55 protein-coding genes and 1 other RNA gene (2 of these 56 only partly in view) are annotated in these 57,671 nt (G+C 46.7%); 26 read left to right on the top strand and 30 right to left on the bottom strand.

Annotated features, from left to right (window positions below; genetic code table 11):
- Window positions 1-712 carry the start of an MFS transporter gene (locus ICN49_RS01780; protein WP_216165030.1) on the bottom strand. The gene continues 959 nt to the left of window position 1, outside the view, so only the first 712 of its 1,671 coding nucleotides appear in the window; it begins with the start codon at window positions 710-712; the stop codon falls past the left edge of the window.
- Between the two features lie 175 nt (window positions 713-887).
- Here ICN49_RS01780 and ICN49_RS01775 point away from each other — a divergent pair, with 175 nt between their 5' ends.
- On the top strand, window positions 888-2,486 hold the full coding sequence (locus tag ICN49_RS01775) for a gamma-glutamyltransferase family protein (RefSeq protein ID WP_216165027.1): 1,599 nt from the start codon (window positions 888-890) through the stop codon (window positions 2,484-2,486).
- On the opposite strand, the gene ICN49_RS01770 is transcribed toward ICN49_RS01775, so the two are convergent.
- The 4 genes from ICN49_RS01770 to ICN49_RS01755 are packed head-to-tail and all read right to left on the bottom strand — an operon-like array spanning window position 2,473 to window position 5,866.
- Entirely contained in the window at window positions 2,473-3,102 is a 630-nt protein-coding gene (locus ICN49_RS01770) for a trimeric intracellular cation channel family protein (RefSeq protein ID WP_216165025.1), read from the bottom strand. The genes ICN49_RS01775 and ICN49_RS01770 overlap by 14 nt on opposite strands.
- A gap of 30 nt (window positions 3,103-3,132) precedes the next feature.
- Window positions 3,133-4,062 carry an AEC family transporter gene (locus ICN49_RS01765; RefSeq protein ID WP_216165022.1) on the bottom strand — a complete coding sequence of 310 codons (930 nt, stop codon included), beginning with the start codon at window positions 4,060-4,062 and terminating at the stop codon, window positions 3,133-3,135.
- 3 nt (window positions 4,063-4,065) lie between these two features.
- Window positions 4,066-4,590 carry a gamma carbonic anhydrase family protein gene (locus tag ICN49_RS01760; RefSeq protein ID WP_216165021.1) on the bottom strand — a complete coding sequence of 175 codons (525 nt, stop codon included), beginning with the start codon at window positions 4,588-4,590 and terminating at the stop codon, window positions 4,066-4,068.
- Between the two features lie 46 nt (window positions 4,591-4,636).
- Window positions 4,637-5,866, bottom strand: coding sequence for an ammonium transporter (locus tag ICN49_RS01755; RefSeq protein WP_216861066.1), 1,230 nt, complete (start codon window positions 5,864-5,866; stop codon window positions 4,637-4,639).
- Between the two features lie 110 nt (window positions 5,867-5,976).
- On the opposite strand from ICN49_RS01755, the gene ICN49_RS01750 reads away from it, so the two are divergent.
- Window positions 5,977-6,339, top strand: a complete 363-nt coding sequence (locus tag ICN49_RS01750; RefSeq protein ID WP_216165015.1) for a Rap1a/Tai family immunity protein — start codon at window positions 5,977-5,979, stop codon at window positions 6,337-6,339.
- A gap of 37 nt (window positions 6,340-6,376) precedes the next feature.
- Window positions 6,377-6,664: a YMGG-like glycine zipper-containing protein gene (locus ICN49_RS01745; RefSeq protein WP_216165012.1), complete on the top strand. Its 288-nt coding sequence runs from the start codon at window positions 6,377-6,379 to the stop codon at window positions 6,662-6,664.
- Between the two features lie 52 nt (window positions 6,665-6,716).
- On the opposite strand, the gene ICN49_RS01740 is transcribed toward ICN49_RS01745, so the two are convergent.
- On the bottom strand, window positions 6,717-7,106 hold the full coding sequence (locus ICN49_RS01740) for an OsmC family protein (RefSeq protein WP_216165009.1): 390 nt from the start codon (window positions 7,104-7,106) through the stop codon (window positions 6,717-6,719).
- Between the two features lie 15 nt (window positions 7,107-7,121).
- Complete coding sequence (locus tag ICN49_RS01735; RefSeq protein WP_216165006.1) at window positions 7,122-7,532, bottom strand: rhodanese-like domain-containing protein; 411 nt, start codon at window positions 7,530-7,532, stop codon at window positions 7,122-7,124.
- A gap of 58 nt (window positions 7,533-7,590) precedes the next feature.
- On the opposite strand from ICN49_RS01735, the gene ICN49_RS01730 reads away from it, so the two are divergent.
- The 9 genes from ICN49_RS01730 (at window position 7,591) to ICN49_RS01690 (ending at window position 17,578) form a co-directional block, all read left to right on the top strand.
- Entirely contained in the window at window positions 7,591-8,853 is a 1,263-nt protein-coding gene (locus ICN49_RS01730; protein WP_216165004.1) for a putative Na+/H+ antiporter, read from the top strand.
- Window positions 8,854-8,920: 67 nt separating this feature from the next.
- Window positions 8,921-10,273, top strand: a complete 1,353-nt coding sequence (gene miaB / locus ICN49_RS01725) for a tRNA (N6-isopentenyl adenosine(37)-C2)-methylthiotransferase MiaB (RefSeq protein WP_216165001.1) — start codon at window positions 8,921-8,923, stop codon at window positions 10,271-10,273.
- Window positions 10,257-10,733, top strand: a complete 477-nt coding sequence (gene ybeY, locus ICN49_RS01720) for an rRNA maturation RNase YbeY (protein ID WP_216164998.1) — start codon at window positions 10,257-10,259, stop codon at window positions 10,731-10,733. The genes miaB and ybeY overlap by 17 nt, the downstream gene beginning before the upstream one ends.
- Before the next feature lie 56 nt (window positions 10,734-10,789).
- A complete protein-coding gene (locus tag ICN49_RS01715) occupies window positions 10,790-11,629 on the top strand; it encodes a CorC family transporter (protein WP_216164995.1) in 840 nt (279 codons plus the stop codon).
- 11 nt (window positions 11,630-11,640) lie between these two features.
- A complete protein-coding gene (gene lnt, locus ICN49_RS01710) occupies window positions 11,641-13,164 on the top strand; it encodes an apolipoprotein N-acyltransferase (protein ID WP_216164992.1) in 1,524 nt (507 codons plus the stop codon).
- 49 nt (window positions 13,165-13,213) lie between these two features.
- Complete coding sequence (gene glyQ / locus ICN49_RS01705) at window positions 13,214-14,098, top strand: glycine--tRNA ligase subunit alpha (RefSeq protein ID WP_216164989.1); 885 nt, start codon at window positions 13,214-13,216, stop codon at window positions 14,096-14,098.
- Between the two features lie 16 nt (window positions 14,099-14,114).
- Entirely contained in the window at window positions 14,115-16,268 is a 2,154-nt protein-coding gene (gene glyS, locus ICN49_RS01700; protein WP_216164987.1) for a glycine--tRNA ligase subunit beta, read from the top strand.
- A complete protein-coding gene (gene gmhB, locus ICN49_RS01695) occupies window positions 16,265-16,837 on the top strand; it encodes a D-glycero-beta-D-manno-heptose 1,7-bisphosphate 7-phosphatase (RefSeq protein ID WP_216164984.1) in 573 nt (190 codons plus the stop codon). Before glyS ends, gmhB begins: the two co-directional genes overlap by 4 nt.
- A 3-nt stretch (window positions 16,838-16,840) precedes the next feature.
- Window positions 16,841-17,578, top strand: a complete 738-nt coding sequence (locus ICN49_RS01690; RefSeq protein WP_216164981.1) for a lysophospholipid acyltransferase family protein — start codon at window positions 16,841-16,843, stop codon at window positions 17,576-17,578.
- A 20-nt stretch (window positions 17,579-17,598) separates the two neighbouring features.
- Here ICN49_RS01690 and rsmA read toward each other — a convergent pair whose 3' ends face one another.
- From rsmA to ICN49_RS01670, 4 genes are read right to left on the bottom strand one after another with little or no spacing between them, the layout of a single operon-like run.
- The gene (gene rsmA / locus ICN49_RS01685) at window positions 17,599-18,375 is read right to left on the bottom strand and encodes a 16S rRNA (adenine(1518)-N(6)/adenine(1519)-N(6))-dimethyltransferase RsmA (RefSeq protein ID WP_216165285.1); all 777 of its coding nucleotides are present in this window, start codon (window positions 18,373-18,375) and stop codon (window positions 17,599-17,601) included.
- Window positions 18,375-19,385: a 4-hydroxythreonine-4-phosphate dehydrogenase PdxA gene (gene pdxA, locus ICN49_RS01680; protein WP_216164978.1), complete on the bottom strand. Its 1,011-nt coding sequence runs from the start codon at window positions 19,383-19,385 to the stop codon at window positions 18,375-18,377. Before pdxA ends, rsmA begins: the two co-directional genes overlap by 1 nt.
- Entirely contained in the window at window positions 19,360-20,805 is a 1,446-nt protein-coding gene (locus ICN49_RS01675) for a peptidylprolyl isomerase (protein ID WP_216164975.1), read from the bottom strand. Before ICN49_RS01675 ends, pdxA begins: the two co-directional genes overlap by 26 nt.
- The gene (locus ICN49_RS01670) at window positions 20,802-23,327 is read right to left on the bottom strand and encodes an LPS-assembly protein LptD (RefSeq protein ID WP_216164972.1); all 2,526 of its coding nucleotides are present in this window, start codon (window positions 23,325-23,327) and stop codon (window positions 20,802-20,804) included. The genes ICN49_RS01675 and ICN49_RS01670 overlap by 4 nt, the downstream gene beginning before the upstream one ends.
- A gap of 33 nt (window positions 23,328-23,360) precedes the next feature.
- Between ICN49_RS01670 and ICN49_RS01665 the strand changes: the two genes are divergently transcribed.
- From ICN49_RS01665 to ruvB, 10 genes are all read left to right on the top strand, one after another.
- A complete protein-coding gene (locus ICN49_RS01665) occupies window positions 23,361-24,365 on the top strand; it encodes an aminoglycoside phosphotransferase family protein (RefSeq protein WP_216164969.1) in 1,005 nt (334 codons plus the stop codon).
- Window positions 24,358-25,074: an N-acetylmuramate alpha-1-phosphate uridylyltransferase MurU gene (gene murU / locus ICN49_RS01660; RefSeq protein ID WP_216164967.1), complete on the top strand. Its 717-nt coding sequence runs from the start codon at window positions 24,358-24,360 to the stop codon at window positions 25,072-25,074. The genes ICN49_RS01665 and murU overlap by 8 nt, the downstream gene beginning before the upstream one ends.
- Window positions 25,067-26,422, top strand: coding sequence for a Xaa-Pro aminopeptidase (pepP, locus tag ICN49_RS01655; protein ID WP_216164964.1), 1,356 nt, complete (start codon window positions 25,067-25,069; stop codon window positions 26,420-26,422). The genes murU and pepP overlap by 8 nt, the downstream gene beginning before the upstream one ends.
- Before the next feature lie 7 nt (window positions 26,423-26,429).
- A complete protein-coding gene (locus ICN49_RS01650; protein WP_216164962.1) occupies window positions 26,430-27,602 on the top strand; it encodes an FAD-dependent monooxygenase in 1,173 nt (390 codons plus the stop codon).
- Between the two features lie 139 nt (window positions 27,603-27,741).
- Window positions 27,742-28,758: a tRNA dihydrouridine synthase DusB gene (dusB, locus tag ICN49_RS01645; protein WP_216164959.1), complete on the top strand. Its 1,017-nt coding sequence runs from the start codon at window positions 27,742-27,744 to the stop codon at window positions 28,756-28,758.
- Between the two features lie 23 nt (window positions 28,759-28,781).
- Entirely contained in the window at window positions 28,782-29,021 is a 240-nt protein-coding gene (locus tag ICN49_RS01640) for a helix-turn-helix domain-containing protein (protein WP_216164956.1), read from the top strand.
- A 47-nt stretch (window positions 29,022-29,068) separates the two neighbouring features.
- Window positions 29,069-30,649, top strand: coding sequence for a bifunctional phosphoribosylaminoimidazolecarboxamide formyltransferase/IMP cyclohydrolase (gene purH / locus ICN49_RS01635; protein WP_216164954.1), 1,581 nt, complete (start codon window positions 29,069-29,071; stop codon window positions 30,647-30,649).
- A gap of 32 nt (window positions 30,650-30,681) precedes the next feature.
- Window positions 30,682-31,200: a crossover junction endodeoxyribonuclease RuvC gene (gene ruvC / locus ICN49_RS01630; RefSeq protein WP_216164951.1), complete on the top strand. Its 519-nt coding sequence runs from the start codon at window positions 30,682-30,684 to the stop codon at window positions 31,198-31,200.
- Window positions 31,201-31,228: 28 nt separating this feature from the next.
- Window positions 31,229-31,807, top strand: coding sequence for a Holliday junction branch migration protein RuvA (gene ruvA / locus ICN49_RS01625; RefSeq protein ID WP_216164948.1), 579 nt, complete (start codon window positions 31,229-31,231; stop codon window positions 31,805-31,807).
- A 42-nt stretch (window positions 31,808-31,849) separates the two neighbouring features.
- Entirely contained in the window at window positions 31,850-32,926 is a 1,077-nt protein-coding gene (gene ruvB, locus ICN49_RS01620; protein WP_216164945.1) for a Holliday junction branch migration DNA helicase RuvB, read from the top strand.
- A 5-nt stretch (window positions 32,927-32,931) separates the two neighbouring features.
- Here the strand turns inward: ruvB and ICN49_RS01615 are convergent, their stop codons facing one another.
- The gene (locus ICN49_RS01615) at window positions 32,932-34,188 is read right to left on the bottom strand and encodes a nitronate monooxygenase (protein WP_216164941.1); all 1,257 of its coding nucleotides are present in this window, start codon (window positions 34,186-34,188) and stop codon (window positions 32,932-32,934) included.
- Between the two features lie 138 nt (window positions 34,189-34,326).
- On the opposite strand from ICN49_RS01615, the gene ICN49_RS01610 reads away from it, so the two are divergent.
- A complete protein-coding gene (locus ICN49_RS01610; RefSeq protein ID WP_216164939.1) occupies window positions 34,327-34,800 on the top strand; it encodes a hypothetical protein in 474 nt (157 codons plus the stop codon).
- 8 nt (window positions 34,801-34,808) lie between these two features.
- On the opposite strand, the gene tyrS is transcribed toward ICN49_RS01610, so the two are convergent.
- Complete coding sequence (tyrS, locus tag ICN49_RS01605; protein ID WP_216164936.1) at window positions 34,809-36,041, bottom strand: tyrosine--tRNA ligase; 1,233 nt, start codon at window positions 36,039-36,041, stop codon at window positions 34,809-34,811.
- An 86-nt stretch (window positions 36,042-36,127) separates the two neighbouring features.
- On the opposite strand from tyrS, the gene ICN49_RS01600 reads away from it, so the two are divergent.
- Entirely contained in the window at window positions 36,128-37,258 is a 1,131-nt protein-coding gene (locus ICN49_RS01600; RefSeq protein ID WP_216164933.1) for an anhydro-N-acetylmuramic acid kinase, read from the top strand.
- A gap of 21 nt (window positions 37,259-37,279) precedes the next feature.
- Here ICN49_RS01600 and erpA read toward each other — a convergent pair whose 3' ends face one another.
- From erpA to rplM, 4 genes are all read right to left on the bottom strand, one after another.
- The gene (erpA, locus tag ICN49_RS01595) at window positions 37,280-37,654 is read right to left on the bottom strand and encodes an iron-sulfur cluster insertion protein ErpA (RefSeq protein ID WP_216164931.1); all 375 of its coding nucleotides are present in this window, start codon (window positions 37,652-37,654) and stop codon (window positions 37,280-37,282) included.
- Window positions 37,655-37,722: 68 nt separating this feature from the next.
- On the bottom strand, window positions 37,723-38,781 hold the full coding sequence (gene argC / locus ICN49_RS01590) for an N-acetyl-gamma-glutamyl-phosphate reductase (protein WP_216164928.1): 1,059 nt from the start codon (window positions 38,779-38,781) through the stop codon (window positions 37,723-37,725).
- Window positions 38,782-38,892: 111 nt separating this feature from the next.
- Complete coding sequence (gene rpsI / locus ICN49_RS01585; RefSeq protein ID WP_072582726.1) at window positions 38,893-39,294, bottom strand: 30S ribosomal protein S9; 402 nt, start codon at window positions 39,292-39,294, stop codon at window positions 38,893-38,895.
- 9 nt (window positions 39,295-39,303) lie between these two features.
- Window positions 39,304-39,732, bottom strand: a complete 429-nt coding sequence (rplM, locus tag ICN49_RS01580) for a 50S ribosomal protein L13 (protein ID WP_216164925.1) — start codon at window positions 39,730-39,732, stop codon at window positions 39,304-39,306.
- Between the two features lie 405 nt (window positions 39,733-40,137).
- On the opposite strand from rplM, the gene ICN49_RS01575 reads away from it, so the two are divergent.
- Window positions 40,138-40,560 carry an OsmC family protein gene (locus ICN49_RS01575; RefSeq protein ID WP_216164922.1) on the top strand — a complete coding sequence of 141 codons (423 nt, stop codon included), beginning with the start codon at window positions 40,138-40,140 and terminating at the stop codon, window positions 40,558-40,560.
- Here ICN49_RS01575 and rnpB read toward each other — a convergent pair.
- The 13 genes from rnpB to ICN49_RS01510 form a co-directional block, all read right to left on the bottom strand.
- An RNA gene (gene rnpB, locus ICN49_RS01570) (RNase P RNA component class A) lies at window positions 40,561-40,867 on the bottom strand.
- Window positions 40,868-40,925: 58 nt separating this feature from the next.
- A complete protein-coding gene (gene pyrC, locus ICN49_RS01565; protein ID WP_216164919.1) occupies window positions 40,926-41,984 on the bottom strand; it encodes a dihydroorotase in 1,059 nt (352 codons plus the stop codon).
- A 2-nt stretch (window positions 41,985-41,986) separates the two neighbouring features.
- A complete protein-coding gene (locus ICN49_RS01560; RefSeq protein WP_216164916.1) occupies window positions 41,987-43,300 on the bottom strand; it encodes a glycerate kinase type-2 family protein in 1,314 nt (437 codons plus the stop codon).
- A 9-nt stretch (window positions 43,301-43,309) separates the two neighbouring features.
- Complete coding sequence (locus ICN49_RS01555; protein WP_216164913.1) at window positions 43,310-45,133, bottom strand: ABCB family ABC transporter ATP-binding protein/permease; 1,824 nt, start codon at window positions 45,131-45,133, stop codon at window positions 43,310-43,312.
- A 24-nt stretch (window positions 45,134-45,157) separates the two neighbouring features.
- A complete protein-coding gene (gene nudB, locus ICN49_RS01550; RefSeq protein WP_216164909.1) occupies window positions 45,158-45,601 on the bottom strand; it encodes a dihydroneopterin triphosphate diphosphatase in 444 nt (147 codons plus the stop codon).
- Window positions 45,602-45,628: 27 nt separating this feature from the next.
- Entirely contained in the window at window positions 45,629-47,428 is a 1,800-nt protein-coding gene (gene aspS, locus ICN49_RS01545) for an aspartate--tRNA ligase (protein ID WP_216164906.1), read from the bottom strand.
- Between the two features lie 16 nt (window positions 47,429-47,444).
- On the bottom strand, window positions 47,445-48,098 hold the full coding sequence (locus ICN49_RS01540; protein WP_216164903.1) for a DUF502 domain-containing protein: 654 nt from the start codon (window positions 48,096-48,098) through the stop codon (window positions 47,445-47,447).
- A 65-nt stretch (window positions 48,099-48,163) separates the two neighbouring features.
- The gene (gene ubiB, locus ICN49_RS01535; RefSeq protein WP_216164900.1) at window positions 48,164-49,744 is read right to left on the bottom strand and encodes a ubiquinone biosynthesis regulatory protein kinase UbiB; all 1,581 of its coding nucleotides are present in this window, start codon (window positions 49,742-49,744) and stop codon (window positions 48,164-48,166) included.
- Window positions 49,745-49,747: 3 nt separating this feature from the next.
- Window positions 49,748-50,365, bottom strand: a complete 618-nt coding sequence (locus ICN49_RS01530) for a ubiquinone biosynthesis accessory factor UbiJ (RefSeq protein ID WP_216164897.1) — start codon at window positions 50,363-50,365, stop codon at window positions 49,748-49,750.
- 52 nt (window positions 50,366-50,417) lie between these two features.
- On the bottom strand, window positions 50,418-51,320 hold the full coding sequence (locus ICN49_RS01525; protein ID WP_216164894.1) for a Tim44 domain-containing protein: 903 nt from the start codon (window positions 51,318-51,320) through the stop codon (window positions 50,418-50,420).
- A 66-nt stretch (window positions 51,321-51,386) separates the two neighbouring features.
- On the bottom strand, window positions 51,387-52,130 hold the full coding sequence (gene ubiE, locus ICN49_RS01520) for a bifunctional demethylmenaquinone methyltransferase/2-methoxy-6-polyprenyl-1,4-benzoquinol methylase UbiE (RefSeq protein WP_216164893.1): 744 nt from the start codon (window positions 52,128-52,130) through the stop codon (window positions 51,387-51,389).
- Window positions 52,130-52,528 (bottom strand): gamma-butyrobetaine hydroxylase family protein, encoded by a 399-nt coding sequence (locus ICN49_RS01515; protein ID WP_216164891.1) that lies wholly within the window; start codon window positions 52,526-52,528, stop codon window positions 52,130-52,132. The genes ubiE and ICN49_RS01515 overlap by 1 nt, the downstream gene beginning before the upstream one ends.
- On the bottom strand, window positions 52,528-56,367 hold the full coding sequence (locus ICN49_RS01510; protein ID WP_216164888.1) for a DUF3683 domain-containing protein: 3,840 nt from the start codon (window positions 56,365-56,367) through the stop codon (window positions 52,528-52,530). Before ICN49_RS01510 ends, ICN49_RS01515 begins: the two co-directional genes overlap by 1 nt.
- A gap of 134 nt (window positions 56,368-56,501) precedes the next feature.
- Between ICN49_RS01510 and ilvA the strand changes: the two genes are divergently transcribed.
- Window positions 56,502-57,671, top strand: partial view of a threonine ammonia-lyase, biosynthetic gene (gene ilvA / locus ICN49_RS01505; RefSeq protein ID WP_216164884.1) — the 5' portion only. Its footprint extends 351 nt past the window's final position; the window shows 1,170 of its 1,521 coding nt (coding positions 1-1,170); its start codon is at window positions 56,502-56,504; its stop codon lies off the right edge, out of view.

Here is a 57,671-nt window from a genome sequence, read left to right as displayed (position 1 = left end):
ATTGACCGAATGATTCTGTCAAAGGTGCTTTAGACAATTTACCTTCATCTTTCATCTTCTTGAAAGCTGGAGATTCGTTCATCGACAAGCGGATGTAAACAGAAACAGCCAACAAAGCAATAGAAACAATGAAGGGAACACGCCAGCCCCAAACATCAAAGTCTGGACCAGTAAGTTCACGGGTGAACAAAATCACGAGCAAGGATAAGAACAAACCAAGAGTGGCCGTTGTCTGAATCCAAGCTGTGTATGCACCACGCTTACCGTGAGGAGCATGTTCTGCAACATAAGTAGCTGCGCCACCGTACTCACCACCCAAAGCCAAACCTTGAAGCATACGTAATGCAATCAAGATCACTGGAGCGGCAACGCCAATAGTTGCGTAGTTAGGCAGAATACCTACGACAAATGTCGCACCACCCATGATCATAATAGTGACCAAGAAGGTGTACTTACGACCAATCAAGTCACCCAAACGACCAAATACCAACGCACCAAATGGGCGCACGATAAAGCCTGCAGCAAATGCCAATAAAGCGAAAATGAAGGCAGAGCCTGCATCTAAGCCTGAGAAAAACTGTTTGGCAATAACAGCAGCCAATGAACCGTAAAGATAAAAGTCGTACCACTCAAAAACCGTACCTAAAGAGGAAGCAAAAATAACTTTGCGTTCTTCAGCGGTCATTGGGGCTGCTTTAATTGATGTTGACATCAGTAGCTCCTAAATTATTTTTGTATAGAAAATAAACAACGAGCCAATTATGCGATGAAAATTTCCTTAGAAATCCCTTAGTTAGGGTAATTCCCCATCAAATGAGATCGGGGTTTTCCCCGAGTTCTACAATGTCATTAGTGCAAATAACAACAATAAATCTGGAGAGAAATATATGCAGCAAAAATGGGGTATTCGCGGGATGGCAGTGGCACCACACTCCCTCGCATCAGAATCAGCTTTGGCCGTCTTAAGAGAAGGTGGAAATGCACTAGAGGCAATGGTGGCTGCAGCGGCAACTATCGCAGTTGTCTACCCCCATATGAACTCCATTGGTGGTGACTCCTTTTGGGTCATACACTCTCCAGGCAAGGCGATGGGCGGCATTGATGCATGCGGCGCTGCAGCAGGCCTTGCTACTAAGCAATGGTACGCAGAGCGCGGTATCACTAAAGCAATTCCATTTCGTGGGCCAGTAGCTGCCAATACTGTAGCAGGCACCATTTCAGGCTGGGGTGCAGCACATCAATTATCCAAGCAAGCGTTAAAGGGAAAGATTCCGCTCTCGCGTTTGCTTGCCGATGCTATTCACTATGCAGAATCTGGTATGCCAGTTACCCATAGTCAATCTAGCCTGACCGCTAAAAAACGTGAAGAGCTCAGCCCCATACCCGGCTTTGCTGAAACTTTTTTGGTTGATGGCAAAGCGCCGGCAGTGGGCAGCATCTTTAAACAAGAGCGTCTTGCAAAAACATTAAGACAAATTGCCAGAAAAGGAACGGAAGATTACTACCGCGGCGATTTAGCTAATGTGCTTGCAAAAGAACTAACTAATATTGGCAGCCCCCTTCGCTTGGGCGACCTGCATCGCCATCAAGCAAAGCTAATTGACCCACTTGAGTTAAAGCACAGCTTGGGGAATGTTTACAACATGACGCCCCCAACACAAGGGGTTGTGTCATTAATGATCATTGGTATTCTGGATCAACTCAATCTAAAACGCTTCAAGGTTGATAGCGCGCAGTATGTTCACCACTGCGTTGAAGCGACCAAGCAGGCTTTTAAAGTTCGCGACAAGTTTGTTACCGATCCTGCATACATGGTCAAAAATGCACAGTCCTTTTTGGCTCCCGCATTTTTGAAGAAGCTCGCTAAAAGTATTGATCCTGAAAAAGCGCTTCCTTGGGGTCAAGGCAAAGGTCCTGCCGATACCATTTGGATGGGTGTGATTGATGGGCAAGGAAATTCTGTTTCCTTTATTCAAAGTATTTATCACGAGTTTGGCGCCGGCATCGTATTACCTCAATCAGGCGTTAACTGGCAAAACCGTGGTTGCAGTTTTTCTTTGGATCCAAAAGCACTCAATCATCTTGAGCCTTATCGCAAACCATTTCACACATTAAACCCCGCGCTTGCGCTATTTAATGATGGTCGTCAAATGGTGTATGGCACGATGGGTGGTGATGGTCAGCCTCAAACGCAATGTGCCGTATTTACCCGTACCGCAACGTATGGCCTAGATCCGCAAGATGCTATTAGCCGTCCACGTTGGTTGCTAGGACGCACTTGGGGTCAAACGAGTGACAGCCTCAAACTCGAATCCCGTTTTAGTCCTTGGGTTGCCAAAGAATTGCATGCATTAGGTCATGAAATTGAAATGCTCGATGCATTTGATGAGACCGTTGGTCATGCGGGCTGCATTATTCGTGAACCCTCAGGCACATTACGTGGTGGTTGGGATCCCCGCAGCGATGGGGCTGTTAGCGCGTTTTAGTAATGAACATTTTGGGTACGCGCAGATCCCAGTGAATAGCTGCTGCGCGTAATCCAAAGATCGCCAACATACATGCAACTGAACCTTCAATAGTGTATTGCGGCAAGAAATTCAGAATCAATACATAAATGCAGCAACCTAAAGTGACTGGAATGGCATACAACTCATAAGACATTAAGAGTGTTTTTCTGCCGGCCAAAATATCGCGTAGCAATCCGCCACCGATCGCAGTCACGACACCTAAGATCACTGGTCCTAGCGGTAAACCAAATCCCATATTCCAAGCTTTATCAGCGCCAGCAATTCCAAACAGCGCAGCACCAAGTCCATCGATATACAACATCCAACGATAAATTTGCGGTTGAGTAAAGAAAGACTCCGCAAAAAAGGTTAGAACACTCGCGCCCAAAGCAAGCCATACATAGATTTGGGATTGTGACCAGAAGGTGGGGGTTCCCAAGATGATGTCACGCACAGTGCCGCCACCGATTGCCGTAATGACGCCAAGCACGAGAACACCAAAAATATCCACGCCACGATCCGCAATGGCTAGTACACCTGTAATCGCAAATGCAATCGTGGCAATGATGCCAATCCAGAAATTAATCTCTTCCATAAGAGAACAGTCTAAAGCACTTTAGGGTAATTAAACTGCGCTATTCCACCAAAGAAATAGTGACAACGTGAGCAAGGAGCCGACTGTAGTCAGCAAGACCACACGAGAAATGGTTCGGCCATCCGCGTTGTAATACTGGGCCAACATAAAAGGGCCGGTGCCAGTTGGGAGCGCGCTCAATATCACCACGGCATTAACCCAGAGCACCGGTAAATTCAAAATAGGTCCTGCGATTACCCAGGCAATGATTGGCTGAACGATCAGCTTTGCAAAACTTAAACCCCAGGCATCGGATCTATCTGTTTTTCGCTTTTGAATGAGAAATAAGCCAATCGAGACAAGCGCACAGGGGCTAGCTGCAGCCGCTAAAAATGAAATGAATTGTTGAAGCGGATCATACAAAGGTAAATGAGTTGAAGACCATAGTAAGCCTGCAACTGGAGCCACCAGCAAAGGATTGGAACAAAGAGATTTGATAACGCTCCACACAATCTCGTGAGACTTTTTATGTGCGAGTGTGCCGATTTCAATAAAAACAGTTGCTAAAGCAAACATCCCAAATACAACAAATGTGGCAATCACTGCTGGAGCAAAGCCATCCTGCCCCAAAGCCAAAATACACAGTGGGATGCCCATGTAACCAGTATTGGAGTAAGAAGCGCTCAGGCCGGCAAAGCTGGCAAGCGCTAGATCTCGCTTACGGTACCAAGTGATAAAAAACGTCAAGAAGTAAACCAATAGACAACTGACGGCGAAAGCCAAGATAAATCCTGGCTGCCACAGCGACTGCCAAGTACTGTTAGCCGCGAAGTTAAATAATTGGGCCGGTAACGCAAGCCAAACAACAAAGCGATTGAGCTCAGTCGAGGCGCTCTCACCTAACTTGCCAGATTTACCGCAAATGTATCCAACAAGGATGAGGGCAAAAACTGGCAGAACTACATTAAAAACGTAGGGCAATTTTTATGAAATTCTTTTGAGTGTCTTGGCATAGCGCTGCGCATTCTTCACATAGCGCCCAGCGATATCTTCGATCTTTTTCATTTGCTCTGGTTCCAGCGTCTTTACAACCTTTGCCGGTGATCCCAAGATCATTGAGCCATCAGGAAATTCTTTTCCCTCAGTCACTAGCGCACCTGCCCCAACCAAGCAATGTTTGCCGATTTTTGCACCGTTCAAAATCACAGCACCAATACCAATCAAGCTACCGTCACCGATTTGACAACCATGCAACATCACTTGGTGGCCAACCGTAACGCGCTTACCGATAATCAACTCAAAACCTGGATCAGTGTGCAGCACAGATGCATCCTGCACATTACTATCTTCACCGATTTCGATGAGGTCGTTATCGCCTCGCACTATTACGTTGGGCCAGACACTGGCGTTCTTGTGCATGTGTACCTTACCGATCACTTCTGCGCTTTCGGCAACCCAAGCTCCCTCATCCAAATGAGGGGCCATTCCGTCTAGTTCAAATATAGCCATAACTGATTATAGGTAGGAATAAGTGATGTCACAGACATCGGGTGGTTTACCAGTTTGGTTCGCGATCTGGTGAAGAAGAAATGCGATGCACACTTAAATCCGCACCTTCGAACTCTTCCTCTTGAGACATGCGTATTCCCAAGGCCATCTTCAATGCTCCGTAAACTACGAAACCACCAACCAAGGCGATGCCAACTCCTAATGCGCTACCAATGAGTTGCCCGGTAAAACTAATCCCGCCCATGCCGCCCAAAGCTTTTGCACCAAAGATCCCAGCAGCCAAGCCACCCCAAAGACCGCATAAACCATGCAGGGGCCAAACACCCAATACATCGTCGATCTTCCAGCGGTTTTGCACCAAGGTAAACATATACACAAATAAGCCACCAGCCACCAAGCCAACGATTAAGGCGCCAAGAGGATGCATCAAGTCAGAGCCTGCACACACTGCTACCAAACCTGCAAGGGGGCCATTGTAAGTAAAGCCTGGATCATTACGGCCCACAACCCATGCTGCTAATGTTCCGCCAACCATCGCCATCAAAGAATTCAAAGCTACGAGGCCACTAATTTTGTCGATCGATTGAGCACTCATCACATTAAAACCAAACCAACCTACCGCCAAAATCCAAGCGCCTAAGGCCAAGAAAGGAATGCTGGAAGGTGGATGCGCAGAAATATTCCCATCTTTGTTGTAGCGCCCACGACGCGCACCAAGCAAGAGCACCGCCGGCAAGGCAATCCAGCCGCCAACTGCATGAACCACTATGGAACCAGCGAAATCATGAAACTCTTCACCGGTCAATGTCTTGATCCACGCCTGAATTCCGTAATGTTGATTCCAAGCAATTCCCTCAAAGAAGGGATAAACAAAACCGACTAAAACAAACGTCGCAATGAGTTGAGGATTGAACTTTGCACGCTCTGCAATGCCACCAGAAACAATTGCTGGAATCGCTGCAGCAAAGGTCAGCAGGAAGAAAAACTTCACCAACTCGTAGCCGTTCTTCTCGGCTAAGACTTCCGCCCCCGAAAAGAAATTGACACCATAAGCAATGCTGTAGCCAATGAAGAAGTAGGCGATCGTTGAAACCGCAAAATCTACTAATATTTTGACTAGCGCATTAACTTGGTTCTTTTTGCGAACTGTGCCGAGCTCCAAAAAAGCAAAACCCGCATGCATTGCCAAGACCATAATGGCGCCGAGCAAAATAAATAAAGCGTCGCTACCTGATTTCAAAGTTTCCACTGAAGTTCCCCCTCTAGTTTTTTGCATCATTATGGGGAAAAATAAATCCTATTTCGGTGCACTTTGCACTAATTTAGTGCAAAAAATCATCATATTTATGGTTTATGATTGTTTTACATACACCCAAGGGAGAACCCATGAAGAAAGTTTTGGCTGTTTTAATCGCAATCTGCGCATTTTCAGGTCTGGCTCAGGCCCAAGAAAAAGTTAAAGTGCTCAGCACACAAGAACTCGTCACTGTATGCAAATTACCAGCAAGCCCAGAATCTCGCAGTTTCTGTGTTGGTTATACAACTGCTATTTACGATACCTATTTAGCAACACGCCACCCGCAACGCGCTAAGCCATTTATTTGCGTGAAGCAACCTGCTCCAAACCGTGATGATGTGATTGGTGATTTTGTTAAGTTTGCACAAGTAGCTCCTCAACTTGCTAACGAACCTGCTGCGGGGACCTTTTTAGGCTTCTTGGCTATGCGCTTTCCTTGCGCCAGAAAATAAGCCAATACAACATTCATTTATATAAGGATCGCTTGATATGAAAAAAATTATCGCTATCGCAGCAGCTACTGTAGCCATTGCGGGTTGCTCCAATATGAGCAACACTGAACAACGTACTTTATCTGGTGCAGGCATCGGTGCAGCAGCTGGTGCAGTCGGCACTGCCATTTTCCACGGCAACCCTATTTGGGGTGCGGTCGGTGGTGCAGCAGTTGGTGCCGCATCTGGCTATGTATACGATGCATACAAAAAAGAGCAGGCTTCTGAGTACAACTCTGGCTACAACGCTGGAAAAACAAATCAGAAGAATCAAGCTCCTAACTAATAGTCCTCTTCTACTGATTTAGCAGTACCCGCAATACCAAACCCAGTTTGTATTAATTTACAAGCTGGGTTTTTATTTGAATCTCGCCAGCCAACGCCTTATGAATAGGGCACTTGCTTGCAACGTCTAACAAGCGCTCTTTCTGCTCATTATCTAGCTCACCTATCAACTGAATGTCACGACTCAATATCTCAACATCATTCGTGCGCTCAATATCAACAGTCACAATGGCATTTTCTAGTTTCCAAGTTTTACGCTCGGAATACATTTTCAATGTCATGCTGGTGCAGGATGCTAATGCAGCAGCAAGATATTCATGAGGCGATGGCCCTGTTCCGGAACCACCACGAGCGACCTCAGCATCCGCCAAAAAATGTAAGTCACCTACCGCTAGTTTTTGCTGCAGGGAGCCAACGCCAAACTGGGATTGAACTTTTCTCATAAGGACCTTTACTGATTAAGTGGAATGCGGTTTACTGGGCTTGGCGGCAACAGGGAGTTCTGCTTTCTTCCAAGCAGAAAAACCCCCCTCCAGATGACAAACTCCTGGCACACCCATTCTTTGAAGTGTTTCTGTCGCCAATGCAGAGCGCCAAGCAGATGCGCAATATAAAACTAGGCGCTTGCCCTCCCCAAAAATAGGCTTGAAATAAGGGCTGTCTGGATCGACCCAGAACTCCAACATGCCCCTAGGGGCATGCAAAGCATTCGGAATCATCCCCTCGCGCTCAAGCTCGCGGACATCACGAATATCCACAAAAACAGTATTGGAATCTTCTAAAAATGCTTTTGCTTGACTCAGTGGCACAGTTTCAACCTGCTCCATCGCTTGTGCAATTAACGCTTGATAGCCAATCTTTAATTTCATCAAAACCTCCTAAAGTACCAAACCTTTATTTGTCTTAAGTAGCTGATACCATTTGATTATGAACTTTACCCCTACCGAACTTGGCGCAAGTATTATTTTTGCAATCGCAGTACTGCATACCTTTTGTACATCCTATTTTGAGGCCTTAGCTAAAACATCTCCTAAGCATTCCGGTCTATGGCACTTGCTAGGCGAAGTAGAGATTGTCTTTGGGTTTTGGGCAGCTATCCTTATCATCTTCATGTGGCTCGCAAATGATTTAAGCACAGCAAAAGACTACGCCAATCATCGCAACTTCACCGAACCCCTGTTTGTATTCGCCATCATGGTGGTGGCTGGCAGCAAGCCTGTTCTGAATATTGCCAGTCAAATATTGCATGGCTTAAGCAAAATGATGCAATCAGTTTTGCACACTAAGCAAGCGCCTACTTTGTATTTCTTAATTCTCAGTATCACACCATTGTTAGGTTCATTGATCACCGAACCGGCTGCGATGACTCTAGCGGCTTTTTTATTGCGGGATTTAGTCTATCGCCACAAATGCTCTAATGCTTTGCTTTACGGCACCTTGGGGGCTCTATTCGTCAATATTTCAATTGGTGGAACGCTCACCAATTTTGCTGCGCCACCTGTTCTCATGGTTGCGTCCACATGGGGCTGGAGTAGTGCATTCATGTTTGCCAATTTCGGCCTCGAATCTTGCATTGCGATTTTCATTAATGCGATGGCAGCTACACTAATATTTCATCGGCAGCTCATTGAACCTGAAATTAAAGCTGCACAGAGCAAGATGCCAGTCACTACCACTTTCATTCACCTACTGTTCTTGGCGGGGATTGTTGGCTTCGCCCATGATCCTGTTATCTTTATGTGGCTCTTACTGTTTTTTATTGGCTACACCACCGCCTACCCAAAACACCAAAGTCCTTTAATTTTGCGTGAAGCGCTCTTAGTTGGGTTCTTCTTGGCTGGCTTGGTTGTCCTTGGAGGATTGCAGGGATGGTGGCTGCAACCCATCCTCGAGAATATGAGTCCTACTGCTGTGTTTTACGGCAGCCTTGCTCTCACGGCCATTACCGATAACGCAGCACTCACCTACCTTGGCTCGCTCGTCAGCGGTACTTCACCAGAATTTAAACTTGCTTTAGTTGGTGGTGCTGTAGCGGGTGGCGGGCTAACAGTGATCGCTAATGCTCCGAATCCTGCTGGAATCGCCATTTTGCGTGCCCACTTCCCCAATACCGCTGTTTCTGCAGGCTACCTATTGCTTGCAGCCTTACCGCCGACATTGGTGACCATTCTGGTGTATCGCTTAATGTAAGGATGGCAAGTGTGCTGATGCCGTAAAATCTGAGCTTCGCCCCCAGCTATAAACCTGAGAACGGCATATGAAAAAGCTCTATATCAAAACCTTTGGCTGTCAAATGAACGAGTATGACTCGGGAAAGATGGCAGACATCCTCCATGCTAACGAAGGCATGGAAATGACAGACTCTCCAGAAGATGCGGATGTTGTTCTATTGAACACCTGTTCCATTCGAGAAAAAGCAGAAGACAAAGTCTTTTCTGATCTTGGGCGTTTACGTGAAATCAAAAAACGCAGGCCTGATTTATTGATTGGCGTTGGTGGATGCGTTGCCAGCCAAGAAGGTCAACAAATTATTAGTCGGGCGCCCTACGTGGATGTGGTGTTTGGCCCGCAAACTTTGCATCGTCTGTCTGATTTACTTGCCAAACGTCGTGAGACTGGGATTTCTCAGGTAGATATTTCATTTCCGGAAATTGAAAAATTCGATCACCTTCCCGCCTCTCGCCAAACACGCGGCTCCGCCTACGTCTCCATTATGGAAGGCTGCTCAAAATATTGCAGCTATTGCGTTGTGCCATATACCCGCGGCGAAGAAGTGTCGCGCCCATTTGATGACGTACTGACTGAGGTAGCAAGTCTGGCCTCACAAGGCGTTCAAGAAATCGTTTTGCTCGGACAAAACGTCAATGCTTATTTAGGCAAGATGGGCAACACCGAAGAAATCGCCGACTTCGCACTCTTAATTGAATATATTGCAGAGATTCCAGGGGTTGAGCGCATTCGCTTCACCACAAGCCACCCCAAAGAATTTACACAACGCTTGATCGATGTGTATGCCAAGGTTCCTAAGTTAGTGAGTCACCTGCACTTGCCAGTCCAGCATGCCTCCGACTCGGTGCTCTCCGCCATGAAGCGTGGCTACACCTCATTGGAATACAAGAGCATCATTCGCAAGATGCGCGCAGTAAGACCTGACCTCACACTATCAAGTGACTTTATTGTTGGCTTCCCCGGTGAGACAGATGCTGATTTTGACAAACTACTGAAGATGGTCAAAGAGTTGCAATTTGATAACAGCTTTTGCTTTATCTTTAGTCCAAGACCAGGAACACCGGCTGCAAATCTGAGCGACGATACGCCTTATGAAGTCAAACTCAAACGCTTGCAAACTTTGCTAGCGCTGGTCGAATCTCAGGCCACTGTGATTAGCCAGAACATGCTTGGAAATGTTGAAAAAGTATTGATTGAGGGCTTGGCTAAAGATGGTGTCAATCTTCAGGGTCGTTCCGCCAATAATCGCGTCATCCATATTCCCGTGCCAGACAAAAATATGGATAAGTGGATCGGCAGGATGGTCGACATAGAAATTACTGAGGTTCTCAATTACACACTGCGCGGTGAATTACTCCAGACTCATGCCAGCTCAATCTAAACCCACCCTAAAACTGATTGTTGTTATTCAGTGTGCGAGTCCAGCGCTAGAAAAATCACTGAGTAGTATTGCCTCAACCCCCCTCATCAAGAAATGGGTAAAAACAGCCGTTCAGCGAAGTGGTTTACTTACCCTGCGTTTTGTAAATAAAACAGAAGGAAAACAGTTGAATCTTGCTTTCAGAAACAAAGATAATTCAACCAATGTCCTGACTTTTCCTTACGAGCTCACCAAACAATCTCTTGCAGCAGATATTGTGTTTTGCTTGCCTGTAATTCAGAAAGAAGCACGCGAACAAGACAAAACAGTAAAAGCCCATTTAGCCCACTTAATTATTCATGGCTGCTTGCATGCACAGGGGCATGATCATGAAATAGATAAAGAAGCACAGAAAATGGAAAGCCTGGAGATCAAAATCTTAAAAAATCTAGGGTTCACTAACCCCTACATTCCTCAATAAAACCCTTTTCTTGCTCAATACCTGAATTTACTTATTTCTACGCTATTCTTGTAACCATGTCCGACCCCACTAAATCCGTATTAGAACGACTGGCTGAGTTTTTAACGCCTCAGCCCAATAGCCCTACCGAACGACGTCAAGAGCTGATTGAAACGCTCAGAGAAGCTCAAAGCGAAGGCTTGATTGATGCCGATGCCCTTTCAATGATTGAAGGAGTATTTCAGGTTGGGCAACTGAGTGCCCGGGACATCTTGGTCCCACGCGCACAAATTGACTGGATCGATATCAATCTATCGCTTTCAGCAATTATCAAAAGCGTCATTACCGCAGCACACTCACGATTTCCCGTATTCGAGGGTAGCAAAGACAATGTCATTGGCATCCTCTTGGCGAAAGATTTACTGCGTCACTCGACGGAAGATGACTTTCAAGTGCGCGATTGGTTACGTCCAGCAGTCTTTATTCCAGAATCTAAGCGCTTAAGTGTTTTACTGCGCGACTTTAAAGACAATCGCAATCATCTGGCTATTGTCGTAGATGAATATAGTGGCGTTGCTGGAATTATCACCATTGAAGATGTCCTTGAGCAAATTGTGGGTGATATTGAAGATGAGCATGATATTGATGAGGAGGCTGACAACATCATCTCTCTCGATAATGGTGACATCCGAGTGAAAGGCATTACTGAACTTGAACAATTCAATGAAACCCTAGGCACGCACTTCGCAGATGAGAATATTGAAACTGTTGCAGGTTTAGTCATTCAACATCTAGGCAGAGTTCCGAAGATGGGTGAACGAGTTCAAATTGGTAGCGTTGAGTTTGAAGTGCAGCGCGCTGACCCAAGACAAATTCACATTCTGCTAGCGCGTCAACTCCCCAAGAAAACTGATTGAGAATAGCTTTGATGGATTGGCAATTGCCGAAGGTTCGCAATCGCATTCAACTACTTGCACTCTTCGTGCTTGGTGCAATATTAGCCGGAGCAGCTGAACTGCCTTTTGGCGGCTGGATTCAAATTCCATTGCTGACTTTGATTTGGTGGCAGCTGCACAAATCAAATCAGCAAGCTTTCAAACATTATTTTGTAGCCAGCATGTCTTTCGGACTTGGCTACTTTGTTCTGGGTCTGTGGTGGATCTATATCAGCCTTCACGACATTGGAGGCATGTACTGGCTACTATCAGTAGCAGCAGTATTTTTGCTGGCCGGGGGCATGGCTTTATTTTTTTCTTTGGCAAGTCTGTCAATACGGATCTTCAAAGATAGTCCTATATCAGGCCTGCTGCTAGCAGCTAACTGGGTGCTCGTTGAGTGGTTGAGGAGTTGGGTGCTGACGGGATTTCCTTGGATGGGCCTAGCTGAATCACAAGTGAACGGTCCATTTGGCGCAGTTGCTCCTTACTTAGGAGGATTGGCCTGTACGTTTTTGGTTGTGTGGGCCTCATGGCAACTTTACATACTCAGAAAGCAAGTACGAGTTGGTGGAATTTCACTCCTCTGCATCTTCCTTCTTATGCCAGCGTTTTCTTGGTGGCAGTTCACAAAACCACAGGGCGAACCACTTAGCGTAGAACTCATTCAAGGAAATTTTGCTCAAAGCTTAATCTTTAATCCTGATGGCGTATTTAGACAAATACAGTTTTATGACCAGGCAATGAAATCGTCCCATGCGGATCTGATTGTTAGTCCTGAGACTGCCTTTTCTTGGCCAGAAACCAATTTACCGAGCGGCCTCTTAGATAGCTTGCAAGTTTTTTCCAATCAGAGTCAAAGCACCTTGTTATTTGGCATCATTGGCAGACGCCAAAATCCTCCAGATGGTAGAGAGTTTTCAAATAGGGCTTTAGGCATCGGCCCAAATGCGCCCACTTATCAATACGATAAATCCCACTTAGTACCTTTTGGAGAATTTATTCCTCCTGGATTTCATTGGTTCATTAAAGCTTTTAGCGTCCCGCTGAGCGATTTTGCACGTGGCGCAACAGATCAAGCATTTTTTCCAATCACAAGATCTGGGCAAGATCCCATTTATGCGGCGATTACTATTTGCTATGAAGACGTCTTCGGGAGTGAGTTAGCTTCAAGACTTCGTGAAAGCAATAAACCAGCAAACCTGATGATCAACATTACCAATTTGGCTTGGTTTGGCGCTTCTCAGGCGCCTGCTCAACAGCTAAGACTCTCGCAATTGCGCTCTCTAGAAACCGGCCTGCCAGCCCTGCGAGCCACGAATACTGGCATTACTGCTGTATTAGGGCCTGATGGCAAAGTGCTCGCACAACTCCCTGAATTTACACAAGGTACATTAACCGCCAAGGTGCAAGCGTATTCAGGAAAAACACCTTACGTTGCTTGGGGAAACACTCCGATTTTGAGTATTTCCTGCCTTCTGCTCATCTTAGGTCTCATTAGGCAAAAACGGTTTTAGTCCTTAGCCGGCTTAGCCATGTAAAATCAACGGCTTAGCTAGGTTAATCATGCTTACTTTTCAGCAAATCATTCTCAAACTCCAAGATTACTGGGACCAACAAGGTTGCGCCCTATTGCAGCCTATCGACCTCGAGGTCGGTGCGGGCACCTCTCATACGGCTACCTTCTTGCGCGCCATTGGTCCAGAGCCTTGGAAAGCGGCCTACGTTCAGCCTTCACGCAGACCTAAAGATGGTCGCTATGGCGAGAACCCAAACCGTCTTCAACACTACTACCAATATCAGGTTGTTTTAAAGCCCGCTCCAGAAAATATTCTCGAGCTATATCTGGGCTCTCTTGCAGCCCTCGGTCTAGACCTTGCAGAAAACGACGTACGTTTTGTAGAAGACGATTGGGAAAATCCAACCTTGGGAGCTTGGGGTCTTGGCTGGGAAGTTTGGCTCAACGGCATGGAAGTCACGCAGTTCACCTACTTTCAACAAGTTGGCGGCCTAGACTGCAAACCCGTACTGGGCGAAATCACTTACGGTATTGAACGTCTGGCAATGTACATTCAAAATTGCTCCAACGTTTATGACTTAGTGTGGGCTAATGGTATTTCTTATGGTGATGTCTATCACCAGAATGAAGTGGAACAGTCTTGCTACAACTTTGAACACTCCAACACCGATTTGTTGTTTGCTAACTTTTCAAATTTTGAGAGTGAAGCAAAACGTTTAATGGAAGTACCGCTTGCCTTACCCGCCTATGAAATGGTCCTTAAGGCCGCTCATACATTTAATTTGTTAGATGCCCGTGGCGCAATCTCAGTAACCGAGCGCGCTGCCTACATTGGTCGCATTCGCAATCTTTCGCGCGCAGTTGCTCAAGCTTACTTTGAGTCTAGAGAAAAGCTGGGTTTCCCAATGTGCCAGCGTCAAGCTAAAGCATAAGTACTCCAATCTATTTATGAGCACATCCAATATGTCCCCTCAATCAGCTGACTTGTTGATTGAATTATTTACAGAAGAACTTCCACCGAAGTCATTACGTCGCCTCGGGGATGCATTTAGCGACGGCATCTTTAACACATTAAAAGCTGCGGGCCTATTAAGTGCTGACTCTAAAGCGATTGGCTATGCAACACCCCGCCGCTTAGCAGTGCATGTGACGGATGTCATGGGTCAAGCTCCTGACTATCCAGTACGAGAAAAATTATTACCGACGAGTATTGCATTTGATGCTGAAGGCAAAGCTACCGCACCCCTTCTAAAGAAATTGGGCGCACTTGGCTATGCAGATCTCGATATTTCCACTTTAGAAAAATCGGGCGAAGGTAAAAATGAAGCTTTGTATTTAAATGTGATTGCGAGAGGTGCGGCACTTGAGAAAACGGCTCAAGTGGCACTCGAGAGCACATTGAGCAAGTTGCCAATTGCCAAAATGATGCATTACCAAGTATTGCAGAAGAATGGTCAATTAGCCGATGTTGAATTTGCCCGCCCAGCCCACAAGATCATTGCGCTTCACGGTACTACGCCTTTAGCAATCAGTGCGCTAGGCATTCATGCTGGTAATCAAACTGATGGTCATCGCTTCTTAGCGCCTGGCGTGATTTCAATTACGTCAGCAGATCAATACGAAACAACGCTACAGAGCCAGGCTAAAGTCATGCCTAGCTTTAACAAGCGCCGAGAACATATCGAAGCTGCGCTATTAAAAGCGGCTGGCGATGATTCCGTCTTGATGCCGGACAGCCTACTCGATGAGGTGACTGCGCTCGTTGAGTGGCCAGCCATTTACGAGTGCCATTTTGATCAAGAGTTCTTAGAAGTGCCACAAGAGTGCTTAATTCTGACAATGCAAACGAATCAAAAATATTTTGCTTTGACTGATCAGCAAGGCAAGTTACGCAACCGTTTTCTGATTGTTTCTAATATTGAAACGAATAAGCCTGAAGCTATCATCTCAGGCAATGAGCGCGTTGTGCGCCCACGCCTCTCAGATGCGCGCTTCTTCTTCCAACAAGATCAAAAGCGTCCCTTAGGATCTCGCGTTGCCGACCTGGGTAAGGTGGTCTACCACAACCAACTAGGCAATCAACTTGAGCGCACTCAGCGCGTTGCTGCAATTGCTACTGGCATTGCAAAAGAATTAAAAAACAAAGGCATCGAAGCAAACATGGAGTTTGCTGGTCGTGCCGCCGAAATTGCCAAGACTGACTTGCTCACTGACATGGTTGGTGAGTTTCCAGAGTTGCAGGGCATTATGGGTCGCTACTACGCTACACATGACGGTGAAAATCCTGAAGTGGCTGCAGCCTGTAGCGAACACTACATGCCACGCTTTGCTGGCGATGTCTTACCGCAAACTCAGACTGGCACCATCCTGGCCATTGCTGACAAATTAGAAACTTTGGTAGGTATTTGGGGTGTTGGCCTTGCTCCTACTGGCGATAAAGACCCTTATGCATTGCGTCGTCATGCTTTAGGCATCTGCCGTTTGCTTTTGGAAAAAAATCTGCCATTGAGTCTGCCCGACCTTATTACATTAGCCCGCGCTCAATTTACTCAAAAGGACGTGCAAGAAAAGGCTAAGGCTGAAGATATTTATGCCTTCATCATTGATCGTCTCCGCGCCTACTTACGCGACCAGTCGGTAGCTGGTAAGCCATTTACCAGCGCAGAGATAGATGCTGTTCTCAGCCAATCGCCCGCACAGTTAAATGACCTCATCGGCCGCTTGACTGCTTTACGAGAATTTAACGCCCTTGAGCAAGCAACTCAACTTGCTGCCGCCAATAAGCGGATCAGCAACATCCTCAAGAAAACCACTACCGCGATTCCAGCGACTTGCTCCAATAAGTTATTACAAATTCCTGCTGAGACCGCCCTATTTCAGGCCTTGGAAAGCATTATTCCAAAACTCAATGAAGCCTACGAACAAGGCCAATTTGTTGAACTCTTAAAGGCTCTTGTAGCCTTGAGTCAACCTATTGATCAATTCTTTGCAGATGTCATGGTGATGGATCCAAATCCTGAGTTACGTGATAACCGCTTAGCGCTCTTGCAACAACTTCACCAGAAAATGAATCTCATTGCCGACCTCGGCAAATTGGCATGAGCACCAGCTCCTCTAAATTAATCATCCTCGATCGCGATGGCGTGATCAATGAAGACAGAGACGACTATGTGAAGTCGAGCGAAGAGTGGGTTCCACTTCCAGGCAGCCTTGAAGCTATCGCCTTACTCAATCAAGCCGGCTATCAAATAGCCATTGCCACCAATCAATCAGGTCTAGCAAGAGGTTATTTCAATATCAACGACCTGCACGCCATGCATAGCAAGATGGATGCATTACTCAAACCACTTGGTGGCCGCATTGACAGTATTTTCTTCTGCCCTCATGTGGATGCCAATGCATGTGATTGCCGCAAACCATTGCCCGGGCTCATGAAAGAAATCGCCCTTCGCTACAAGAAAAATCATAGTAAGAACCCGCTTGAGGGAGTGCCTATCGTAGGGGACTCCTTGAGAGATTTACAGGCCGGCATCGTCCTAGGCGCCTCGCCACATTTAGTCTTGACCGGCAAAGGTAAGCAAACTTTAGCTAAGGGCGAGCTTCCGGATGGCACTGAAATTCATGAAGATTTGCTTGCGTTTGCCACTAGCCTTTTAAAAGAGAAAGTTTAGAAAATGATCTTTTTACGCTCAGCTCTCTTCACCTTATTTTTACTGGTCTTCACGCCGATCTGGTCAATTCTTTGTCTGCTAGCTTTTCCATTCCTGAATCCTGAAAATCGCTACCGCTTTATTGGCCTCTGGAACAAAGTGGTCATCTGGTTATTGCAGCCGCTGTGTGGAATTCATTATGAGATCCGTGGGATGGAGAATATGTACGCAGTACTGGATCAACCGGTCGTAGTACTCAGTAAGCATCAATCAGCCTACGAAACAATCGCCTACATCGCACTCCTTCCAAAGCAACTCTGTTTTGTCTTTAAGCGTGAACTTCTTTGGATTCCATTTTTTGGCTGGGCATTGGCATTACTGAAAATGATTCATATCAATCGTGCCAGCAAAGAAACTGCCGCACTCTCAGTAGCGAGCCAAGGTCGTAAGCGTCTTGCTGAAGGCAAATGGATCATGTTGTTTCCAGAGGGCACCAGAATGCCAACTGGATCCTATAAGCCTTACAGTAAAGGCGGGGCTAGACTTGCAAGCGCTACTGATGCAATGGTCATTCCCATTGCCCATAACGCAGGGCGTTGCTGGCCTAAGAATAGCTTTCTAAAGCAGCCTGGAACGGTGATTTTTTCGATTGGACCTGCAATTGCCTCAGCCGGTAAAACAGGCGGTCAACTTCATCAAGAAGTTGAAAAGTGGATTGAAGCAGAAATGCGCGTTATCGATCCAGATGCTTATAAGACTTGAGGCAATACTGAGGCAACGTTTTATTTAGCTAATGCTTTAGCCCACTCGATATACCGATCAACAGAAATATCTTGAGCGCGAGACTTCAGCTCAATCTCTGTTAAAGGTAATTTTTCAGCAAAAGGTTGTAGATTCGTGCGGAGCATTTTTCTTCTTTGAGAAAAAGCTGCTGCTACTACCCTTTCCAATGAAGCCCACTGGGCATCATTTAGGTTGAAATCTACCCTAGGAATCATCCTCACTACTGCAGAATTGACCTTGGGCTGTGGATCAAATGCTTCAGGTGGAACTTCAAGCACCTGCTCCATATGATATCGAGCCTGCAGCATGACTGATAGACGGCTGAAGTCAGAGCTACCTGCAGGAGCAACCATGCGCTCAACCACTTCCGCTTGCAACATAAATACCTGCTCATCAATCACTGCTGCTGCAGACACCAAATGAAACAAGAGTGGAGAAGAAATGTTGTAAGGCAAATTGCCTACCACCTTACACAAGCCACTATTTTTTGGGCGACTCTTAGCCCAGGACATGAAATCAAACTTTAATGCATCACCTTCAATAACAGACAATCCCGTCAGGTTTTGCTGGTTCCAGTAAGCCACTAAATCTCGATCAATCTCTAGGAGATCCAGATGATCCAAATTCCTTAACAAAGGCTTTGTCAGGGCGCCAAGTCCGGGACCAATCTCAATCACATGCGCATCAGTGCTGGGATTAATTAGCGCAACGATGGAATAGATGATTCCAGCATCTTGCAAAAAGTTTTGCCCAAAGCGTTTACGTGCGTGATGTATCAAGAGTTGCTTACTTTGTTATTTACTGCTAATTGATAGGCCAAGCGCAATGCTTCAAGCATGCTGCTGGGATCTGCAATCCCTTTTCCAGCAATATCCAGCGCTGTGCCGTGATCAACTGAAGTACGAATGATCGGCAATCCTAAGGTCACATTAACGCCACCACCAAATGTCACAAATTTAAATGGGGCTAAGCCCTGATCGTGATACATCGCAATATAAGCATCTACATGCTCCAAGCTATTTGCTTCAAACATGGTGTCGCCAGGATAGGGTCCAGTAACTTGAATGCCATCCCCTTGAGCCAATTGAATTGCAGGTGAAATTATTTCAATCTCTTCGCGCCCTAAATAACCCGATTCACCAGCATGGGGGTTGAGTCCTGCCACCCTAATCACTGGGTTAGAGATGCCAAACTTATGCTGAAGATCACGGTGAACGATCTGAATGGTTTCTAGAATGTTCTTTTGAGTCAGTGCTGATGGCACATCTTTCAAAGGAAGGTGAGTGGTGACTAAGGCGACTCGTAATTCCCTGGGTGCTTTAAGACCCATGAATCCAGCAGGCAAAAGCGCGCACAACATCATGACTACGTGATCAAGCTTACAAACCTCAGCTAAGTATTCTGTATGGCCACTGAAGGGGGTGCCAGCAACATTAATGATGCTCTTTTGCAATGGTGCAGTAATCATGGCATCAAAGCGTCCAGTCAAACAACCTGCCACCGCAGCATTCAATAGATTAAGAACATATTGCGCATTAGCTGGATTCAAGGTTCCAGCAGTAACCGACTCCGCAATTTCAACAGACTGTATCTCTAAGCGTTTTGATATTTCAGAATCAATATTTTTAGGGGTCTGCAATAAAGTAGCGTTGCCGAGCACAGTGATGTGCGCATTAGGCTGTTCTTTTAAGAAAGTGCAAGCTGCCGCAAGGCTAATCTCTGGTCCAATGCCAGCGGGTTCACCAGAACTAATGACTAGATTAACGGGGGCTACTTGCGGCATCATCTATATTGATAATCTTCACCGTTGCGGTATCTCGCAACTGACGAATCCAATCCTGATAGGCTTGCTCAAACTTTCGCTCACGAATAGCGGCACGCGCAAATTCCTTTTGCTTATCAACCGTTAGCTGAGCATCTCGACGTTCAAGCACTTGGATCAAATGCCAGCCAAACTCAGACTTCACTGGATTGCTCACTTCGCCGATTTGCAAGCGATTCATTGCCTGCTCAAACTCAGGAACCAAATCTCCTGGACTCATCCAACCTAAATTACCACCATTGGCTGCAGAACCGTCTTCTGAATATTTCTTGGCTAATTCGCCAAAGTCAGCCGTCTTTGCGCGCACCTGATCACGGTATCCGGCTAAGCGTCGCTCTGCATCCTGATCATTCAAACCTGGGCGATTACGAAGCAAGATATGGCGGGACATTGTCTGGGTAATGGCAATATTTTGTGGCGCATTTGAGGCGGCCTCTTGAGGGGCGGCCTGTTGCGGAGCACCAGCAGCCAAAGCGCGGCGATCCAATACTTTGAGCACATGATAGCCAGCGGGGCTTTTCACCACACTATTAGCCACTTGACCGCCGCCCGTATTCCTAATGGCTTCATAAAATAACTGTGGCAATCGATCTGGCGTGCGGTAGCCTAATTCTTGAAACTTAATTTTTGGGTCATCTTTCGCAGCCATGGCACCAAGCTGTAAGAAATCTACATCGCCGCGGGCATCACGCAATAATGCTTCTGCTTTTTTCTTTGCATCTGCCTGAGCGCCAGCTCCAGCATTTGAGTCAGCCGGGATAAAAATTTGGGCGACATCAATTTCCTCTGGCGATCCTGGAGCTGCGGGAGCGGAGCGAGGAGCCCCTCCTCCAGTCATGGCACGCGTACGATCAGCAATATAGTTATCAATCTCAGCATCAGAAATTTTGATCTTGCCTTCAACTTCGCGCTCGCGGAAACGACTAATGATGATGTCATCGCGTAACATTTCTTTATAACGCTCAAATGTACTTCCTGAGGCAATAACCTTCTGCTTAAACTCTGCAACTGATAATTTATTTTTAGATGCTATGTCGCCAATAATCTTATCTAACTCTTTATTGCTAACGACAATACCTTCCTGTTCTGCATCTTGGAGTTGAATTTTTTCAATGATGAGGCGCTCCATAATTGTCTGACGAAGCACAACAGGATCTGGAAGTTTTGTACCCTGCTTCTGCAAGGCCAAAATACGATCATCAATCTCTTTACGGGTCACATAACCCGTATTAACAACAGCCGCCACGCCATCAATGTTGCGGATCTTGCTATCGGGACTCGATCGTGCAGAATCTTGAGCAACCGCAACGCCAGCAAGCAACATAGCGCTTGCAAGCACGGCTTGAATTAAAATCCGTTTAAAGCTACTCAGACAAGGTGTCATTGATAGTTCTCGTATGTTGAGGGCGGTATAGGCTTAGAAGTAGGCATATATCCAGGAACATTCAGCTTCATGATATCAACTGGATTACTGCCAGCGCTACCAAAGCCCCTAAATTCTATTTGGAAGAGGATTTGGGTAGTGGTGATTTGGGAGGTATTGAGCATTTGAGAATATGCTGCACGCAAAGTCCAGCAGTCGCGCGTCCACTCTAATGCTGCCAAGGTATTGAGTGTTTTAGTTGTCAAAGCATCATAGCCCCAACGCCCCAAAACTGAAAGTTCGCGGGTAATGGGCCATTGACCAGAAACGTTATATTGATCGGTAGTCGTTGCCGCTAGAGTTGCTGGGGTTGGTCCAAATGCTTGAGTTGGTGGACTCCACACATTACGATAGCCAAAATTTAAACTTCGGCCTGGGGTTGGGCGCCAACTACCACCTACTGTAGTTTGTAAAAAACGATTTAATTGGGTGTTGTACTGCCCAAAGGCATCTACACTAAAGTTTCCAAGCAATCGAATAGAGCCAGAACCCAGGGTATCAGAATAAGTAGTTGGGTTGGCAATCGTCCCATTCAACCCAACACGCTGGCCGGTGAAGTCCTGTCTTTGAGCAAGCGTCACCGAGGCGCGCTCAGCACCAGAGCTGGCCTCCAGCATACGACTAGTAATACCACCAGTCAGCTTATTGTTATCTGCAACACGGTCATTACCAACAAAATTATTTTCACTAAAAATTTGAGTCACGCCAAAACCACCGTCGGCGGTATCAAATAGAGGTGTTTGTGCCTGACTCTGAAATGGTGTGTATACGTAGAAAGCGCGAGGCTCCATCGTCAAGAGCATATCGCGACCAAAGAAGCCCTTTAACTCTGCTGCATCTCTCTCAAATGCTAAACCTGAATCTAAACTAAAAGTGGGAATCACAAAACCTTGGGCATTCGGTGCGCCAGGTGTTAAGGATGTCGCAGCATAGTTATTCGCCTGAAAGCTCACTTTAGGAGTCAGGTAATAACCAGGGGTAACCTGGGGCAAAGCCAATGCTCCTTTAACTACCGTTCGATCAGCCTGGCTATATAAATTACCAGCAGGAGCAGCCAGAGGATTGCCATTGACGTTGTAGGCAAAGCGCGTGTAATCGGTTGAGAAGGTTGTTTTAGGACCTGTCGGCAATTCTAAATATCTACCAGTCGCATCGGAAACGATTGGCGTAATTTGATTATTATAAACAGCCGTTACATTCGGAAGAATGTTATAGGGCGACTGAACCGTTGTCGTTGGATCTGGCTGCAAAGTCTGAAACGTGATAGCTCGCGCAGATACATTCCAATTGCTTAAGCTATCGGTCAACTGTTTATTCGCCCCCACCTCTTGACGGAATTGGTTGGTAATAGCTCCGGCAATACTTTGAGAAAAGTCTGTGGGGTACATATTGTCAGAGACGCGGGCGATATTGGCGTAGCCATTGAATGCCCCGGGGCCTGGCAACCCACCAGGTGCTAAGTCACCACTGAAATTTTGTCTTTGCTGCCAGTCGTACTTCCAGCGATCGGTGCCCGTCTTTTTATCGTAAGGCAAGTATTCTCCAATTAATGTTCCGGCATATTGACGGTCCAAGAAACGGTATTGAGCACCTAACTGAGTACCACGCTGATTCATATACCGAGGCAGTAACAGTAAATCACGGTTAGGCGCTACGTTGACGTAGTAAGGGAGGGTGGTATCCCAACCATTGTTGGAGTTGTAGCCAGTAACTGGTGCAAGTATTCCAGAGCGACGCTGATTGGAGGTTGGAACGCTGAAATAAGGTACATACGCAATAGGTACATCGAAGAAACGCATCACACCGTTGGTACCCACCATTTCTTTTTGCTCGTTATCAATTTCAATCTTGCTAGCCGTGAAATACCAATCTAAGTTTTCAGGTGTGCATGTTGTATAAGTTGCCTGATCAAAAACAAAAATATCCGAAGTTTCAATCGTTAGTTTCTTTGCAGTGCCATTTGCACGGTTATCACGAAGTTCATAAGTGGGAGACTCCATCTCACCTTCACGTGCATCCACTTTGAAGCGGGCCTTAGGCCCCCTAAAAGAAGTATTACCCTTGATCAGCTCCGCATTACCAACTAAATCAGCAACGTCAGTATCAGGATTGTATTTAATGTCATCAGCTTTAATGACTGCCCCATTACGGCGAATTTGTGCACGTCCTTTTAGGTGCATATCGCGTTCAACTATGCCGTAAATTGAATCACTTGATGTAAAGGTGAGAGCCTTGCCGTCAGAAATTGGCTGCCCAACTCGCAACTGGTCATCCAGTTTTAGAACGGTGACAGCGCCACGATCCGGTATCAAAATCGTATTCGCAGAATTGCTTAATGACTGCGTAGTGGGTGGTAAAGGCGCAGGTGCCTGAGCAGCCCCTGGAAGTGCAAATTGCAGCAATACTAACCCCAACACTAAGCGGGGGGTTATGGCTAAAAAAAGAGGGGCGCAAAGGCCGGCACGACGGCGATAATGACTCATAGATCCTGACTCGCACTATTATACGAATCGACCATGACTGACGCTCGCTTAAACACCCTCCGCAACTGGCTAGAAGGCCTCAAACCTAGCTGGCAATTAGATCTCAACACCTTAGCCCCCGCTTCGGCTGATGCCAGCTTTCGGCGGTATTTTAGGGTTGAGACAAAAAACCCCGATTTTGGGACTTTGATTGTCATGGATGCTCCCCCTCAACACGAGCCCTTGGATGCCTTCATTCAGGTTGATTTATTACTCTCAGAGGCGGGTTTAAACGTACCCAAAATTCTTGAAAAAAATGTGGGGGAGGGCTTTCTATTGCTCAATGATTTGGGTAACGAAACTTACCTCTCGGCACTAAATGACAGCACTGCAGATCACCTCTATCAGGATGCAACCAAAGCATTAATCAAAATGCAATTGGCCAGCAAGCCTGATGTTCTGCCAAATTACGATGCAGCGCTCCTGCAGCGTGAGTTAGATTTATTTCCAGAATGGTATTTAAAAAAACATCTTCAAATTGAATTAAGCAAGTTACAAGATGCGCAGATCAAACAGGCTTTTGAACTGATCATTCAAAACAATCTCTCACAAGAAAAAGTATATGTACACCGCGATTACCATTCACGTAATTTGATGGTTACCGAAAAAAATAATCCGGGTGTTTTGGATTTTCAAGATGCGGTCTACGGGCCTATTACTTACGATGCATCTTCTTTATGGCGCGATGCGTACATTGCATGGCCAGAAGAGAAAGTGATTGATTGGGTAATTAAGTTTTGGGAAGAAGGCCGTAAAGTTGGGTTACCAATGCCAGACGATTTTGGCCAGTTCTACCGAGATTTTGAGTGGATGGGCTTACAACGCCATCTCAAAGTGCTCGGCATATTTGCAAGATTATTTCATCGCGATGGCAAAGATGGTTATCTAAAAGATATTCCGCTAGTGTTGCAATATGCAATAGCTACTGCGAACCGCTATATTGAATTAAAACCTTTGGCCCGCATTTTAGAATCCACGCGCACAAGTCAACATGGCTAAGCCAAAGCAACTTCCCTGTTTACTGCTTGCTGCCGGCAGAGGGGAGCGCATGCGACCATTAACGGATGACTTGCCCAAGCCTCTTCTCAAGATCAAAGATAAGTCTTTATTGCAATGGCATCTAGAAGCACTATCTGATGCAGGTATTCAAAATATTGTCATTAACCACGCTTGGCTAGGACAAAAAATTGAAGATGCCTTGGGAAACGGGGCTCAGTTTGGACTGCAGATTCAATATTCTCCAGAGGCAATAGCGCTAGAAACAGCTGGCGGAATCCGCAAAGCCCTTCCCCTGCTTAATCCTGATGATTACTTTCTGGTCATCAATGGAGATGTTTTTTGCCCAGGCTTTCCCATTGGAGGGCTAATACAGGCACATGCCGCCTTGAGGGGCTCCCAAAATCCTCCACTAGCCCACTTAGTCATGGTGCCCAACCCAGCCCATCACTCTGACGGGGACTTCTATCTAGACCATTCCAAAGTGAGCGAGATTGAATCACTGGGGGCTGAAAAACTCACCTTTTCCGGAATTGGCATCTACCACCGCGACTTATTCCAAGATCTCGTAATAGGGATTCCAGCAAAGCTTGCCCCCCTCCTTCGCACAGCTATGAAGGACAATAAAGTCTCTGGTGAAAAATATCTCGGACCATGGCACGATGTAGGTACACCTCAACGTTTGCAAGAGCTCAATGCAGTTTATGAATAAAACTGATATTTACCAAAAACGCAGAATTGCCTTAGCCAAAAAAATCCGTGCCAATACTGGTGGTGGGGTTGCCGTCATTGCCACGGCTCCAGAGTTATCTCGCAATCGCGATAGTGAATTTCCTTATCGTCACGACAGTGATTTTTTCTACCTCAGCGGATTTGAAGAACCAGGCGCGACGCTAGTCATTAAGGTCGACCAAAACACTGAAGAAACGCATCTCTTTTGCAGACCCAAAGATCCAGAGCGCGAGATCTGGGATGGCATACGCCTTGGCCCTGAAGCTGCCCCAAAAATGTTGGGTGTAGATTCTGCTCATAGCAATGTTGAGCTTGATACTAAACTCAGTGAATTATTAGCTGATCAAGATGCAGTTTATGTTCGCCTAGCAGAAAGCGCTGAAACCGATCGCCGCCTACGCCACTGGATGAAACAAGTTCGTCAACAAGCGCGGGCTGGCATTAATCCCCCATCAGAATTTCATGATGTTGAAGCAATGATTCATGAAATGCGTTTGTTTAAAGATGTGCATGAAATCGAGATCATGCGACGTGCTGCTGCCATTTCTGCTCGCGCCCATATTCGCGCAATGCAAATCTGCAAGCCTGGTATGCGCGAATACCAACTAGAAGCTGAGCTGCTACATGAATTCCGTAACAGCGGCTCACAAAGCGTTGCTTACAACAGCATTGTTGCTGGCGGCGCTAACTCCTGCATCCTGCACTATCGCGCTGGATCTACTGAATTGCGCAGCGGCGAACTGTGCCTCATTGATGCTGGTTGTGAGCTTGATGGTTATGCCTCTGATATCACCAGAACCTTTCCAGTAAACGGTAAATTTAGTGGGCCACAACGCGCTCTATATGACATCACCTTAGCAGCTCAAGAAGCTGCCATTGCCGTGACAAAGCCTGGCAATACTTTTATGCAGCCACATGAAGCTGCACTCAAGGTGCTCACACAAGGTTTGTTGGATGAAAAATTACTCAAACTTACTGAACTTGGCTCACTCGACAATGCCATTGAGACTGCTGCCTATCGTCGTTTTTATATGCATCGCACCTCGCATTGGCTAGGCATGGATGTCCATGATGTTGGCTCCTATCGCGAGCAAAACAACATCAATGCTGACGCTGAAAAACCCTGGCGGATTCTGAGGCCTGGCATGGTTATTACGATTGAACCTGGTTTATATGTTCCCCCAGCAGAAGACGTAGATGAGCAGTTTTGGAATATCGGCATTCGAATTGAAGATGATGCAGTGATCAACGACTCTGGATGTGAATTAATTTCTCGTGGCGCCCCCGTTAAAGCCGATGACATTGAAGCTTTGATGAAAAATCAATAACGCATTCATGACGAGCGCAAGCAAGTACGACATATTGATTCAAGGTGGTGGTCCTGTTGGACTAGCTTGTGCCGCATGGTGCTTGCAAAAATATCCTGAAGCCAAACTCATACTAGTAGATCGCAATCCCCTTGATGATGCAGATCTAGCATCCGCCGACAGCAGAGGTATTGCGCTGTCCCATGGCAGTAAATTACTACTCGACACTATCAAAGCTTGGCCAATGGAGTGTGCTGATATTCATCGTGTACATGTTTCTCAAGCCGGTCGTTTTGGACGAGCCTTAATGACGCGCGAAGAATTAGGCCAAGATGCTCTGGGTCACATCATTCGTTATCGCGATATTCATTTGGCTTTACGCAAAGCCTTAAGAGCGATCCAGAGTGAAGTCAATCAATCTGAGTCCCATTTTTCATGGCTGCATATCGATCAGGATGCTGAGCACCTAGAAATCGAAGCTAAATGTATCGTTCATGCAGAAGGCGGCTTATTCAAAAAGCAGGATTGGGTTGAATCTGGTCGTGATTACGATCAATCCGCTCTAGTTGGTCTAGTTGAAGTAGAAAACGCAACATCCCATCAAGCTTGGGAGCGATTTACATCAGAAGGCCCACTTGCCGTGCTACCAAGTCATTACGGCAGCAACATCCTGAACCTAGTTTGGTGCGGATCCCCTGAATCGTCACAACAACGCTTGAACTTAAGTGACGCTGATTTCCTATTGGCACTACAAAAAGAGTTTGGTTCTCGCATTGGTCGATTCTTAAAAATTCAAGATCGTCGTCTTTACGCGCTTGGACTCAATTACCGCAAAGAAATTACCCAGGGCAATGAAGTATGGATAGGCAATGCTGCACAGACCTTGCATCCCGTTGCCGGCCAAGGACTCAATCTCGGTTTGCGAGATGCCTATCTTTTAGCAGAAACATTGGCAGAGGTCTTCTCAAACCCTGAAGAAGAGCAAGCGCCTCATCACCTCGAGCATGCACTAACAAGATACGCAAAAAGCCGTAAAGCTGACCGCACTACTACCATCGGCTTAACTGACTTTATGGCCAGAGTATTCACCTCAAACCTACTTCCTATCGTGATTGGGCGTGGACTAGCTTTAACGGCCCTTCAATGGCTTCCTCCAGTTAAAACGGCCCTAGCTCGACAAATGATGTTTGGGCGCCGCTAGGCCCCTTAAATCAAGGCATTTGATCTCTGCTTTGAACTCTTAATCTGCCTAAAAAATAGGCAAATTAAGCCCTATTTGTGCTAAAGTGTCATGCTTTCCACGCCACTTTGAGATTTCCTCGCGCCCACCCTAGATTCAGATGAAGATTGGCCCTCACCTCCTCGCAAATCGACTCTTTGTCGCCCCTATGGCTGGCGTAACAGACCGTCCATTTCGGCAGTTGTGCAAGAAACTGGGTGCCGGCTATGCTGTATCTGAAATGATCGCCTCCAATGCGTTGCTTTGGAATAGTGAAAAGACCCAGCGTCGCGCCAATCATCAGGGTGAGTTCAAGCCAATCGCAGTACAAATTGCTGGAGCCGATCCAGCAATGATGGCCGCAGCAGCAAAACTCAACGTAGATCACGGCGCACAAATCATTGATATCAACATGGGTTGTCCAGCCAAGAAAGTCTGCAACGTTGCAGCAGGTTCCGCACTCATGCGTGACGAGTCCTTGGTACAACAAATTCTAGAAGCAATAGTGCAAGCCGTAGGAGTTGGGCCTGACGCAGTACCAGTGACTTTAAAAATTCGGACGGGTTGGGATCGAGCTAATAAAAACGCTATTGCCATTGCCAGGCTTGCTGAACAATCGGGGATCTCGATGTTGACGGTTCATGGTCGCACTAAAGCAGATCTCTATCACGGTGAAGCTGAATACGAAACCATTACCGCCGTCAAAAATAGCGTGGCTATTCCAGTGGTTGCCAATGGCGATATCACCACCCCAGAAAAGGCAGCGTTCGTTTTACAGGAAACGGGTGCTGATGCCATCATGATTGGCCGCGCTGCTCAAGGTCGTCCCTGGATTTTTCGTGAGATCAATCACTATCTGGAGACTGGTGCTAAGTTGCCTACTCCCGAGATCGCAGAAATCCAGGAGATCATGAATGAGCACTTGCTTGATCACTATGCCTTCTATGGAGAATATGTTGGCCTGCGTACAGCCCGCAAACATATTGGCTGGTATTGCAAAGGACTTCGTGACTCACATGCGTTCCGCCAAAGAATGAACACTGCAGACGATTGCAAAACCCAATTACAAATGGTGAATGATTTTTTTGATGAGATGAAATCTCATTCCGATCGTTTGCTATTTTTAGAAGCCGCTTAATTTTCAGTACTAGACACAACTACATGAGCAATAAACACCCCATCACTGAATGCATTGAAACGCAACTACAGGGCTACCTTGATGACCTCAAAGGCACGCCACCTTCAGATATTTATCAAATGGTATTAAGCGTCGTCGAAAAACCAATGCTGGAATTAGTCATGCAGCATGCTAAGCAGAACCAATCCTTAGCTGCGCAATACCTCGGCATTAATCGCAATACTTTGCATAAAAAACTCCTTGAGCATCAGCTGATCAAGTAAAGCCAATATTTACCTTATACATTCATTCATCCAACCATCAAGCCCATATGATCCGCACAGCCCTACTCTCCGTCTCCGATAAAAATGGCATCGTGCCCTTTGCTAAAGCACTCCATGAGCAAGGCATCAAACTCATTTCTACCGGCGGTACTGCAAAACTCTTAGCTGAAAATCATTTGCCCGTTGTTGAGGTGTCTTCTTTGACAAAGTTTCCAGAGATGTTAGATGGCCGCGTCAAAACATTGCACCCAATGGTGCATGGTGGCTTATTGGCCCGGAGAGACTTTCCTGAGCACATGGCTGCCCTGAAAGCACATGGCATCGACACTATCGATATGTTGGTTATCAATCTCTACCCTTTTAATGAAACTGTTGCTCGCGAGAACTGCTCATTTGAAGATGCTGTAGAGAATATTGATATTGGTGGTCCAGCAATGCTGCGCGCTGCTGCTAAGAACCATCAAGACGTGACCGTGCTGATCTCGCCTGAAGACTATGCACCAGTCTTGGCTGAGATGAAAGCAAACAAGAACACCGTTTCTTATAAAACCAATCTTAGTCTGGCCAAGAAAGTGTTTGCTCATACCGCTCAATATGACGGCGCCATTGCAAATTACTTATCCTCTTTAGGTGAAGAGCTGGATCACAAAGCGCGCTCTGCCTATCCAGAAACATTGCATCTGGCTTTTGAGAAAGTGCAAGAGATGCGTTATGGTGAGAACCCACATCAATCAGCTGCCTTCTATAAAGATATTCAGCCAATTGCTGGTGCGCTCGCTAACTACAAGCAGCTACAAGGTAAAGAGCTTTCGTATAACAATATTGCCGATGCAGACTCTGCCTGGGAATGCGTTAAAAGCTTTTCTGACAATGCGGGCGGTGCTGCAGCTTGCGTAATTATCAAACATGCCAACCCTTGTGGTGTAGCAGTTGCTACCAATGCTCTTGAGGCCTATCAAAAAGCATTTAAGACCGACCCAAGCTCAGCCTTTGGCGGCATCATTGCCTTCAATGTGCCTTGTGATGGCGCAGCAGCCGAAGCCATCTCCAAGCAATTTGTAGAAGTGCTCATTGCCCCCAGTTTTAGTGATGAGGCAAAAGCGATTTTTGCTGCCAAACAAAATGTTCGTCTACTAGAGATCCCATTAGGCACAGCATTTAATGCTTTTGATTTCAAACGCGTTGGTGGCGGTCTATTAGTTCAATCGCCCGATGCTAAGAATGTGCTTCAAAGCGAAATGCGCGTAGTCAGCCAAAGATTGCCAACCCCAAGCGAAATGAATGACATGATGTTTGCTTGGCGTGTTGCTAAGTTTGTGAAGTCCAATGCGATTGTGTATTGCGCAAACGGCATGACCCTAGGAATCGGTGCAGGTCAAATGAGTCGGGTTGATTCAGCCCGCATGGCTAGCATCAAAGCAGAGAACGCTGGCTTAAGCCTGAAAGGTTCTGCAGTGGCAAGTGATGCCTTCTTCCCATTCCGTGATGGCCTGGATGTTGTAGTAAACGGTGGCGCCAGTTGCGCAATCCAGCCCGGTGGCAGCATGCGTGATGATGAAATCATTGCGGCAGCCAATGAGCATGGCATTGCGATGATCTTTACTGGCACACGTCACTTCCGCCATTAAACAAAAAGTAGATCAAGAGACTCAGATTACTCATGCGCTGGATAGGAATCGACCCAGGTTTACGAACAACTGGTTTTGGCGTGATCGATGTTGACGGCCAAAAGTTGACGTACGTTGCTTCTGGAACGATTGAGAGTGGCGACCCCGCTAAGGGTCTGCCAGAGCGTCTTGGTGCACTCTATGCTGGCGTTAAAGAGGTACTCGAAACCTATCACCCAGAAGCAGCTGCCATCGAAGAGGTTTTCCTTAACGTTAATCCCCGCTCTACCTTAATGCTGGGTCAGGCTAGAGGCGCAGTGATTGCCGCCCTGGTGTCCGACAAGCTATCCGTTGCCGAATACAGCGCGTTACGTGTCAAACAATCCATTGTAGGTACGGGTCGCGCAGCCAAGCCTCAGGTTCAAGAAATGGTCAAACGTTTGTTGAGATTAAATCGTGCCCCAGGAACAGATGCCTCGGATGCTTTAGGGGTTGCCATCTGCGCCGCACATCATGCGCAAATATCGCCAGCGATTACCGCTGCACTTGCGCCTAAGAAACGTAGCAAATAAAAATATCTAAACAGGTTAAGATCTTCATATGATTGGTCGCATTCAAGGCACTCTCGTTTCAATTCACCCGCCGCGCCTCTTGGTTGATTGCCAAGGCGTTGGCTATGAGATTGATGTGCCCATGAGTACCTTGTATCAACTGCCCGAAGTTAATCAAAAAATTACCCTGCTCACCCATTTCCAGGTGCGAGAGGACGCGCAACAACTCTTTGGCTTTGCTACAGAAACTGAGCGCGAAGCCTTCAGACAACTCATTAAGATCAGTGGAGTGGGCTCACGCACTGCATTAGCAGTCCTGTCAGGCATGAGCGTCAACGAACTAGCGCAAGCGATTGCCTTACAAGAAGCAGGACGCCTGACTCAGGTGCCTGGCATCGGCAAGAAAACGGCTGAACGCCTTTGTCTAGAACTCAAAGGTAAGCTTGCGCCAGATTTAGGAATTACTGGCAAGCCCCAAGTCATAGAAGCCAGCAGCGAAATCTTGCAAGCACTCTTGGCTCTGGGCTATTCAGAAAAAGAAGCGCTTTTAGCCCTCAAACAGATTCCTCCCGATAGCACGGTTTCAGATGGTATTCGGATGGGCTTAAAGTATCTTTCCAAGTCTTAATCAGACATACCCCACTAAACCAAACACCACTACACTTGCAGTATGGCGATACATACAGAAGACCTTAGTTCGATTCCTGAAGATTTACCGGAAGGTAATGATCGTATTGTCAGTGGCGCAGCAGGCAATGCTGAGGCCGTTTTTGAAAGAGCCTTGCGCCCCAAGCAGCTTGATGAGTATGTTGGCCAAACTAAAGCTCGCGCCCAATTAGAAATTTTTATTAGCGCCACCAGAGCGCGTCAAGAAGCACTAGATCACGTATTGTTATTCGGGCCTCCAGGGCTTGGCAAAACCACCTTGGCTCACATCATCGCTCGTGAACTCGGTGTCAATCTACGCCAAACGAGTGGCCCTGTATTGGATAGGCCGGGCGATCTTGCCGCCCTACTAACTAATCTAGAGACTAACGACGTTCTGTTCATTGATGAGATTCATCGCCTGTCTCCAGTGGTTGAAGAGATTCTCTACCCAGCGCTTGAGGATTACAGCCTGGACATCATGATTGGCGAAGGTCCTGCTGCGCGTAGCGTCAAGATTGATCTCAAACCATTTACCTTGATTGGTGCCACCACCCGTGCTGGCATGCTCACCAATCCATTGCGTGATCGCTTTGGCATTGTGGCAAGACTCGAGTTCTACACTACTGAAGAGCTTACCAAGATCATTAATCGCTCCGCCAATCTTCTGAAGGCGGATATTGATCCCGAAGGTTCGGTCGAAATAGCTAAACGCGCACGTGGCACTCCGCGTATCGCCAATCGATTATTGCGTCGCGTGCGTGACTATGCAGAAGTCAAAGGCAATGGCACCATTACCAAGGCTATGGCTGACGCGGCATTAAAAATGCTCGATGTTGATCCAAGCGGTTTTGATGTGATGGATCGAAAACTACTCGAAGCAATCTTGCATAAGTTTGATGGCGGCCCAGTCGGCATTGATAACTTGGCGGCTGCGATTGGTGAAGAACGTGACACCATTGAAGATGTCTTAGAGCCTTATCTGATTCAGCAAGGCTACCTGCAGCGCACCTCGCGCGGGCGAGTGGCAACACGTCAGGCTTATGAACACTTTGGCTTAACGCCACCCAGCGGATCAAACAACCCAGATCTACTGAGTTAATACGTCTAGGTGATCAGTGCCTCTGGCAATGCTAGCTTATGGTCAACGCTGTACTGATAATCTTTAAAGATGTGTTCCGCACTTAAGATTTGATAATTACCATCATCCAATCGATGACTTGTGTCCTTAAGTCGGTATGTATAGTGACCGCAAGTCCAGCAATTGAAATTACTCATATGGGTACATAAGCAAGTTTTATCTTTAACGGAAATATTTTTACCATCAGGATGGATTGCAAGCTCCCGGTTGAAGGCGGTAATGTAGGCACAGTTACCAGCCCCATCCAACAAATATCCATAGGATTCACAGCCTGGTCGTATACCCGAACCAATTGCTGGTGAACTTTTCAACATACGCATTGGGTAGCCGGTTGGCGAAACATTATTCACTTCAATGTCTTGCTCACTTGCTTTGAAGTATTCCTGCTTCACTTTGTATGGCAAGCCGCATTCCTCGGACACTGTGAAACGTGTGGCGACTTGAACTGCTGCAGAACCATTCTCCAAGAAGGAAACTGCATCACTTCCAGTAAAAATGCCGCCGGCAGCAATAATCGGAATATCCAATTGCTCGGCTTTGAGGTAGGCAACTACTTCAGCAACAATCGTTGCTAAGTCGTATTGCGCCCAATCATCTCCAAAGCCGAGGTGGCCTCCAGCTAAGGGGCCTTCGATCACAATGTAATCCGGGAAGCGGTTGAGTCTGGCGTTTTTGCGTAAGAAAATTTGCAAAGCGCGCACCGACGATACGATGATCCCTAACTTAGCATCCCGAAATCTTGGGTGATCTTCTATTAGGGCAAAAGAACCTAAATGCAAACCTGCACTCAATGTAATGCCGTCGACACCAGCATCGAGTGCTGAAGTCATGCGCACACGCAAAGTTTCACGAGGGCCATTCATCGTCAACTTTTCCATGCAGTTAACGAAGATCAATCCTTCGCCACGCTTTGCTTCCATGGTTGCGCCAACGTGGTTTTTTGTTGCTTCTGCTAGTAATCCAAGGTCAAACTGAACAACGGATTTATCAGAATTTAAAATATTGTATTTATAAAACTTGGTTTTATCTTTGACGTATGTGGTGTCAAAGCGTTTATCGGATACATCAGGAACCATGGCATCAGAAATATGTCCTACGCCTCCTAATCTTGCCGCCTCTAAAGCCAATTCCGCAGTCGATATATCAACGCCCATGCCGCCCACCATGATGGGTACCAGCTCTTTTTTGCCAAACTTCAAGCGAAAATCATCAACGCGTTTCATTAATACCTTTTTGAACTAAATAATCCTATTTCTTACATAGGATCTATATAGAATACATCTATTAGCCCTGTTAATAGAGCCAATTCTGAAAAGTGCTTATTGCACGGGTACTTAGGGCCAGAGGGTAATGAAATACCTATGAATAATTTAACCATTGCACGTGCAATTCACATCCTGAGCATAGTCATCTGGATTGGGGGCGTAGCCTTTGTCACTGCCGTCCTCATACCCACAATTCGGCGTTTTGCTCATGAAAAGCAGCAACTATCGATATTTCATGTGATTGAAAACCGCTTTGCTTTCATTGCTAGATTTGCTGTTGTATTGGCTGGTCTCAGCGGCCTTTATATGGTCTACGCATTAAATACCTGGGATCGATTTACGCAAATTCAGTATTTCTGGATGCACGCCATGGTTTTACTCTGGCTGATGTTTGCCTTTGCACTTTTTATCATTGAGCCGTTTTTGTTTAAAAATCATGGGCGCATTGTTAAAGACCATGGATCCATCATGAATCTTCGCAAAACCGCAATCGTTCATTGGATTATCTTTATCCTCAGTCTTGCCACCATCTTTGTTTCAGTCTTAGGAGCCCATGGCTTCCTGTACTAAAAGTGTGACTAAGTCAGATTTACCTTAGCAAAGCGGCGCTTACCCACTTGCACTACGTAAGTGCCAGCTTCAACCTTGACTTGTTTGTCCGCAATCGTGACGCCATCAATCTTCACACCATTTTGTTCAATGTTGCGATTGGCTTCTGATGTTGATGGTGTAAGACCGGCAGCCTTAAGGAAGTTTGCAATGCCCATTGGAGCACCAGATAAATTCACTTCAGGAATATCGTCAGGAATACCGCCTTTGGCACGGTGATTAAAGTCTTCTAAGGCTTTCTCCGCAGCAGCTTGAGAATGGAAACGAGCAATGATTTCTTGGGCGAGCAATACTTTGCAGTCACGCGGATTACGGCCGGCAGCGACTTCTTGCTTCATGAGATCAATCTCTGCCATTGGGCGGAATGACAGCAATGTGAAGTAATCCCACATTAAGTCATCAGAGATACTCATGAGCTTGCCAAACATCTCACTAGCAGGCTCGCTGATGCCAATGTAATTGCCTTTGGACTTACTCATCTTCTCAACGCCATCCAAGCCAACCAAAAGTGGCATCGTCAGAATACATTGAGGCTCTTGGCCATATTCACGTTGAAGCTCACGCCCAACTAAGAGATTAAATTTTTGATCGGTACCGCCAAGCTCCAAATCACTCTTCAGGGCAACTGAGTCATAGCCCTGCATCAAGGGATATAAAAACTCATGAATCGAAATCGGTACACCACTGCGATAACGCTTCGTAAAATCATCGCGCTCTAACATTCGAGCAACCGTATGTTTTGCAGCCAACTGAATCATGCCGCGCGCACCTAGCGGATCACACCACTCGCTGTTGTAACGCACTTCGGTTTTTGCAGGATCCAGCACCATGCTCGCTTGACGATAGTAAGTTTCTGCATTGACGGCAATCTCTTCTGCGGTCAATGGAGGACGAGTGGCATTGCGACCGGATGGATCGCCAATCATGCTGGTGAAATCACCGATCAAGAAAATAACGGTATGCCCTAAATCTTGTAACTGACGCAATTTATTGAGAACAACGGTATGGCCCAGATGAATATCTGGCGCCGTAGGATCTAAACCCAACTTAATCCGCAAAGGCGTCTTTGTGGCTTGGCTACGAGCCAACTTCTGGACCCAGTCGGCCTCCACCAACAGCTCATCACAGCCACGCTTGGTGACTTCCAGCGCTGCGAAGACTTCAGGGGTTAAAGGATATTTTTGTTCTGGTTTAGCCGTCATGCTGATTCGGATGCTGATACAGTTATTTAGTATTTAAATTGCTAAAGCATAATTGTCGCATTCCTGAGAGCAAAGCCCATAAGCGCATGAACAAACCGCATTCCCTCTACATTGGCCTGATGTCTGGCACCAGCCTAGATGGGATTGATGCTGTTCTAGCCAAAATTGGCCCAAATGGTGAGGCCGGCGCCCTAGCATCTGTCAGCAAGCCTTTTTCACCTGACTTACGCAAAGCCCTATTTGAGCTCCAAAGTCCAGGGCCAGATGAGCTACATCGCGAGAAGCAGGCTGCGTGTGCACTTGCCCTAGCTTATGCAGATGCAGTGAAGCAATTACTCGAAAAAGCGAAATTACTGCCTGCCGATATCGCTGCTATCGGTGCCCATGGTCAAACCATCCGTCATCAACCCTACCTAGGTGACGACTTAGCCTATACCCACCAAACACTCAATCCTGCCCTCTTGGCTGAAAAGACAGGCATCGACGTCATCGCGGACTTTAGAAGCCGTGATCTCGCTGCTGGTGGTCATGGTGCACCTCTAGTTCCAGCCTTTCATGCGCAACAATTTTCCTCTCATGAAAATGTAGCGATTTTAAATATTGGCGGTATTGCTAATCTCACCTTATTGCCAAGCAAGGGTGAGGTAACTGGTTTTGATTGTGGTCCTGGCAATATGTTGATGGATGCCTGGATTGCTGATCAGCAAGGGCATGCCTTTGATGAAAGTGGTGCTTGGGCATTGCAAGGCAAACTCAATGCAGCGTTGCTTGCCAAAATGTTGTCTGATCCATTCTTTGCAAAAGTACCTCCAAAGAGTACCGGTCGCGATGACTTTCATCTGGATTGGTTGCGTGAAAAAATTTCTGCTGAAAATATCAATGCAGAAGATGTGCAAGCCACTTTGTTACATCTCACCGCCCACTCTTGTTTAGATGCTCTGATATCTCACGCCCCGCAAACCCAGAAGCTGATTGTCTGTGGTGGTGGCGCTAGAAATAATGCCTTGATGAATTTACTAAAGGTGAAGGCGCAAAATATATTCAAGCAGCCTTTGGAAATAGCTACTAGTGAGAGCGCCGGTATTGATCCACAACTCGTTGAGGGGCTAGCCTTTGCATGGCTTGCTTGGGCTCACAAAGAAAAACGGCCGGCAAATCTGCCAGCCGTTACGGGTGCGAAAGGTCCTAGAATTCTAGGTGCTTGTTACCCGGCTTAATTGCACCGCCTAATTTGCTCTTTAAGCTGAAAAAGAAGAGCCACAACCACAAGTGGTCTGAGCATTAGGATTCTTAATCACAAACTGTGAGCCATTAATATCTTCTTTGTAATCAATCTCAGCGCCAACTAAATATTGGAAGCTCATTGAATCTACCAACAAAGTAACACCATTCTTTTCAAACAAAGTGTCATCTTCATTCACGGCGTCATCAAATGTGAAGCCGTATTGAAAGCCTGAACAACCACCACCTTGAACAAATACGCGTAACTTGAGCTCTGGATTGCCTTCTTCAGCAATCAGGTCTGCAACCTTTGCGGCAGCACTATCCGTAAACACCAATGGAACTGGTGGCTCAGCAAGATCTTGTGCGGGCTGTGTGGCTACTTGGGTCATGGTTTACTCCTAAATCAAAAGGCAATATCTTATTTTAGGCTTTTAATACCTAGTTTGCTGAAGGGGCTTTATGGAGAAACGGCAATCTGGGTCAGGCCAGTTGTTTCAGGTAAGCCAAACATCAAGTTCATGCACTGCACACCCTGACCTGAAGCACCCTTCACTAAATTGTCCTCAACCACCAAAATAACCACAGTATCGCCATTGCCTGGCCGATGGATGGCAATTCTGATGCCATTGCTACCCCTAACAGAGCGCGTTTCTGGGTGACTACCTGCTGGCATGACATCAACAAAAGGCTCGTTTTTATAGAAGTTCTCATACAGTTTTTGGTAATCCACAGCCATACCAGCCTCTGTTAAGCGCACATACAAAGTCGAATGAATACCTCTCACCATCGGCGTGAGATGCGGAACAAAGGTCAAACCAATCTGATCATGGCCTGCAATCGCTTTTAAACCTTGTACGATTTCCGGCAAATGACGATGCCCTTTAACGCCATAAGCCTTAAAGTTATCGCTAGATTCAGAATGTAAAGTGCCGATCTCTGCCTTACGTCCAGCACCAGAAGTGCCCGACTTTGAATCAGAAATAATATGGGTGCCATCGATGAGTTGCTTGCCGCCAGTCGACTTAGGCGACAGTAAGGGCGCAAGACCTAATTGCACGGAAGTCGGGTAGCAACCAGCCAAACCAACAACGCGCGCTTTTTTAATTGCCTCACGATTTATTTCTGGCAAACCATAAACTGCTTCAGCCAAAATATCTGGGCAGCTATGCTCCATGCCATACCACTGAGTAAATTCTTTAACATCTTTCAAACGGAAGTCAGCAGCCAAATCCAAAATCTTCACACCTGCAGCCAACAATTCCTTAGCTTGAGCCATGGCAACACCATGCGGCGTGGCAAAGAACACCGCATCACATTCATTTAACTTGGCGTCATCTGGAGTGGAGAACTTCAGATCGATACGGCCACGCAAAGATGGGAACATCTCAGCTACTGGCATGCCAGCTTCTGTGCGAGAAGTAATTGCCTGAATTTTTACCTCTGGGTGTTGCGCCAATAAACGCAACAACTCCACTCCGGTATAACCAGTGCCGCCAACGATGCCAACCTTAATCATGTCATTCTCCAAAATACTGACTTATGAATTGTATTTCTGAATACCTCGATTGTAGAAACAAAAAGGGCCGCTTGCGCGACCCTTTCGAAAAACTTGAGCGACTGAAAGAAATTAGCGCTTGCTGAACTGCTTACGACGACGCGCGCCGTGCAGACCAACCTTTTTACGCTCAACTTCACGAGCATCGCGAGTAACCAAGCCTGCTTTAGACAGGGCTGGCTTCAAAGCGTTGTCGTAGTCGATCAATGCACGTGTAACGCCGTGACGAACTGCACCAGCTTGGCCAGTTTCACCGCCACCAGAAACGTTTACTTTGATATCAAAGGTCGTTAAGTGGGCCGTGAGAGCCAAAGGCTGACGAGCGATCATGCGTGATGTTTCACGAGCAAAATAAGCATCGATAGGCTTACCGTTAACGATAATTTCACCTTTGCCAGATTTAATGAATACGCGCGCAACAGAACTCTTGCGACGACCCGTACCGTAATTCCAATTTCCGTAATTAATAGCCATTTGGGTTCCTTAAATCTCTAACGCTTTTGGCTGTTGAGCCGCATGCGGATGACTGGCGTCGCCGTAGACTTTCAATTTCTTGATCATGGCGTAACCTAGTGGGCCTTTTGGCAACATACCCTTCACAGCCTTCTCCAAAGCGCGACCTGGGAAACGGTCTTGCATCTTGTCGAAGTTGGTCGAGCTAATACCACCTGGGTATCCGCTGTGACGGTAATAAATTTTGTTCAAGCCTTTTGTGCCTGTAACACGCAGCTTAGAAGAGTTGATGACAACAATAAAGTCGCCTGTATCAACGTGTGGCGTGAATTCGGGTTTGTGCTTGCCGCGTAGACGGTGTGCCACTTCACTGGCGACACGACCGAGGACTTTGTCCGTAGCGTCAATCACGAACCATTCATGCACTACCTCATGGGATTTTGCAGAAAAAGTTTTCATGATTTCTCAAATTGTTATAGTCAAAAAAATACTCCAATCAAACTACGTCCACCTTGGCCCTGCTTATATTTGCAAGCTCGCAGATTCTGTAATTTCACCGGTAAAACAATTACCGCTGACTAACCGGTAATTCAGTAAAGCCTTGAATTGTAACCTAAAAAAAACCCAGGAACGAGTCCTGGGTTGGAATCCACCTTTGTTTGGGTGGAGGAGACACTGGGAGGTGAATCAATCTCTTATATAAGACTGACTACCAATATGGGTATTCTACACAAAAATCATGGTGCAATGCAAGAATATTGACCAAAATCAAGATTTTCATGTTGCTATGCAGTAACTTAATCTTCTGTAAATTGGTAAACTATTGAAAACATTGATTAATTTATGAAGTAAGGAATCACTAAGATGGAATGTAAAGTTTCTTGGTTAGGTAGTGGCGGAATGGCCTTTTCAGCAGAAACTGGCAGTGGTCACCTCGTGAATATGGATGGCGCACCAGAAGCTGGCGGCAGAAACCTAGCCCCCAGACCCATGGAACTACTTTTGGCTGGCGCTGGCGGTTGCTCAGCATTTGATGTGGTTTTAATCCTACAAAGAGCCAGACAAGCGGTGAGCGCTTGCGATGTCACTCTTCAGGCTGAACGTGCCACGGAAGATCCCAAAGTCTTCACCAAGATTAATCTGCACTTCCAGGTAAAGGGAAAAGATCTAGACCAGGCCAAAGTGGATCGTGCCGTCAAACTCTCTCACGAGAAGTACTGCTCAGCAACCACCATGCTCGCTAAAACAGCGGAACTGACTTACACCGTAGAAGTCATTTCGGAATAAGTGCAGAGTCAATCGATAAGCCGGATTCTGTCGCCTAGATTTGCATCTAGGGGCAATCATTCCTCTAGGCCGGCAGTTACCTGACGGCTCAAGCTCCCTACCCGCAGACTCAGCGGGACGCCTCATCGCCTGCTTACTTGGGATTGCTCCGGGTGGAGGTTACCGCGTTTCACCGTAACTAAATACGCTCGTCTCTGTGGCCCTATTCCTCACGTCGCCGTGGATGGCCGTTAGCCATCACCCTTCCCTATGGAGTCCGGACTTTCCTCCCCCTCAATAAAGAGGCGGCGATTGCCCAATTGACTCTGCGCCTGCAGTCTAACGCAGTCAGAGCAAATTGGCTTGTAAAAACAGTAGGGGTGAGATTAAACCAGCGACCAGGCGATGGTTTCGCCTGCGCGGAGCGGAACAATTGTGGCATCACCTAAAGGTAGCTCATTTGGAATACTTTGAGCCTGCTTCACTAAGGTAATTTTTTTGGTGTTGCGCGGCAAAGCATAAAAATCAGGACCAAAGAAACTCGCAAAGCCTTCTAACTTATCTAACTTGCCAACACTCTCAAATGCTTCAGCATACAAACCTAAAGCATTAAATGCACTGTAGCAACCAGCGCACCCACAGGCTGTTTCTTTAGCGCCTTTGGCATGAGGTGCGCTATCAGTACCCAAGAAAAAACGAGAGCTGCCACTAGTAGCAGCTTCTAGTAGTGCAATGCGATGCTCTTCACGTTTGAGAACTGGCAAGCAATAGTTGTGCGGACGAATGCCGCCAGCAAAAATTGCATTGCGATTCATTAATAAGTGCTGGGGCGTAATAGTTGCGCCGATGGTATTTTTTCCAGCAGTGGCGGCATCTCGCACATAGTGTGCAGCCTGTAAAGTAGTGATGTGCTCAAACACAATCTTGAGTTCAGGGAAGTTTTTACGCAAAGGTTCGAGAACCTGATCAATAAATACCGCCTCACGATCAAAGATATCGATTTCAGAACTGGTCACTTCGCCATGCACTAGCAGCGGCATACCCACAGCCTGCATTGCCTCTAGGGCAGCATGGCAATGTTTCAGATCACTCACGCCAGCATCGCTGTTGGTTGTAGCGCCTGCAGGATAGAGTTTGAATGCTGCGATCCCCTCGGCTTTAGCTTTACGTACTTCATCTGCAGACGTATTGTCGGTGAGATACAAAGTCATTAAAGGTGTGAAACTATTCATCCCCAATGCTTTCAATTGCCCCTCAATGCGAGCGCGATAAGCATTTGCTAAATCTACCGTTGTAACGGGTGGCTTCAAGTTCGGCATGATGATGGCCCGGGCAAACTGACGCGCCGTATCCGCCAACACATCTTTCATGACTTCGCCATCACGAATATGCAAATGCCAGTCATCTGGCTGGATCAGTTCAATTTGAGTTGGGTTCGTTGCCATAGTTATTCAGTATCAATCAGGATGATGCGGAAATCATTCACATTAGTCAGTGTAGGGCCAGTTTCCACTAAAGCATCCAATTGTGCAAAAAATCCATAACAATCATGTGCTGCCAAGTATGGCGCCGGCAATAAGCCTTGGTCTTTGCTTGCCTGTCGAAGTTCAGGCGTAAACCAAGCACCTGCATTCTTCTCGCTACCATCAATACCATCAGTATCTGCGGCCAAAGCAGAGATATTTGACAGGCCATCGGTCGCAGAAAATAGCGAAAGTAAAAATTCACTACAGCGCCCACCGCGCCCTTTTATACCAACCGGCAAGGTGACAGTACACTCCCCGCCAGAAATCAATGCCACTGACTTGCCTAGACGCTGTCGTGCAATGACAGCTTGCTCAATGGCAACCTCTTGAGCCTCGCCAGTAATCGTGTCGCCTAAGACGATTGGTTCGTAGCCTTGCGTGCGAACATAATCAGCCGCCGCTTCCAAACTTTTATAAGCAGTGGCAATCACATGGTTCTTGACTTGGGCATCTTGTAAATCAACTTCCTTCAAGGTCTCAGGAATTTCGCCAGAATGCCCTTTGTTCAAGTGATTCAAAACCGATGCTGGAATCGTTTCTTCATTCAAATAATATTTGGCCAAAATGTTAAGCGCATCTTGATAAGTTGAATAGTCTGGCGCACATGGGCCACTAGCAATATCTGCCGGCAAGTCACCTGTGACATCAGAGATTAACAAGGCCTCTACCCGAGCACCTCTGGCAATGGCAAGTCTAGCCAAATTTCCACCAAGAATGGCAGATAAGTGTTTGCGAACAACATTCATCTCTTCAATAGGAGCACCACTACGCAATAAAGCCTCCGTCGTTTTACGCATGTCTTCTATGCTGATGCCATTCTGGGGTAAGGTCAAAAGACTAGATCCTCCACCAGAGACTAAAGCGATTAAAACGTCGCCCATACCCAAGCGATTGACCGAATCAAAGATTGCTTTTGCACCATCCATGCCCGCCTGGTCTGGCACAGGGTGGCCAGCTTCAATGATCTGAAGATGTTTTGTTGGCGAGCTATGCCCATAGCGAGTGAGAACCGTGCCTTCCAGTTTTGCATCTGGCCAGTTGAGCAGGGCATGGCGTTCTAAAGCACTAGCCATAGAGGCACTTGCCTTACCAGCCCCCACTACCAAACACATTCCCTTGGGCTCTTGTCCTTTAGGAAAAATCCGAGCTAAATATTCTGGGACGATGATTTGAGGATCGGCTACTGCTACTGCTGTAGCAAAGGCTTTTTTCAAAATCGTCTCTTGCTTATTCATATTGCTATTCTAATCAAGCGCTGCACGCTCTTGCATATGCCACATATCAGCATAGCGGCCATTTGCAGCAAGTAGCTCATGATGAGTGCCACGCTCCACTATTTGCCCATGCTCCATGACCAAAATTTGGTCTGCATGGATGATGGTGGAGAGTCGATGGGCAATGATGAGAGTGGTTCGATTCTTAGCCAAGCTGAGCAGCTCTTCTTGGAATGCGCGTTCCGTCTTAGAATCCAAAGCAGAGGTGGCCTCATCAAAAATCAACATCGCTGGTTTTTTTAGCAAAGTACGGGCAATTGCAACGCGCTGCTTTTCACCACCCGATAATTTAAGGCCGCGCTCACCAACCTGAGTTTCATAGCCATCAGGCAAATGTTTAATAAAGCTATCAATTTGAGCCGCCCTCGCAGCCTCGTACACTTCCGCAATCGAAGCCTTTGGATTGCCATAAGCAATGTTGTAACCAATGGTGTCGTTAAAGAGCACCGTATCCTGGGGAACAATGCCAATCGCCTTTCTGAGGCTGGCTTGCTGCACATCCAAGATATTCTGACCGTCAATCAAGATCTTTCCAGACTGAATATCGTAGAAGCGAAATAACAATCTTGCCAAAGTGCTTTTGCCAGCACCGCTTTGTCCAACAACCGCAGTGATGGTGCCAGCTGGAATGTTAAAACTCACATCGTGCAAGATCTCACGCTTTGCCTCGTAATGAAAAGAAACATTCTCAAAGCGAACATCTGGGCCATGTGAATAGTTACGAATATGCAATGGCTTTGCATGGGGTGTATCGGCAATCTCTTTTTCGGTATTGAGTAAAGCGAACATCCGGTCCATATCAGTTAAGGACTGTTTAATCTCCCGATACATCACGCCCAAGAAGTTCAGCGGGATGTAGAGTTGAATCATCAAGGTGTTGACCAGCACAAAGTCGCCTAAAGTCATACTGCCATCGATAACACCAAGAGTGGCCAGCCATAAGATCAGCACTAGGCCAACCGCAATAATAATCTGCTGCCCCAGATTTAAAACTGCTAAAGACTTTTGCGACTTCACGGCGGCTACTTGATAGCGCGCCAAATTTTCATCGTAGCGGCCAGCTTCGAAAGATTCATTACCAAAATACTTGACTGTTTCAAAGTTGAGCAAGGAATCAATGGCTTTTTGATTCGCCTTGGAATCCATATCATTCATGGTGCGGCGGAAGTGGGTGCGCCACTCGGTCACGATGACAGTAAAGGCAATATATAAAACCAAGGCCACTAAAGTAATCGCAGCAAACCAAATATCGTATGAATAAGCAAAGTAGCCCAGTACCAAGCAGAACTCAATCAGGGTCGGCAAAATGCTATAGAGCGAATAGGCAATTAGTGACTGAATACCGCGTGTACCACGCTCAATATCCCGACTCACGCCCCCTGTCTGACGGGCCAAATGAAAACTCAAAGCCAATGAGTGCAAATGCTCAAACACTTGGAGTGCCACTTTACGCACAGCATTTTGGGTCACGCGGGCAAACAGTGATTCACGTAACTCAGTAAAAAGTGAGGCAGAGATGCGCAGTGCTCCATAGGCGAGCAACAAACCCACCGGTACTACTAATAATATTTCTGGGGAATTTGATTTGATATTGAGCGCATCAATCAGGCGCTTCATCAAAATCGGGATACCAAGATTGGTCACCTTAGCAAGTACTAGGCAACTAAGAGCGATAGCTACTCTAAATTTATATTCCCACAAATAGGGCAATAAGTCACGAATGACCCGCCAATCGCCACGTTGAAATGTTTTTACTTCAGCGCCAGCATGATGGCGCCCAGATGAATGTCTCATACTGCTATCTTAGTGACTTCTTCACTAGCGCGCTGAAAACAATTGGAGTATTGCCTCACCATTACTGGGCGAGAAACACTTTTTGATAGCATCGCAATAAGGTAGCCACTGATAGGCAACATGCTCTCTCGGGGCAAGAACAACTTCAATGTTGTCCGGCACTTCCAAGGAGAACCAATGCTCAGTATTTCTGACGACTCCTGGCGCGTAGCGATGTTGCCAGGCAGGATAGATTTCGTATTCGATCTGGTAATGCATGTCTTGCAATGCATCTGGTGGCAAGAGGTAGACATCAATACCGGTCTCTTCTAATACCTCGCGAGCCGCAGCTAAAGGCAAATCTTCATCAGGGAAATCTAGGCTACCCGTAACGGACTGCCAGAAATGAGCGCGATCCGCCCGCTCAATCAATAAGACATCCCCATTCGATTTGTAGATCACTACTAAAACCGAAATAGGGATTTTCAAGATACTGGCGTTACTGACCTAAGTGAATTAAGCGGCAGGAGTTGCCTGGCGCAAACGAATATGCAACTCACGCAACTGACGCTCATCCACTGGGCTAGGAGCTTGCGTCAATAAGCACTGTGCACGCTGTGTTTTAGGGAATGCAATCACATCACGAATCGATTCAGCACCAGTCATCATCGTGACAATCCGGTCTAGACCAAACGCAATGCCGCCATGTGGAGGGGCGCCATATTGCAAGGCATCCAACAAGAAACCAAATTTAGCTTGCGCTTCTTCTGCGCCAATCTTCAAAGCACGGAATACTTGGCTCTGCACTGCCTCTTGGTGAATACGCACCGAACCACCACCAATTTCGCTGCCGTTGAGAACCATGTCATAGGCCTTAGCCAAGCACTTGCCTGGATCAGACTCGAGATACTTCATGTGTTCGTCTTTGGGGCTGGTGAACGGATGATGACAAGCAACCCAGCGAGCATCGCCTTCGTCATAGTCAAACATCGGGAAATCAACTACCCACAATGGCTTCCAGCCCTCAGTAAAGAGACCATGCTCTTTACCCCAAGCGGAATGGCCAATGCGTAAGCGCAAATTGCCCATAGCATCGTTTGCAACTTTTTCTTTATCGGCACCGAAGAAAATAATATCGCCATCTTTAGCACCGGTGCGCTTCAAGATGCCTTCGATCGCAGCATCATGCAAGTTCTTCACGATTGGGGATTGCAAACCATTACGCCCTTCAGCAACAGAGTTCACCTTAATCCATGCCAAACCTTTGGCGCCATAAATCGCCACAAATTGCGTGTAATCATCGATTTCGCTACGACTAATTCCTGCGCCGCCAGGTACACATAAACCAACTACCCGTCCGCCGTCTTGATTAGCTGCGCCTGAGAACACCTTGAAATCAACGTCTTTCATCAGATCAGTCAATTCAGTGAACTCAAAGTTCACACGCAGATCAGGCTTATCAGAACCAAAGCGTGCCATACCTTCAGAGTAAGGCATGGTTGGGAATGGATTTGGCAACTCAACATTCATGGTGACCTTGAAAATATGACGAATCATGTTTTCAAATAAATCACGAATCTCAACTTCGCTCAAGAAGGCTGTTTCACAGTCGATCTGAGTAAATTCAGGTTGACGATCTGCGCGCAAGTCTTCGTCGCGGAAGCACTTTGTAATTTGGTAGTAGCGATCAAATCCAGCGACCATTAACAATTGCTTAAACAGTTGTGGAGATTGTGGCAAGGCAAAGAAGTGGCCATCATGCACGCGTGAAGGAACCAAATAGTCTCGCGCACCTTCAGGCGTGCTCTTGGTAAGCATCGGCGTTTCAATATCAATAAAGCCAGCAGTGTCCAAATAGCGACGGCACTCCATGGCCACGTTATAACGCAAACGTAAGTTCTTTTGCATCTGTGGACGACGCAAATCCAAAACGCGATGAGTTAAGCGTGTGGTCTCAGATAAATTCTCATCATCCAATTGGAATGGAGGTGTAATTGAGGCATTCAAGATTGTGAGACTATGACAAAGCACTTCAACCTTGCCGCTCACTAAATCAACGTTCTCAGTACCTGCTGGACGAGCACGCACCAGACCTTTGATCTGGATACAGAATTCATTACGCACTTCCTCAGCCAGAGCAAACATCTCAGGACGATCTGGATCGCAGACTACCTGCACAAAGCCTTGGTGATCGCGCAAGTCAATAAAGATCACGCCACCATGGTCACGACGACGGTTAACCCACCCAGAGAGAGTGACTTCTTGTCCGATTAGTGAATCGGTTACCTGACCGCAGGTATGGCTTCGCATCGACATAACAATTTCCTATAAATCAAAAATGATTTGGTGACTGAATAGCATTCAGACCAGTTGGGCTATTGGGAGGAACAGATCCCATAGAAACAATATGTTTGAGCGCTTCTTCCACGCTCATATCTAATTCAATCGTTTGCGCACGCGGCACGATCATAAAAAAACCAGAAGTCGGATTTGGGGTCGTTGGCAAAAAGACGTTGACATAATCTTCGCCCAATTTCGCCGTAACCTCTTTCGCCGGCACTCCCGTCTGAAATGCTATGACCCAAGAGTCCGCATGTGGGTAGCGAATCAGAAGCGCTTTACTAAAGGCCTGACCACTTCCTGAAAATAAAGTGGATGACACTTGTTGCACGCTGGAATAAATAGAACGCACCACTGGGATGCGATTCATCAAGCTATCCCAAACCTTCATCCACCACTGACCTGCAAAGCTAATAGCAATCAAGCCAGTCAACATAATGACCGCAACCACTATCGCAATCCCAACAGCTGGCAAGTCGCGGAAATGCTGGAGATCTGAAGCAAACTCTCGTGGGAAGACCGCAATAATGGCGTGCATCACCGACCCAAAAACCCCGTCGAGCAGATCCAAGCCCCAAGTAATCACCCAAATAGTGACGGCCATGGGGGCCCATACGAGAATGCCTGCGATAAAGTATTTTTTCATGTGCTTAGTGCTTGCGCTTTGCCTAACCCGCTATTTTAGCGGGTTAGAAGCCATTCGGCGAGAGACTAATAAATACCTAAGCCGATTATCAAAATTCCAGCCAAAAACCCGCCAGCAAAGAGCAATGCGCCCATGATTAAGCGGTGAGTCCGTCTTTCCTGCTGCAAAAGGGCTTTTAAAACCTCTAATTCCCCGTTTTGCTCTTTTTTCTGCCCCTGCGCCAAGCTTTCCGCAATCAAGCGAGGCAAGGTTGGCAAGATCTTGGCCCATGCAGGCGCCTCAGACTTTAGGCCGTCTAACAAGCCACGCCAACCTAATTGCTGACTAATCCACTTCTCCAAAATCGGTTTGGCTGTTTTCCACAGATCCAAATCGGGGTCCAATTGACGGGCAAGCCCCTCAACGTTCAAGAGTGTTTTTTGTAGCAAAGTAAGTTGTGGCTGAATTTCTACCTTAAAACGGCGCGAGGTTTGGAACAAACGCATCAACACGATACCTAGCGAAATCTCTTTTAAAGGACGATCGAAGTAAGGCTCACATACAGAACGCACCGCGCCCTCCAACTCTTCAACACGCGTATTGGCGGGAACCCAACCAGACTCAATATGCAACTCAGCCACTCGGCGGTAATCCCGATTAAAGAACGCTAGGAAGTTGAGTGCCAAGTAGTTTTTGTCAGACTCGCTCAAGGCGCCAACGATTCCAAAATCTAAAGAGATAAATCTGCCGAACGTTTCCGGCTCCAAGCTGATCATGATATTTCCTGGGTGCATATCGGCATGGAAAAAACCATATTCAAACACTTGTGTAAAAAATATTTCTACGCCATCTGCAGCCAACTTTTTGAAGTCAACGCCCGCCGCACGTAATTCTTCAGAACGTCCAATGGAGATTCCCTCCATACGCTCCATCACAATGACATTGGTATGACATAGATCCCAATACATTTCGGGGATCATGAGCTTTTTAGAATCCTTGAAATAGCGGCGCAATTGGCTTGCATTGGCTGCTTCACGCATGAGGTCTAACTCATCATGTAAATAGGTATCGAATTCCGCTACGTTCTCACGAGGCTTTAAACGACGGCCATCTTCAGATGTTCTCTCAATAATTTTTGCCAAGTCATACATCAAAGCAATGTCGCCTTCAATCACCGGCAAGATACCGGGGCGCAAAACTTTAATGGCTACCGCTCGATGATGCCACTCTGGATGTTTCTCTGTTGAACGCAAAATCCCAAAGTGCACCTGGGCTACGGAGGCGCTAGCTACAGGGCTGGCATCGAAGCTCACAAATATTTCTTCAATTGGCTGACCAAGCGCTTCTTCAATCAAGCGGCGCGATTCTTCATTCGAAAATGGTGGGACCTGATCCTGCAATTTTGCAAGCTCATCAGAAATATCTTCCGGCAATAAATCACGGCGAGTCGACAGTACCTGTCCAAACTTTACAAAAATGGGGCCAAGCGCTTCTAGGGTAAGGCGGATACGCGCGCCTCTAGGTAAATCAGAACTAGGTGAAGTCCAGCACAGAACAGAAAGCAAGCTACGGCGAATTCCAGGCTTTAAGTTATCGCGCAATAAAGGCAAGAGGCCATAGCGCCATGCCGTAAAGAAAATAAAACAAAGACGGGCAAGTCGACGCACGATTTATTGAACCTTCTGCACTAGTATTTGAATCCGCTTTTCCATGCGATCAACCGCATCACGCAATTCGTTTAATTCATTCTTATGAGCCATAAAATCCCGCTGATTGAGCAAGACTTTTCTTTCTTCGCTGACATACTCCACAACATTACTTAATAGATCGCTTGCAGCAGACTTACTCGCAGACACAAATTTCTTACCCTGTCGCACTGCGAAATTTGCAGGGGCGTCTCCCACTAGCCGCGCTAAATCTTCTTCGTATTCCCATCGGACTTGACCAACAAGACGTCCTAACAATTGTGCTAAATCAGCATCGCCCGTAATCTTGACTGCCTTGAAAGCCTGCTCTCGTAATGAGCCCGTGCTACCCGTAAGTTCGCTAAGCGCCCTAGCTGATACTTCTAAAACTAAGCTGCTTGTATCGGAAGCCTCCGATACAGCCAACAAGCCAGCAGGTGTGATTTCAAAACACAGGTCGCCTACAGGCAACTTTAAAAGAATTGTTTTGCCAGCATGGCGTGCTAACTCACCAGTGGCCCATGGTTCACTCGATAAGACATGGTTAATACCCCGGCAGGCGGCGCCAGCTGCAATTGTGTGGGTTGAAGAAACTGCATTCATGAGTGTAAAAAACCCGCACTAGTGCGGGTTTCCAATGGAAAGTACCTTAAGCTTAAACCAACTGTTGAATACCCGCCAGTACCCAGCCTCCAGGACCCTCGACCGGCTTACTCAAATTCCAGATTTCAGAGAAGTTATTAGCGGGAGCACCTTGCTGTTCGCGAATCATGCCACCGAACTGGACGCTGCAGTAATAAGCGTTATCCAAAATTTCGATCCCCAAAAGTTGCGCGTTAATAGTTACAACGTCGGTTTGATTGGCGCTATCCGTGCGACCAGCTAAGTCTTGCTGAATCGTGGCAAACATTTCAGGGGTAGTAAATTCTCTTAAAGCAACCAAATCGCCTTGATCCCAGGCCCTTTGCAGGCTCCCAAAATATTGTTTTGCATTTTCTAAGAATGCATATTCATCGAATCCTGGTGGTAGCGTCGACTTAAATGGCTCTGGCTCTGCGCTTGTGCCGCCAAAAGCATTGGAGGCAGGATTAAAGCCAGGCTCACTTCTGGGGGCTTGCTCAAGCGGAGCGCGCTGCATGGGGGCACCTGAAGCCTGTCCAGCACCAGAAAACGCTGGAAGCAATCTTCTAATCACAAACATAATGACAAAGCCAGCCAATACAGCAATCAACAAACCAGTGATGAAGGATGATGCGCCCTCACCCATACCAAAGTGAGATAAGAGATAGCCGATACCAAGACCAGCTGCTAGGCCGCCCAAAATTCCGCCCATCCCTCCAAAGCGACTTGGTGCCGGCGCTTGTGGCGCTGGAGCTGGAGCCGTAGGTTGAGCTTGCTGAACTGGTTTTTGTACAGGTGCAGCCTGTTTTTGCATTGGTGCGCTAGGCGCCCTGCCAATACTTCTTCCCCCGCCTAGACGAGCAGCATCAACTTGACCAACCAAAGCAAATAACAAACTCAGACTTAACAGTACTGCTTTGAAAAAATGCTTATTCATTGTATTTATCCCCTTATATAACTTCTTAACTTCTGCATTACTTCAGCGCTTCAAACTACAAAACAATTAGTATTTAATACCAATATGTAAGGCAACGATACCCCCAGACATTCTATGGGTTTCTACCTCATCAAATCCTACTCCCAACATGATTTCTTTTAAGGCATCAGCATCTGGGTGCATCCGAATAGATTCGGCCAAATAGCGATAGCTTTCTGAGTCTTGGGCAATCTTTTCGCCCAGCCAAGGCAATACCTTGAATGAATAGGCATCATAAACAGGCTGTAAAAAAGCATCGGGCTTGGAAAACTCCAACACCAAGACGCGACCGCCCGGTTTAATCACCCGGCACATCTCACCTAGAGCCACATCTTTATGCGTCATATTGCGCAAACCGAAGGCTACTGTCACCACATCAAAATGATTGGCTGGAAAAGGAATTTTCTCTGCATCAAATTGGACGCAAGGTAAGGCTAAGCCACGATCTAGTAAACGGTCACGACCAACACCCAACATAGATGCATTGATGTCACTTAACCAAACTTGAGCATCGGGATTTTTACCCCATGCTGCGGCCTTAGCAAAAGCTGCTGCCAAGTCACCAGTACCACCGGCAATGTCTAATACTTTTTGACCTGGGCGAACTTGTGCGCGGGCAATCGTGATTTTTTTCCACAGGCGATGCAAGCCAAATGACATCAAGTCATTCATCACATCATATTTACTGGCTACCGAATGGAATACTTCGGCAACCTTGCCGGCTTTTTCAGCCTCATCAACACTTTGATAACCGAAATGGGTTTTACTCATTAATGACTTCCACAGGAATGGTCATGCGAATGGCCTTTTGTTGTCATCGGCGCATCCCGATCAAGACCAGCAGCAGCCAATTTATCTAAATGCTCTTTCCATAATTGCGCTTGGTTTTCGCACAAATATTGCAAGAAGTCCCAAGAGTACAAACCAGAATCGTGGCCATCAGAAAAGCTTGGCTTCAATGCATAGTGACCCACTGGCTCGATATTAGCAATCAATACATCGCGCTTGCCTGTTTGCAGGGTTTCCTGCCCAGGACCATGACCTTGCACCTCGGCAGAAGGTGATAGCACTCTGAGTAACTCAAACGGGAGGCGATAGGTATTGCCATTCTCGTAAGAGAGCTCCAATACCTTGGATTGTTGATGAACTACAACATTGCTTGGAATCATTAAACCAATACCCTCTCAATACCGCCTTGGTTAGCCTTGGCAACATAATCTTGCATCCAGTTTTCACCCAATAGTTTTTGCGCCATTTCAACAACGATGTAATCAGCAGTTGTATCACTATCTGCGTTGAAGCGAGCCAAACCTTGCAAGCATGATGGGCAACTGGTCAGCACCTTAACATCCGCAGCCTCGTCACCCTGACGCAATTCATTGGCAGCCTTCTCCATCTCAATTTGCTTACGAAAGCGCACTTGGGTAGAGATATCCGGACGTGTCACGGCAAGCGTGCCAGATTCACCACAACAACGATCGTTCTTTTTAATCGCTTTACCATCTTCCATTTGAATCAGCTCATTGACAGTTTTCATCGGATCTTGCAACTTCATCGGAGAGTGACATGGATCGTGATACATGTATTTGACGCCGGTGACATTGGAAAGCTTGACACCCTTCTCCAGCAAATACTCATGAATATCAATGATGCGGCAACCTGGGAATATTTGTTCAAACTGATACCCAGCCAATTGGTCATAGCAAGTTCCGCAAGACACAACCACTGTTTTGATATCAAGATAGTTCAAGGTATTAGCAACACGATGGAACAGCACGCGATTGTCTGTAATCATCTTCTCGGCTTTATCAAAGTCGCCATTGCCACGCTGTGGATAACCACAACACAGATAACCCGGTGGCAGGACTGTCTGAACACCGACATTCCACAACATCGCTTGGGTAGCTAAACCTACTTGAGAGAACAAGCGTTCGGAGCCACAACCCGGGAAATAAAACACTGCCTCAGTATCAGCAGAGGTGGTTTTAGGATCTCGAATAATCGGAACGTAATCGGCATCTTCAATATCTAGCAACGCACGGGCAGTTTTCTTTGGCAAGTTACCAGGCATCTTCTTATTGACAAAGAAAATGACCTGCTCTTTAACACTAGGCTTACCTACTGTTGCCGGTGGATGCGCAGTCTGTTTTTTGGCAAACTTACGCAATAAGTCATTACCAAGCCGCTGAGCTTTGTAGCCCCAGCCAATCATCGCCTTGCGCGCCAAGTTAATCGTGTCTGGACTGGTTGCATTTAAAAAGAACATCGATGCAGCCGTGCCAGGGTTAAAGCGTTGCTGACCCATCTTGCGCAATAAGTTACGCATATTCATGGTCACATCACCAAAGTCAATTTTGACTGGGCAAGGCGTCAAGCACTTATGGCAAACAGTGCAGTGCGCAGCAACGTCATCAAACATTTCCCAATGACGAATCGATATACCGCGACGAGTTTGCTCTTCGTATAAGAAGGCCTCGATCAGTAATGATGTCGCCAAGATCTTGTCACGTGGGCTATACAGCAAGTTCGCACGTGGTACATGCGTTGCGCACACTGGCTTGCACTTACCGCAACGCAAGCAACCTTTAATGCTATCCGCAATCGCGCCAATATCACTCTGCTGCATGATGATCGACTCATGTCCCATCAAACCAAAACTTGGCGTATAGGCCATGCTGAGATCGGCGTTCGGCATCAACTTGCCTTTATTGAAGCGACCTTCTGGATCAACGCGATTTTTATAACTGCGGAAATCCTTCAACTCTGCTTCGGTGAGGTATTCCAACTTAGTAATACCAATGCCATGCTCACCTGAGATCACGCCGTCCAAAGAGCGCGCCAAAGCCATGATCCGATTGACTGCGTGATGCGCATCTTGCAACATCTCATAGTCGTCGGAGTTGACTGGAATATTCGTATGGACATTGCCATCACCTGCATGCATATGCAAAGCAACGAACACTCGCTTACGCAAGATCTTCTTATGAATAGCCTCAAGCTCATTAAGAATGGGCTCAAAAGCCAATCCACCAAAAATAATTCTGAGTTCAGAGCGCACTTCCTCTTTCCAAGAGGCACGCAAGCTGTAGTTCTGTAATTGTGGGAAATACGTGTCCATCTGAGTTAGCCACTCAGACCAATGTGCCCGCACCTTTGCAATTAAGTCGAGTGCTTGCTGAACACGATCGCCCAAAATTTCAGCAGTAGGAATCTCATACTCTTCATCACTCTTACCCAAAGGTAAAGCGCTCTTTTTCAGGAAAAGCTCTAAGCCATCCAGAACTTGTAATTTGCTCTTGAGGGAGAGCTCAATATTGATGCGCTCAATACCATCGGTGTACTCGCCCATCCGGGGCAATGGAATCACGACGTCTTCATTAATCTTGAACGCATTGGTATGACGGGCAATCGCCGCTGTACGAGCGCGATCTAGCCAGAACTTTTTACGTGCTTCGGCACTCACAGCTACAAAGCCCTCGCCTACACGCAAGTTGGCCATCCGTACGACTTCGCTAGTTGCTGCAGCAACCGCCTCTTCATCATCGCCTGCAATATCACCAAGCAAAACCATCTTTGGCAAACTATTGCGCTTTGACTTGGTTGAATAGCCGACCGCTCTTAAATAACGATCGTCCAAATGCTCAAGGCCAGCCAAGATTGGACCGCCTTGTTTGCTCAAGCCGTCAAGATAAGCTTTGATCTCCACAATACTAGGAATCGCTTCACGCGCTTGCCCAAAAAACTCCAGGCAGACTGTACGCATGTACTTAGGCATGCGATGCAATATCCAAGTAGCACTGGTAATTAAACCATCGCAACCTTCTTTTTGAACGCCCGGCAAGCCCGATAAAAATTTATCAGTAACGTCTTTGCCCAAACCTTCTTTTCGGAAACGCTTGCCTTCCACTTCGAGCAGTTCTGTTTTTATAATGCGTTCGCCCGGTTCGCTTGTACCATCTGACCAGGTTAACTGAAAGCGAACTTTTTCTACTTCATGAATCTTGCCGAGATTGTGATCAAGGCGCTCAACATCCAACCAATTGCCTTGTGGATCAACCATTCTCCAGCTAGCTAAGTTATCGAGTGCAGTACCCCAGAGAACAGCCTTCTTGCCACCTGCATTCATGGCAATGTTGCCGCCAATACAACTGGCATCAGCCGAAGTAGGATCAACCGCAAACACAAGACCAGCATGCTCTGCAGCATCAGATACTCTGCGAGTCACCACACCTGCACCAGTAAAGATCGTTGAAACTTCATGATCAACGCCAGGTAAATGCTGAGATTTCACGCCACCGATATCTTGTAACTTTTCAGTATTAATCACGGCAGACATCGCGTACAAAGGAATTGCACCGCCGGTGTAGCCTGTGCCACCTCCACGTGGAATGATCGTTAAGCCAAGCTCAACACAATCTTTCACCAAACCAGGAATTTCTGATTCGTAATCGGGCTTCAGTACAACCAATGGAAACTCAACGCGCCAGTCTGTCGCATCAGTCACATGCGCTGCACGAGAAACACCATCGAAACAAATATTGTCTGCGGCAGTATGGCGACCCAATACTTTTTTAGCGCGTTTGCGAACCTGCTCAACTTCTTTAAAGCCGCTCTCGAAGTTTTCTACAGCGCGACTTGCAGCACTTAATAGAATTTCAACTTGGCCAGCTGAATCACCGCTAGAACGTTTTTTGACTTCGCCCAAGCGATGCCATAAAGCATCAATCAATAATTGACGACGATTAGCGTTATCAAGCAAGTCATCTTGCAAAAAAGGGTTGCGTTGAACGACCCAGATATCGCCCAAGATTTCAAACAACATACGGGCTGAGCGGCCAGTACGGCGAACGCCACGCAAATCATTCAGAACGCGCCATGACTCCTCGCCCAAGAGACGAATCACGATTTCTCGATCAGAAAAGGAGGTGTAGTTGTAAGGTATTTCACGCAAACGGGGCGAGGCGGCCTCGGCGTCCAACAACTGATTTAAAGCTAGGGGTGCGTTCATAGCGTCATATTTGGTAAATATGTATTTTAATTGAGCAATCTTGATATTGGCAGGAAATAGGGAAAGATGTTGGCGGAAGGGATAAACCCTTGCAAATCTAAGGGCTTAGAGGCCATCCATGGTACGCTCATTGGATGGCAACGAACTATTTAAAGAAAATTTTATCTGCCCGAGTCTACGATGTAGCTAGGGAAACTGAGCTCGAGCTGGCCCCCGAACTCAGCAAGCGTTTAGGCAACCAAGTATTGCTCAAAAGAGAGGATAACCAGCCGGTTTTCTCCTTCAAACTCCGGGGTGCCTATAACAAAATGGCTCATTTACCCCCCGAAGCCTTAAAACGCGGGGTCATTGCCGCTTCTGCCGGCAATCATGCTCAAGGGGTTGCCCTGTCAGCCGCCAAAATGAAGTGCAAAGCAGTAATCGTGATGCCGACGACGACTCCTAGCCTCAAAATCGATGCCGTTAAAGCTCGTGGTGGCCCTTGGGTAGAAATCATTCTGCATGGCGATTCTTATAGCGATGCCTTCAAGTACTCAGAGCTCTTGGAGAAAAAACGCGGGCTTACTTTTGTTCACCCCTTCGATGATCCAGATGTCATTGCCGGTCAAGGCACGATTGCCCAAGAAATCTTTCAGCAATACCAAGAACCTATCGACGCTATTTTTGTTGCTATCGGTGGTGGTGGACTCATTTCCGGTATTGGCGAATACGTCAAAGCGGTTAGCCCAAAGACTAAAGTGATTGGGGTGCAATCCGTTGACTCTGATGCCATGAGGCGCTCGCTTAAAGCCAATAAACGCATTGAGATGAAAGATGTTGGCCTCTTCTCTGATGGCACTGCTGTCAAATTGGTTGGCAAAGAAACCTTCCGTATTTGCAAACGCGTAGTGGATGAGATCGTCACGGTTGATACCGATGAGATCTGCGCAGCAATCAACGATGTCTTCACCGATACCCGCAGTATTCTCGAGCCTGCAGGCGCTTTAGCCATTGCAGGCATGAAGAAATACGTCGAAAAGAATAAAACCAAAAAGAAAACCTTGGTAGCTATTGCTTGTGGTGCCAATATGAACTTCAGTCGCCTACGCTTCGTAGCTGAGCGCGCTGATGTCGGTGAATACCGTGAAGCAGTATTTGCGGTCACGATCCCAGAAGAGCGCGGCTCCTTTAAACGCTTCTGTGAACTTCTCGGCAACCGTAATGTCACTGAATTTAATTACCGCATTGCCGATGGCAGCCAAGCACACATTTTTGTTGGCATTGGCACACAAAAGGCTAGTGATAGCGCTGCGATTGCAAAGCAT

This window comes from Polynucleobacter finlandensis (assembly GCF_018881755.1).
GTDB lineage: Bacteria > Pseudomonadota > Gammaproteobacteria > Burkholderiales > Burkholderiaceae > Polynucleobacter > Polynucleobacter finlandensis.
This window is presented reverse-complemented; position numbering and strand designations above follow the sequence as displayed.

What these genes read in the sequence shown, in the direction of transcription:
- ICN49_RS01775 (WP_216165027.1), top strand. Translation starts at nt 888, where the DNA reads ATGCAGCAAAAATGGGGTATTCGCGGGATGGCAGTGGCACCACACTCC.
- ICN49_RS01770 (WP_216165025.1), bottom strand. Translation starts at nt 3,102, where the DNA reads ATGGAAGAGATTAATTTCTGGATTGGCATCATTGCCACGATTGCATTT.
- ICN49_RS01760 (WP_216165021.1), bottom strand. Translation starts at nt 4,590, where the DNA reads ATGGCTATATTTGAACTAGACGGAATGGCCCCTCATTTGGATGAGGGA.
- ICN49_RS01755 (WP_216861066.1), bottom strand. Translation starts at nt 5,866, where the DNA reads ATGCAAAAAACTAGAGGGGGAACTTCAGTGGAAACTTTGAAATCAGGT.
- ICN49_RS01750 (WP_216165015.1), top strand. Translation starts at nt 5,977, where the DNA reads ATGAAGAAAGTTTTGGCTGTTTTAATCGCAATCTGCGCATTTTCAGGT.
- ICN49_RS01745 (WP_216165012.1), top strand. Translation starts at nt 6,377, where the DNA reads ATGAAAAAAATTATCGCTATCGCAGCAGCTACTGTAGCCATTGCGGGT.
- ICN49_RS01740 (WP_216165009.1), bottom strand. Translation starts at nt 7,106, where the DNA reads ATGAGAAAAGTTCAATCCCAGTTTGGCGTTGGCTCCCTGCAGCAAAAA.
- ICN49_RS01735 (WP_216165006.1), bottom strand. Translation starts at nt 7,532, where the DNA reads ATGAAATTAAAGATTGGCTATCAAGCGTTAATTGCACAAGCGATGGAG.
- ICN49_RS01730 (WP_216165004.1), top strand. Translation starts at nt 7,591, where the DNA reads ATGAACTTTACCCCTACCGAACTTGGCGCAAGTATTATTTTTGCAATC.
- miaB (WP_216165001.1), top strand. Translation starts at nt 8,921, where the DNA reads ATGAAAAAGCTCTATATCAAAACCTTTGGCTGTCAAATGAACGAGTAT.
- ybeY (WP_216164998.1), top strand. Translation starts at nt 10,257, where the DNA reads ATGCCAGCTCAATCTAAACCCACCCTAAAACTGATTGTTGTTATTCAG.
- ICN49_RS01715 (WP_216164995.1), top strand. Translation starts at nt 10,790, where the DNA reads ATGTCCGACCCCACTAAATCCGTATTAGAACGACTGGCTGAGTTTTTA.
- lnt (WP_216164992.1), top strand. Translation starts at nt 11,641, where the DNA reads ATGGATTGGCAATTGCCGAAGGTTCGCAATCGCATTCAACTACTTGCA.
- glyQ (WP_216164989.1), top strand. Translation starts at nt 13,214, where the DNA reads ATGCTTACTTTTCAGCAAATCATTCTCAAACTCCAAGATTACTGGGAC.
- glyS (WP_216164987.1), top strand. Translation starts at nt 14,115, where the DNA reads ATGAGCACATCCAATATGTCCCCTCAATCAGCTGACTTGTTGATTGAA.
- gmhB (WP_216164984.1), top strand. Translation starts at nt 16,265, where the DNA reads ATGAGCACCAGCTCCTCTAAATTAATCATCCTCGATCGCGATGGCGTG.
- ICN49_RS01690 (WP_216164981.1), top strand. Translation starts at nt 16,841, where the DNA reads ATGATCTTTTTACGCTCAGCTCTCTTCACCTTATTTTTACTGGTCTTC.
- pdxA (WP_216164978.1), bottom strand. Translation starts at nt 19,385, where the DNA reads ATGATGCCGCAAGTAGCCCCCGTTAATCTAGTCATTAGTTCTGGTGAA.
- ICN49_RS01675 (WP_216164975.1), bottom strand. Translation starts at nt 20,805, where the DNA reads ATGACACCTTGTCTGAGTAGCTTTAAACGGATTTTAATTCAAGCCGTG.
- ICN49_RS01670 (WP_216164972.1), bottom strand. Translation starts at nt 23,327, where the DNA reads ATGAGTCATTATCGCCGTCGTGCCGGCCTTTGCGCCCCTCTTTTTTTA.
- ICN49_RS01665 (WP_216164969.1), top strand. Translation starts at nt 23,361, where the DNA reads ATGACTGACGCTCGCTTAAACACCCTCCGCAACTGGCTAGAAGGCCTC.
- murU (WP_216164967.1), top strand. Translation starts at nt 24,358, where the DNA reads ATGGCTAAGCCAAAGCAACTTCCCTGTTTACTGCTTGCTGCCGGCAGA.
- pepP (WP_216164964.1), top strand. Translation starts at nt 25,067, where the DNA reads ATGAATAAAACTGATATTTACCAAAAACGCAGAATTGCCTTAGCCAAA.
- ICN49_RS01650 (WP_216164962.1), top strand. Translation starts at nt 26,430, where the DNA reads ATGACGAGCGCAAGCAAGTACGACATATTGATTCAAGGTGGTGGTCCT.
- dusB (WP_216164959.1), top strand. Translation starts at nt 27,742, where the DNA reads ATGAAGATTGGCCCTCACCTCCTCGCAAATCGACTCTTTGTCGCCCCT.
- ICN49_RS01640 (WP_216164956.1), top strand. Translation starts at nt 28,782, where the DNA reads ATGAGCAATAAACACCCCATCACTGAATGCATTGAAACGCAACTACAG.
- purH (WP_216164954.1), top strand. Translation starts at nt 29,069, where the DNA reads ATGATCCGCACAGCCCTACTCTCCGTCTCCGATAAAAATGGCATCGTG.
- ruvC (WP_216164951.1), top strand. Translation starts at nt 30,682, where the DNA reads ATGCGCTGGATAGGAATCGACCCAGGTTTACGAACAACTGGTTTTGGC.
- ruvA (WP_216164948.1), top strand. Translation starts at nt 31,229, where the DNA reads ATGATTGGTCGCATTCAAGGCACTCTCGTTTCAATTCACCCGCCGCGC.
- ruvB (WP_216164945.1), top strand. Translation starts at nt 31,850, where the DNA reads ATGGCGATACATACAGAAGACCTTAGTTCGATTCCTGAAGATTTACCG.
- ICN49_RS01615 (WP_216164941.1), bottom strand. Translation starts at nt 34,188, where the DNA reads ATGAAACGCGTTGATGATTTTCGCTTGAAGTTTGGCAAAAAAGAGCTG.
- ICN49_RS01610 (WP_216164939.1), top strand. Translation starts at nt 34,327, where the DNA reads ATGAATAATTTAACCATTGCACGTGCAATTCACATCCTGAGCATAGTC.
- tyrS (WP_216164936.1), bottom strand. Translation starts at nt 36,041, where the DNA reads ATGACGGCTAAACCAGAACAAAAATATCCTTTAACCCCTGAAGTCTTC.
- ICN49_RS01600 (WP_216164933.1), top strand. Translation starts at nt 36,128, where the DNA reads ATGAACAAACCGCATTCCCTCTACATTGGCCTGATGTCTGGCACCAGC.
- erpA (WP_216164931.1), bottom strand. Translation starts at nt 37,654, where the DNA reads ATGACCCAAGTAGCCACACAGCCCGCACAAGATCTTGCTGAGCCACCA.
- argC (WP_216164928.1), bottom strand. Translation starts at nt 38,781, where the DNA reads ATGATTAAGGTTGGCATCGTTGGCGGCACTGGTTATACCGGAGTGGAG.
- rpsI (WP_072582726.1), bottom strand. Translation starts at nt 39,294, where the DNA reads ATGGCTATTAATTACGGAAATTGGAATTACGGTACGGGTCGTCGCAAG.
- rplM (WP_216164925.1), bottom strand. Translation starts at nt 39,732, where the DNA reads ATGAAAACTTTTTCTGCAAAATCCCATGAGGTAGTGCATGAATGGTTC.
- ICN49_RS01575 (WP_216164922.1), top strand. Translation starts at nt 40,138, where the DNA reads ATGGAATGTAAAGTTTCTTGGTTAGGTAGTGGCGGAATGGCCTTTTCA.
- pyrC (WP_216164919.1), bottom strand. Translation starts at nt 41,984, where the DNA reads ATGGCAACGAACCCAACTCAAATTGAACTGATCCAGCCAGATGACTGG.
- ICN49_RS01560 (WP_216164916.1), bottom strand. Translation starts at nt 43,300, where the DNA reads ATGAATAAGCAAGAGACGATTTTGAAAAAAGCCTTTGCTACAGCAGTA.
- ICN49_RS01555 (WP_216164913.1), bottom strand. Translation starts at nt 45,133, where the DNA reads ATGAGACATTCATCTGGGCGCCATCATGCTGGCGCTGAAGTAAAAACA.
- aspS (WP_216164906.1), bottom strand. Translation starts at nt 47,428, where the DNA reads ATGTCGATGCGAAGCCATACCTGCGGTCAGGTAACCGATTCACTAATC.
- ICN49_RS01540 (WP_216164903.1), bottom strand. Translation starts at nt 48,098, where the DNA reads ATGAAAAAATACTTTATCGCAGGCATTCTCGTATGGGCCCCCATGGCC.
- ICN49_RS01530 (WP_216164897.1), bottom strand. Translation starts at nt 50,365, where the DNA reads ATGAATGCAGTTTCTTCAACCCACACAATTGCAGCTGGCGCCGCCTGC.
- ICN49_RS01525 (WP_216164894.1), bottom strand. Translation starts at nt 51,320, where the DNA reads ATGAATAAGCATTTTTTCAAAGCAGTACTGTTAAGTCTGAGTTTGTTA.
- ubiE (WP_216164893.1), bottom strand. Translation starts at nt 52,130, where the DNA reads ATGAGTAAAACCCATTTCGGTTATCAAAGTGTTGATGAGGCTGAAAAA.
- ICN49_RS01515 (WP_216164891.1), bottom strand. Translation starts at nt 52,528, where the DNA reads ATGATTCCAAGCAATGTTGTAGTTCATCAACAATCCAAGGTATTGGAG.
- ICN49_RS01510 (WP_216164888.1), bottom strand. Translation starts at nt 56,367, where the DNA reads ATGAACGCACCCCTAGCTTTAAATCAGTTGTTGGACGCCGAGGCCGCC.